Origin of the sequence: Natronolimnohabitans sp. A-GB9, assembly GCF_030848565.1 — an archaeon.
Lineage (GTDB): Archaea > Halobacteriota > Halobacteria > Halobacteriales > Natrialbaceae > Natronolimnohabitans.
In genome coordinates, this window is the sequence record NZ_JAVDDV010000003.1 from 110,946 (window position 1) to 165,745 (window position 54,800).

Genomic DNA, 54,800 nt, shown 5'->3' on the forward strand with positions numbered 1-54,800 from the left:
CGACGCCGGCGTCGCCTTCGTCACCGGGACGACGGGCTTTAGCGACGAGGAACGCGCGACCCTCGAGGACGCAAGCGAGGAGATCGCCGTCCTCCACGCACCGAACTTCGCCCGCGGGGTACAGGCGCTGGTAAACGTCGTCGGCGAGGCCGTCCGGAACCTGCCGGGGTACGACGTCGAACTCGTCGAAACCCACCACAACAACAAACGCGACGCCCCAAGCGGTACCGCGAATCGGCTCCTCGAGGAAATCGAGGCCAACGGCGATTTCGCCGGCCGTACGCACGGCCGCGAGGGCGAGGCCCCCCGCGAAGAGGCCGAGATCGGCGTTCACGCGCTCCGTGCCGGGAACGTTACGGGTGAACACGAAGTCGTCCTCGCCGGCAACCACGAGGAACTTCGTCTCACCCACCGCGCCGAGGACCGGGGTGTCTTCGCCGCCGGCGCCGTCGACGCGGCGGTCTGGATCGCTGGACAGAAGGCAGGCCACTACGACTTTGCGGACGTGATCAGCGAATGAGCGCACTCGAGAGCGAAATTTCGGAGCTGTGGACGCAGTATCAGGACGGCGCGGTCGACGCCGACACCGCCGGCGAAGACGAGTACGCCACCCTCGAGGCCTTCCTCGAGGCCCTGGAGGACGGCGACGTCCGCGCCGCCGAGAAACACGGCGACACCTGGGAGGCAAACGAGTGGGTCAAACAGGGGATCCTGCTCAACTTCGGTCTCCGCTCGATCCAGCAGTACGAACACGGCGGGACCACGTACAACGACGTCCTGCCGCTTGCGGACTCGAGCGACTACGGCGATCGCGGCAGCCGTAACACGCCCGATGGAACCGTCGTCCGCAAAGGCGCACACATCGGCTCGGACTGTATCCTGATGAGTCCGGCGTTTGTCAACATCGGCGCCCACGTCGGCGACGGGACCCTCGTCGACTCCTGTGATACGGTCGGCTCCTGTGCCCAGATCGGTGAGAACGTCAAACTCGGTGCCAACACGCTGATCGGCGGCGTCCTAGAGCCCGTCGAGAACGCGCCGGTCATCATCGAGGACAACGTCTCGCTGGGCGCTGGCTGTCGTGTCACCAGCGGCTTCGTCGTCGGCGAGAATAGCGTCGTCGGCGAGAACACCTTGCTGACGCCCCGAATTCCGGTCTACGACCTCGTCGAGGAAGAAGTCGTCTACGGCGAACTGCCCGCCAACCGGCGTGCGTTCACCCGATTCGTCGAATCCTCGATCAGCGACCACGACCTCTTCGAGGGCGGTGCCTACAAGCCCGCTGTCGTCGCGACCGACCTCGAGACGGAGACGCTCGAGGCCACCGAGCGCGAGGACGCGCTCCGGGAGTAACGGGTCCGAATCCGACACCGCTGATTTTCGCCGTTTGGGCGCTCGAGCCGCTGTTTGATCAGCAGTGAGCGCAGTGACCAGACCGTCGAAGCACATAGTGTGGTGGGCCACGTAGTCGTCTCTCACGATGGTCACAGCCGCGACTCTCGAGGAAGCGATCACGGCGTACAACGAGTACAGGAGTCCGATGGCCACTGCTTCCCTCGCCGACGCTGTGAAACACTCGTTTGCGGTCCGGTTCGAGGGACCGTTCTGTCGGATGTGCTGTGACTACGACTACTTTGAAGATCTGATATACGAACTGTCAGAGGTCGGCGTCGACATCACACCGATCGAAGTCACAGAGATCACGTACGAAGGCGACGAAACGTATCTCGTCGAATTTTCGACCCGTCGCTCCGGTCGGGAATCCAAACGCTTGAATTCTCACGCTCACTACGAGTGACCAATGACTGACCTCGCGGAGTCGCCGGCGGTCCGCCGGCTCGACGACTGGGACGCGGCCGCCCTGACGGAGCTCGTCGACGAGTACGGCTCGCCGCTGTACGCGCTCGATCTCGAGCGCGTACGCGAGAACTATCGTCGCCTCGAGTCGGCGTTTCCCGACGCCGAAATCTTCTATGCGGTGAAGGCGAACGCACTGGGGGACGTCCTCGAAGCGCTTCACGGGGCAGGTGCCGGACTGGAGTGTGCGTCCGCAGGGGAGGTCAAACGCGCACTCGCAGCTAGTGGGTCGGGCGCAGACGTCCACTACACGGCCGTCAACCCGCCAGCGCGGGATCTGGACTGGGTCGTCGACGCCTGGGAGGACGACCCTGAACTGACGATCACCGTCGGTGCCGAGGAGACGATCGACCGCCTCGAAGAACGCGGCTACGACGGACGGCTCTGTCTTCGCGTCAACCCCGGTATCGGTGCCGGCCACCACGAGAAGGTCCAGACCGGCGCTGCCGCGAAGTTCGGCGTCCCGGCCGAGCGAGCCGTCGAGGTCCTGGCCGATGCCGACGAACGCGGCTTCGACGTCGTCGGCGTCCACGCCCACGTCGGCTCGGGCGTCTCGAGCGACCAGCTCGACGACCATCGGGAGTTCGTCTCCCGGATGGGCGACCTCGCACGGGCGGTCGACGACGCGCTCGAAGGAGACGGCCTCGAGTTCGTCGACGTCGGCGGCGGCTTCGGCGTCCCTTATCGCGAGGACGAACAGCCACTGGACCTCGAGGCGGTCGCCGAGGCGACCCGCGACGCACTGGGCGACGTCGACGCGCGCCTGGCGATCGAGCCCGGCCGATACTTCGTCGCCGACGCGGGCGTCCTCCTGACGGAAGTCAATACGGTCAAGGAGGCCCGCGATACCCTCGCGGTCGGCGTCGACGCCGGGATGACGACGCTGTTGCGGCCCGCGATGTACGACGCCTACCATCCGATCCGGAACCTGACGGCCGCTCTCGAGGCCGACTCGGCCGATGACGCCGGTCGCGAGACGGTCGCTCAGACGATCGCCGGCCCGATCTGTGAGAGCGGGGACGTTTTCTGTACCGACCGTCAACTACCCGCAAGCGAACGCAAGGACGTGATCGCGATCGGCAATGCCGGGGCCTACGGCTACGAGATGGCCAACCAGTACAACTCCCGGCCCCGTCCCGCGTCGGTCGTCATCGACGGCGAGACGAGACGGCTCGCCCGCCGACGGGAGACGTTCGACGACGTGACCCGGGTCGAGACCGATCGCTCCCGTCCGGCGGACGCGGACCGAGAAGCACATAACGAGGACGAAACACGATAGCACAATGACTGTCCCATTCCAGAAGTACCACGGCACCGGCAACGACTTTCTGATCATTCATGCAAACGAGTACGTCCCCGATCGGGGCGCCCTCGCCGAACGCGAGTGTGACCGCGAGGACGGCGTCGGTGCCGACGGAATTCTCTATCTCGCCTTAGAAGAGCGATTCGAACCGCCACGGGTCATCATGACGCTGGTCCAGCCCGACGGCGCGACGGCGCCGATGTGTGGCAACGGCGCACGCTGTGCCGCCGAGTGGGCCATGCGACGGACGGACACCGACAGCGTCATGATCGACACGCAGGCAGGCACCCTCCGTGCGGACCGCACCGACGACGGCATCACCATCGAGATGGGCACGCCAACCTTCGATCCCGAAGAAGTCCCCGTCCGGGCCGACGAACCAGTCTTCGAGGAGGAGATGGAGGGCCTGGAGGTAACGATGGTCAACACCGGCGTTCCCCACGCCGTCGCGTTCGTCGACGACGTCGACGACGTCGACCTCGAGACCGTCGCCCCGCCGATCCGCTACGGCGACAGGTTCCCCGCGGGAACGAACGTCACGATCGCCAGTCCCGACGGCGACGGCGGCTTCGATCAGCGAAGCTACGAGCGCGGGGTCGAGGCCGAGACCGACTCCTGTGGGACCGGTGCGGTCGCCATCGCCGTCGTCGCGCGACGACTCGGACTCACCGATGCCGACCCGGTCGACGTCCATCCGCCGGGCGGTGACTTGCGTGTGAGCTTCAACGACCGCGGGAACGCGACGCTTATCGGTCCCGTCGAACACGAGTTCGACGGCGAAGTGACCGTCGAGTCGCCGGCGGAACTGTGAGCGGGGACGACGCCACGACGGGAGCCGGCGACGCCGGAATCAAGCGAAGCGGCGATACCGCGTTCGATCCCATCGATTTCCTCGAGACCGCCGTTCAGTATCCCTCTCACGAGGACGTCGCCTCGATGCGGACGTTCCTCTGTGAGACGCTCGAGGCAAACGGCGTCGAGCCCCGTGTCGACGACGGCGGCAACGTCGTCGCGACGCGTGGGCCGAGCGACGCCGAGACGCACGTCCTCCTGAACACCCACATCGACACCGTCTCGCCACACGTTCCGTTCGAACGCGACGCGGACGCACCCGAGGCAAACGGCGACGAGGTGATCCGTGGTCGCGGGTCCTGCGACGCGAAGGGGCCACTCGCCGCGTTGTTGGCCGCCTTCTTTGCGGTCGAGCCGACCGATGGCCGTGTCACGCTCGCGATCACGCCCGACGAGGAAGTACTCTCGACGGGTGCGTACGAACTCGTGACCGGCGACGACGCGCCGACGCGCGACGCCGACGCCGTGATCGTCGGCGAACCGACCGATCTCGACGTCTGTACGGCCGCGAAGGGACGGTTCCAGGGAACGATTCACCTGACCGGTGCCAACGCCCACGCCGCCGAACCCCACACGGGCGTCAACGCCGTGGCCGCACTCGAGTCCGTCCTTTCCGCGATCCGAACGTTCGACGAGCGGGCAGACGCACCGCCGGCCCATCCGCAACTCGGCGCGGCGACGCTGACGCCGACGGTCGTCGAGGGGGGTGAGGCGACCAATCAGGTGCCGGCCGACTGCGCATTGACGGTCGACCGCCGGAGCGTCCCGCCCGAGACGGCCGAGGCGTTCCACGCGGCGCTGACCGATCAGCTAGAAGCCGCGGTTTCCGCGGACGTCGGTGTCGAGTTTCGCTTTACGGATCGCCCGACGCCGTTCCTCGAGGCCTGGGACACTGATCCCGACGCAGAGATCGTCGAGACCCTCGCGAGCGCGTCTGGAGGCGACGTCCGGCCGTTTACCGCCGCTACGGAAGCCTCTTATTTCGCTGCCGACGCGCCGACGGTCGTCTTCGGCCCCGGGGTTCTCGCCGACGACGACGGCGCCGTCGCCCACGCACCCCGGGAGTACGTCCGGGTCGAGGCGGTGTGGCAGGCTGCCACCGCGCTCGAGGAGACCGTTCGATCGTTCGTCGAATAGCCGTGGCTCCCCGTTTCGCTACCATCGAGTGGAGATATAGAGGAGCGCAATCATCCCGAGGATCGCCACGACGAACAGGACGGCAGTGGCGATCTCCGGAAAGAGGTAGTCGATCATCGCATCGCTCATAGGTATCGTTGGAAGCACCGTCCCAAAGCGGTGTTGGTCTCGGCGACGGGAGCGGTCGTCAGCGCGATCTCGTCTCGAGGGCGCCCGTCACACCGATGGTCTCGATCAACCCGATCGCACGTTTTTTGTCGCTACTGGCTAACGTAACGATACGCACGTGTCCCCGCCTCCCGTTTCCGTCGCCGGTGCGGTGCTTGCGGCGTTGGCGTCTCCTCCAGCCAAGACGAGCCCCGCCGCACTCTCAGGCGTCGGTCCGATCCCCTCGCAGGCACTCGATATCGCGGTCGGCGTGACGGTCCTCGCCGTCGTTGTCGGTACCGTCGCCGTCGCGGGTGCCCCGAACGCGGTACGGTCGATCAGCGACGAGATAGCCGGACGACCGGGTCGCTCGTTTGCGGCCGGCTTTCTCGGCTTCTTCGGCCTGCTCGTCGTCGTGGCGTCGCCACTGACCGCCGCGTCGCTACTCGAGTGGCCGGCGCTCACTTCGATTGCGGGCCCAGTCTCGATTCCGGGACTGCTCCTCTGGGCGGGACTGTTGCTCGTCGGGAGTTGTCTCGGTGCCGTCGCCGTCGGTGATCGGCTCGCCCGTCGGATCGGCGGTGACTCGACACCGCTCGTTGCCGGCGTCGCGGTCGGTGCGATCGTTCTCGGCGGCAGCCAGCTCGTCCCAGTGCTTGGCGCGCTGGTTCCGATGGGACTTGCGACCGTCGCGATCGGTGCGATACTACGACGGCGCGTCGGCGTCGACGAGTGGCTCTTCGACGTCGACTCGAGTCAGCCGCCCGAACGCGAGCACTCGAGCGACGACGAATCACACCCCTCGGAACCGAACACCCCGACAGCGGACGAGCGACGAGACGCCACGGTCGGTCCCGCCGAGAGCGACTGGGAGTGGGGCCTCGACGAGACGACGTCTCGAGACGATGACGACGAGCGCGAGGCGGATCGACGACGGTGACGCAGTTTCGAAACCGGACGATGCCGAGTCGTTCGCCTCAGGCGTACGTCAGGAAGTTCGTGAGGTAGACGGTCGCGTTGAACAGCCCGTGGATCACTGCGGGGACGACGAGGGTGTCGGAGAGTTCATACAGGACACCCAGGTACAGCCCCAGCGAGCCGACCGTCCCGAGGCTGACGAGCACGGCGCCGAACTCGTCGCCCATGTAGACGGGAAGGTGAACGACGGTAAAGACGACTGCCGCGAGGAGGATCGCCACGGTCGTCGGGAACGATTCGTCCAGACGCGACTGAATGACGCCCCGATAGAGCAGTTCTTCGCCGGGTCCGGTGAGAAAGATCGCGATCGGGATCCCGACCAAAAACAGCGCCGGATACTGGCGCCCCTCCTCGATGCTCGAGTGGGTTTCACCCTCGCCACCTGTCCCGAACGGGTCGACGAGTTCGACGAGCGTCTGGTAGCCGGCGAGGACGACGAACGCACCGACCAGGCCGACGACGACCCACGCGAGGTCTCGGATCGTCGGCCGTCGAACGCGGAGGAACTCGCAGACGAACGCCCGATCGAAGCCGTTCCGGCGGACGATCAGGTACGTCAGGGCGAGGCCACCGGCGCCGACGACGTTGAACGCGACGGACGCACCGATCTGGGTGATCGACGCGGCGTCGTATCCCTGTGCGAGGAGGTGTATCTCGACCCCGAGCGTTGCGGCGAACCCGGTCAGCCAGCCGCCGACGGCGAGGACCAGACAGAGTCCGAGGGCACGAACGCGCGGGGGGATCGACGTCGCGACCGATCGTCTCGTGGACACACGCGCTCGTAGTCGCCTGTGATAGAAATAGCTACTGACACGTCACGTCGGGTCGACTCGTGACGGCGAGGCCGACTCACTCCCGCTCGAGAATGATAACGCCGGCCAGAATCGACACGCCCCCGACGACGGTCGCGGCGGTGACCGGCTCGGCAAACAGCGCGGCACCGAGGGCGACCGTGACCGGCGGCTCGGCGGTGCTGATGATACTCGCGCGGCTGGCACCGATGTACTGCAGTCCAGCGAAGAACGTCACGACCGGGACGGCGGTCGCGAAGACGGCGATACAGAGCAGGATCGTCCACGCCGACGGCGTCGTCGGCACCTCGAGCTGGCCGGTGGCGGTGCCGATGAGGACGTAGGAGACGCCAGCGGCGGGCAACACGTAGGCGGTCAGTACCATCGGGTCGACCGTCTCGAGCACCGCTCTCGAGCCGGTGATGTAGAAGGCGTACGCGAGTGCGGCGCCGAGAACGATGAGTACGCCGACGACCGATGCACCCGCCGGGTTCGCGCCGGTGACGAGGACGATCCCGCCGAAGGCAAGGAAGAGCGCGAGGAGCATGGTCCGGGTCACACGCTCGCCGATCGTGGCGACTGCGAGCACGACGACGAAGGCCGGGTACGTATAGAGGACGATCGCGACCAGTCCAGCGGTCATGAACTCCAGTCCGAGGAAGTAGAGGCCGCTCTGGGCCGTGTAGCCGAACGCGCCGAGCGCGATCGCCCCAGCCAGGGGCCGCCCCCGAAGGATCGTCGCCTGGCCCCGGTACGCGAGAAAGCCCCAGATGAGGACCGCGGCGAGCAGAAAACGAAAGACGAGCACCGTCGGAATCGAGAGGTCGGCCCGCTGAGCGTAGACCCCGAAGATACCGAGCGTTCCGAACCCCACCGCGGAGGCGAGCACGAGCGCGATACCGACGTGGTCGTCAGTCAGCGACGGACGAGTGAGAGAACCACTCATAGCGCAGGTAGTATGTCTGCAGTACCGGGTACTGCGTTACAAACACTCCGAAACAGGCCCGTCTCGTTGGCTGAGGTGACTCGAGGACAGGTGCCCGCTCGAGGTCACCGAACATCTCGCGGAAGTCCTGAAGCGTGACATCTTTTCTACAACGGACTGCCTGACGAGTTGCGGCCGTTCGCTCGAGACGTATACAGCGTGATTAGGCAGCGGAGTCCCGGTAGAAACAGTATGCAGTAACAGTTGCCGAGAAGAGGGATGCTGCGTTCGCAACCGAGCAGAAGATTGACACCGGTCGTCCGTAGACGGCCTCAATCTTCCCGTTCGAGGAATAGTGCGACCGCTTCCGAATCGCGGGTCACGTACGTGCCACGCACATACTCATCATCACCCTCGTACACCGGGAGCGATTCTAACCGGTCTTCTACGAGGTCGCGTTCGTCGCTGGCGATTCGCCGATTGCTCCGTTGACTCGAGTCAAGGGCGTCGTCAACGAGCATCTGTACCGCGTCGATGTCGTCCAGTTTTGGATCGTCTGCACTCGTCGTTTCGGCGCCGTTCGGCGAGGAGTCGTACGGTATTCCCACGAGGTACCAATCTTCATCATCGTCATTGCCCGAACTTAGACTCGTACATCCTGCTGCCAGTACCAGACCGAGGCCGACGATTGTAGTCCTTCGATGGTGGCTCATGAAAGAACGTTCTTTACTGATCTAGCGTTTGCCGGAACGTCACCAGTAATTTCGGTTGGGAGTCGACCTTCAACTTCAGTGAGACTCAGATCCGCTCCATTATCTTCCTGCTCACTTTGTATTTGAGTTACTTTAATTACCTTCTCCGAATGGTGACCGTTCGTTCGGCTTGTAACACCGACGCTGTATGAGTCAGAATCATCGAATTCGCCTACACGGTTCGAAATTTTACCAGCCGCACTATACGATGATTCAACTCGGACATACTTGTCACGAGGGATAGTATAGTATTCTGGTTCATAAGAGGGTTCGTTACCATTTTTGCCTTCGATTCGCTTGTATCCGGACAAACGTGGTACTTCGTTTTCGGGATCGTCTGTTAAGGCTTCCAATCTTTCCGAAGTTAACCCAGCAGCGGCAGTCGTCGAAACTCCAAGTCCGACTAGAGCCTCAATAAACCGTCGACGTCCCATTCGCGCTAGATCAGAAGTTGATTTGCGCACCATTAGCTCTCCCTCTGTATAACCGGCCAATCGGTTGCTACAAGGGAAATTCTATCTATCTTTTCATTTGAAGATTCAAATACCGTCTTGTATATTGCATTTAATAATTAAGTGCTTAGATAATAAGTGTTTCCATCAATAGTTCATATCAGTTGGCAAGCGAGTGGCGTTTCCAGTGTATCTCCAGAAAAGGCGCGATTCCGACCCGAACGGGCCGAATCTTTCGGCCAATTTCTTATCAGAAGATTAAAAAGATACTCAAAGACTAGTTTTCCCAGACCCATGAAGACGGAAGGGTCGAGGTTCATTCGATGGTTTGGGAGGGTTAGAGCGACGGCCGTCTCATACGAATCGTTGTAACGTTTTACCGGTGATCGCTGCTCCGTCCGAGCGATCACCGGTAAAGAATATAACGGACCGTATCAATACTCCTAAAATATGCTTCGGAAACTGGCCGGTTTAGACACGTGGAACCTGATGCAGTCGTTTACGGGAGCAGTCTCCGGTATTGAAAGTTGAACGACGGTAGTACAAGATAAGAAATAAAAATATCATCCCCTACAAGGAAGGACAGGATTGTGCGATTTCCTGAAAAAGATACTCGATCATAGCTGTCGATTGACGACCTGAATCAAACCATACTGATTAGATGAGGTCACTCCAAGGCCGGACTATTATTGATTATCAACCAGTTCGCTCGCGACGCCGGTGTAACCCGTCGGCGTCAGCGCGTGGAGTTCTTCGCGGACGTCCTCGTCGACATCCAGTTCGTCGAACATCTCCCGGAAGTCCTCGAGCGTGACGTCTTTCCCACGGGTGACGGCCTTGACCCGCTCGTAGGCGTCTGCCTGGCCTTCGCGACGGAGGATCGTCTGGACGGCTTCGCCGATGATCTCGGGCGTCGACTCGAGGTCCTCGCGCATCACTTGCTCGGTAGGGACGACCTTCTCGAGGCCCGCCTGCGTCTTGCCGTAGCCGATCAGACAGTGAGCGAACGCAGCGCCGATATTGCGCTTGACGGTCGAATCCGAGAGGTCCCGCTGGAGCCGCGAGGTGGTGACGTAGTCGGCGAGGAAGGTCAGATCGGAGTTGGCCTTCGAGAGGTTCCCCTCGCTGTTCTCGAAGTCGATCGGGTTGACCTTGTGGGGCATCGTCGACGACCCCGTCTCGCCCTCGACGGCCTCCTGGCCGAGGTAGCGGTCGGAGACGTAGAGCCACATATCGAGATCCAGATCGAGGAGCACGTCGTTCGCGCCGCGGAACGCGTCGAAGACGGCCGCAAGATCGTCACACGGGTTTACCTGTGTCGTCAGCGACTCGAACTCGAGTCCCAGTTCCGTTACGAACGCTTCGGCGACGGCCGACCAGTCGACCTCGGGATACGCCGCGTCGTGGGCGGCGTAGGTGCCGGAGGCGCCACCGAGCTTGCCGCTGAGTTCGTCGGTCGCCTGGCGGATCCGGCCCGTCGCGCGGCCGAGCCGGGAGGCGTAAACGGCCATCTCCTTGCCGAAGGTAGTCGGCGTCGCGGGCTGACCGTGGGTGCGAGCGAGCATCGGCAGGTCGCGGTACTCGCGGGCCATCTCGGCGAGTGCATCTCGGACGTCGTACAGCTTCGGCAAGAGTACCTCGTCGACGGCGTCCCGGACGAGCAGCCGGTGGGCGAGGTTGTTCACGTCCTCGCTGGTCAGCCCAAAGTGAATCCACGGCGAGGCGTCGCTGTCCTCGGGGAGGTTGTACCGGATGAAGTACTCGACGGCCTTGACGTCGTGGTTCGTCGCCTCGAAGCCGGCATGACCTTCGGTCTCGAGTTTCTTGATCAGGCGGGCGTCTTCCTCGGCGAAGTGCTGGTAGAGTCCCCGGAGCCGGTCGCGCTCGTCGGCGTCGATCTCGAGTGGCGTCGCTTCTAGCTCCGCGAGTGCGAGTAAGTACTCGACCTCGACGCGGATCCGGGCTCGCATGAGCGCGGCCTCGCTCGCGTAGGGTGACAGCGGTGCGGTCCGGCTACTGTACCGACCGTCAAGGGGCGAGACGGCGTACAGGGCGTCGGTATCGGTCATCGTGCGACAGTTCCTCGCCCGGTGCAAAAGCGTATCGAAGTCGGCGCCGCTCGAGGCCACGAGTATGCATATCTCGAGATTGGCGGACGGAAATACTGCCGTTGTAATGCATGGTCGTGTATATAACGGCAGTCGAGACCGCAACGGCTTTGCCCCTCGCGAGCGGGAGTCCGACCATGACGCGAATCGCCGGGATGGCCGGCAACCGAGGGCGCAACCTGTTGAACATCGCCGATCGACGGCCGGGCGGAGCGGAACTCGCCGTCGTGCTCACGAACGACGAGGACGCGCCGGTCCTCGAAGCTGCGACGGAGCGAGGGATCCCGACCGAAGTCGTCCCGATCGAGGACGACATGGATCGCCAGTCCCACGAGGAAGCCGTCCTCGAGGCGCTTGCCGACTACGAGTTCGATCTGGTCTGTCTGGACGGCTACATGCGTATCCTCTCGGATACGTTCCTGGACGAGGCGCCGACGACCCTGAACGTCCACCCCGCGCTCTTGCCCGCGTTCCCCGGGATGGACGCCTGGGGCGACGCGCTCGAGGCCGACGTCTCGGTCACTGGCTGTACAGTCCACGTCGTCACCGACGCGACCGACGAGGACGGCGACGTGATCGAAGCGGAGATCGACGCCGGCCCGATCGTCACCCAGGAGCCGATTCCGGTCTACGAGGGCGACGACGAGGACAGTCTCAAGGAACGGGTCCTCTACGAGGGCGAGTTCCGTGCGTACCCGCGTGCCGTGAAGTGGTTCGCCGAGGGTGCCGTCGACGTGGATACGGAAGCGGGCGAGGTAACCGTCGATGCAGACGTCGCAACGACCGAGGAGGGCGATCACGACGGGCTTTCGAACCGCCGACTCGTCTCGAGCGACCGCGTCGACACCCTCCGGTACGGCGAGAACCCCCACCAGGACGCCGCGGTGTACGCAGACTACACTGCAGACGAAGCGAGCGTCGTCCACGCCGAGCAGTTGAACGAAGGTGCGAAAGGGCTCAGCTACAACAACTACAACGACGCCGACGGCGCCCTGAACCTGATCAAGGAGTTCGACGAGCCCGCCGCCGCGGTGATCAAACACACCAATCCCGCAGGCTGTGCGACGGCCGATTCCCTCGCCGACGCCTACGAGAAGGCCCTCTCGACGGACCCGATGAGTGCCTTCGGCGGCATCGTCGCGCTGAACCGCGAGTGCGACGCCGAAACGGCCGAGGAAATCATCGACTCCTTCAAGGAAGTCGTCGTCGCACCCGGCTACACCGACGACGCCCTCGAGGTGCTCTTCGAGAAGGAGAACCTGCGCGTGCTCGACGTCGGGGAGTTAGGCGAGCGCACCGAGCGCTTCACCGAGAAACCGCTCGTCGGCGGCCGACTCGTCCAGGAACGCGACTTACAGTCGATCACCGTCGACGACCTCGAGGTCGTCACCGAACGCGAACCGACCGACGAGGAACTCGAGTCGATGGTCTTCGCCTGGCAGACGCTCAAGCACGTGAAATCCAACGGCATTCTCTTTGCCGACGGCACCGAGACGGTCGGCATCGGGATGGGACAGGTCTCCCGCGTCGACGCAGTCCGACTGGCGGCGATGAAAGCCGACGAACACGCGGAAGGCAAAGACGCCGAGGGCGCGGTGATGGCCTCGGACGCCTTCTTCCCGTTCCCGGACGGCATCGAGGAGGCCGCCGACGCGGGCATCGAGGCGGTCGTCCAGCCCGGTGGCTCGGTCAACGACGACGACGTTATCGAGGCCGCAGACGAACACGGCATGGCGATGGCGTTTACGGGCCAGCGTAGTTTTAGACACGACTGAGCAGCGCGAAGAGTGTCTAAAGCTCGAAAGACGAGCGGAGCGAGCTTTCGTTGCTTCCGGCACGAGTAGGGCCAAACGGCTCTCGCGCCTTACTCGAGGTCGAACAGATCCGTCGAGAGGTATCGCTCACCGGTGTCAGGGAGGACGACGACGGTCGTCTCCTCGGGGTGTTCGCTCGCGTAGTCGGCGGCGGCCGCGAGCGCGGCCCCGGAGGAGATCCCGACGAGCAGCCCTTCGGTCCGCCCCAGTTTCCGGCTCGCTTCCTTGGCACTCGAGGCGTCGACGCCACGAACCTCGTCGATCAGGTCGGTCCGGAGCACGTCGGGGACGAACCCGGGACCGATCCCCTGGATGTCGTGGCCGTCGGAACACTGCTCGGAGAGCGTCGGAGAGTCGGCGGGTTCGACGGCGATCGCGGTAAACGACTCCTTGCCCTGCCGTTCTTTCACGTACTCGCTGATGCCGGTGATCGTCCCGCCGGTACCGACGCCCGCAACGAGCGCGTCGACGGCCCCTTCGGTCGCACGCCAGATCTCCGGCCCAGTAGTCTTGCGGTGGGCGGCGGGGTTTGCCTCGTTCTCGAACTGTCTCGCAAGCACTGCGTTCTCGCGTTCGGCCGCGATCGCCGCTGCACGCTGGTTTGCACCCGTCATCCCGTCTTCGGCCGGCGTGAGCTCGAGTTCCGCACCGAGTGCCCGCAACAGGCTTCGACGCTCCTCGGACATCGACTCGGGCATCGTCAGGACGCAGTCGTACCCGCGGGATGCGCTGACTGACGCCAGGCCGATTCCCGTGTTACCGCTGGTCGCCTCGACGACGGTCCCACCCGGCTCGAGCGAACCCGCCCGCTCGGCGGCGTCGATCATCTCGCGAGCGATGCGATCTTTGACGGAGTAGGGATTCCCCGCTTCGACCTTGCCGTATAGGTTGTCGGCGAACGCGTCCAGTCGCAACAACGGCGTCTCGCCGATCAGTTCGTCGACAGTTTCTACGACGGTCACCGCCGGCTTGCTCTCGTCGGTGTTCGTCATCGGCGGTCGGTTCGTCCGGTGGCAGTAAATCTTCTTCTTTTGTGGCGCATCATCTGTCGTAACGAAGAGGACGATTCACACATCGTTCGCAGGGTTCACGGGTCACGTCGGTCCCCGCCCGCCAGTTCGGGGGACTCGCTCCGGTGGTCGCCTCGACCCGCGCTCCCCTCGGATGGTCGGGTGTGCAGTGACGTTCGGTGGCGACGAAAGTGGCGGACGTTTCGCTACGGCGGTCTCCGGGAGACCGATCGTCGTCCGTCGTTCGTCCAACCCCGACAGACGCGTTTACAGACGACGCCAGGGATGAACAGTCCTAACACGAGAGTCACGACCGCTGGCGACGCCGACGAGGACGAGCGTGACGAGGGCGCTACTGGCGACGACGTGAGACGACTCGAGGGGGTTCGTGATACTGTTGGACAGCACGATTCGACGATCGGTCGCGCGACTGCGGCCGTCCCGAGGGTGACGGCCGCGATTTCGCGACCGACGTCTCACTGACTGCTGTCCAACAGTATTACTCGAGTGCCTGTCGCCGTCGTCGACTGAATCTCCGGATTCGATCGCGTAGCTGTCGCCACAGCGCCTCGGAGACGTTCTGGTGGCGTTTCACCATTACCACCGTACTGTCGGCCTCGCGACCGATCGTCTCGGGGATCTCACCGACGAGCACTCGCCGCAGCAGTCCGCTCTCGGCCGCACCGACGATCGTCACGTCGTGGTCGCCGGTTCGCTCGAGAATCGTCTCTTGTGCCTCGCCTTCGAGAACTGTTTGCTCGACCGACGTGACGACACCCAGTTCCGTCGAGGTCTGGGTAAGCAACTCGCGGGCGTCGGCGACGCTTTTCTCGTCGTGATTGGAAACGACAGTAAGCAGTTCGACGCGAGCGTGTGGATGCGGGCGATCGAGCCGGCGACTCGAGCAGCAAGGTCGGTGTTCGGACCGCCAGCGACGGGAACGAGGACCGACGAGACGTCCGCCGGCCGGTCGGGATCGATCCGCTCGACGAGGACGTCACACGGTGCGTCGGCGAGGATCTCGTCGATGTGACCGCCCAGCACGACGTCGCGCCGGCGCGGTCGCCCGCGCCAGCCAAGCAGGATCGTTTCGACCCGTTCGTCCTCGTCCCCGGCGATTGCGAGGACGCCACTCGAAACGCTTCGGCCGGACCGAATTCGCCCCGTTGCCGAGACGTCGCGTTCGCGAGCGCGCTCGAGAGCGTACTCGAGGACAGCCTCGTGGTCGTCGATCTCGAGGTCGTCACCGAGCGCGAACCGACCTCGACGAACTCGAGTCGCTGATCTTCGCGTGGCAAACACTCAAGCACGTGAAATCCAACGGTATCCGCTTTGCCGACGGCACCGAGACGGGTGGCATCGGACGTTTTCTTCTCGGTCCCGGACGGCATCGAGGAGGCTGTCGACGCGGGCATCGAGGCGGTCGCCGCCGCCGGCGCGGACGACATCGGGCAGATCGACTTCGGCCTGACGGACGAGACCCGGGCCGAGTTGCGTGATCAGGCGCTCGAGGAGGCCCTCGCGAACGCCGACGACGAAGCGCGCTACATCGCCGAGAACCGTAACGTCACGATTACGGGGACGAAGTCCGTCTCGACGCGAAACGTCGACGTCGTCGCGGCGACGGCCGACCGGAGCTACATGACCGAGGCCGATGACGACGCTGCGGCGGGACCGAGCACCGACATCGACTCCGGTCCAGCGAGAGTCACCGCGTCGGTCGACGCCGTCTACGGGTTCGAGAACACTGATTGAATCCGAATCGGGACTGAAAAGATAGATACGGTCGACGACGTCGTCGTGACGGGCAGCCACGGCAGCAGCGTGGCCGAGCGACTGTTCGGCGACGACGTCGCGAAAACCGTCTTCCGACGCTCGCCGGTTCCGGTGTGGACCGTTCGGTAGTCGGCGAGGCGGTACGAAATTCGAAACGGCACAACGACAACGAACTGCTGCCGATCAGTCGTCGGCGGGAACGGCGGTCGACGCTCGCGAATCGGCCATCGCGAGGACGTCGTCGAAGAAGTCGAGGGTGTCCTCCGGGCCTGGGTTGGCCTCGGGGTGGTACTGTCGGGTGATGATGTCGTGCTCGACGCCGTCTAGGCCTTCCGGCGTGTCGTCGTTGACGTTGATCTGGGTGACCTCGAGATGGTCGCCGGGTTCGTCGACGGTGTAGCCGTGGTTCTGCGTCGTCATGACGACCTGGCCCGACTCGAGGTCGATGACGGGCTGGTTGACGCCGCGGTGACCGAAGTCCATCTTCTCGGTGGTACCGCCCAGGGCCTCGGCGACGATCTGCTGGCCGAGACAGATGCCGGCGACGGGCGTGTCCTCGACGAACTCCTGGACCAGCGAGATGGCCTGCTCGTAGTTCGCTGGGTCACCGGGGCCGTTGGAGACGAACAGCACGTCCGGATCGATTTCGGCGACGTCCTCGGCGCTTGCGTCGTAGGGGAGGACGTGGACGGTCGCCTCGCGAGCCAGCAGCGAGTCGACGATCGAACCCTTCGCACCGCAGTCGATGAGGGCGACGTCGGCACCGTCGTTGTCCTCGCCGTGGACGACCGTCTCGTCGACGCTGACCTGTGCGCCGATGTCGGTATGTTCGCTCATGCCCTTACACTGCTCGAGTTCGGCCAGGGCGTCTTCCTCGGTGACGTCCTCGCCGACGGCGATACCACACTTCATCGCACCCCCGTCGCGAATGTCGGTGACGACCTCGCGGGTGTCGAGGTGGTCGACGGCGGGGACGCCCTCCGATTCGAGCCACTCGGCGACGTCTTCGGTGAACTCCTTTGCCAGCGCGGCACGCGGGTGGACGCGGTCGTCCTCGAACCGCTCCTCGCGGACCCCGTAGTTACCGATCAGCGGGTAGGAGAAGGTCAGGACCTGTTCTTCGTAGGAAGGATCGGTCAAACTCTCCTCGTAGCCAGTATACGCCGTTGTGAAAACGAGTTCGCCGCGAGCCGTTCCCGGTGCACGACCACGACCCTCGATTACGTGGCCGCCCTCGAGTGCAACGTAGGCAGGTGTCATTACGATCTACGTATTGGATCGACCGTCATAAGTGTTGTCTTCGAAGCTGAGTTACGAATTTCGTAATCGGTAAGTGCGGGTCACCCGTATCGACAGATCTCTATGGACGATCTGGACCGACAAATCCTCGATATTCTCCGTCGAGACGCCCGAACACCGTACACGGAGATCGCAGACGAGGTCGGAACGAGCGAGGGGACCGTCCGCAACCGTGTCGAGCGGATGATGGAAGACGACGTCATCGAGCGGTTTACGATCTCGACCCGGACGGGCAACGTCAAGGCGATGATCGAAGTCAGCGTCGCGGTCGACGTCGACACCAAAGCGATCGCCGAACGCATGGCCGAGTGGGAGGAAGTGGACTTCGTCTGGATGGTTTCGGGCGAACAGGACGTCGTACTCGTCGTCGACGCGGCAGACACCCGCGGGGTCAACGATCTCATCACGCAGGCCCGCGACCAGGAGGAAGTCGTCAGTACGAAAACGAGACTGATCCTCGACGAGGAGCTCGGATAGCGAGACGGTGACGACAGCGTATCGTGTCGCTTACGAATCGGTATGCGGGACGGCGACGACCGGGCAGTCCGCGTTCAACAGCAGCGACTGCGTGACGCTTCCGAACAGTGCCTGGCCAAGCGGACGCCGTTTGCGGCCGCTGACGACGATGTACTCGGCGTCGTGTTCGGAGGCGTAGTTCCGAATGACTTCTGCGGCGTCGCCGACGAGTCCAGCCGCCTCGTAGGACTCGAGGCCGTTGGCCCGCTCGGCGGCCTCGACGGCAACTTTGGCCGCCTCGTCTTGGGCCTGCTCGAGAACGGTCTCCGAGAATCTGCCGGTCCGGGTTCGAAGCGCCTCCTCCGAGACGTCCGTAAAGGCCTCTCGGGCGTCGACCGTCGGGTCGCCTACGTGGACGACGTGTAATTCGACGTCGTATCGATCGGCCAGTTCGTTCGCCTGCTCGATCACTGCGACCGCTCGTTCGGATCGGTCGACCGCTGCGACGATCGTCATACCGTGGTGTACGGGCGACTCGGGTTTATACTGTCGGACAGCACGAGTCACCGATCGGTCGCATGGCTGCGGCCGTCACCTCGGAGACGACCGCGACGTCGCGACCGACGGCTCATACGGACTACTGTACGTCGTTACCGGCGCAACCGTGACCCGGCTGCGGTTGCGCCAGTACATCGTTACAGCAATCCGTATCACTGACTGCTGTCCGACAGTATTAGAACTACGGTCACTGATACGGACTGCCGTATGACGACAGGAGTCCGTATGACGGTATCGATGGTCGTCGGCTGCTTGCACCCATCAGTCGACGGTTGGAACGGTACTAGCGGTTATGGCGGTTGTACAGCGTTCGTCCGGTCGCAACGAGTTTCCACGTCGGGCTTGTGCCGCGCTCCCAGTAGACGTTCGGGAGCAGCGTACCGCCGAACTCCTCTTTGAACTGGAACGCGCCGTCCTCGAAGTCCGCGCCGGCACCGCCGAAGTCGTAGCACTCGTAGCCGTTATCGATCCCCCACTGAAACAGGTAGTCGTAGAGCAGTTCCGAGGCGTGATACTGGAAATACTCGGCAGGAATACCGGAGAAGAAGCCGTGAATCGAGTTCTGTTCGTCGTTTAGCAACTCGAGGAAGCCACCGGCGTACTCGCCCTCGATATAGAGCTGGAGGAGCAGGACCCGATCCTCCATGGCCGCGAGTTCTTCGAAGAACTCGAGGGGGTAGACCATCGCGTCGATGTTGTTCATCCGGCGTTCGTACTGCCGGTGGAAGCGAGTCAGCTCCTCGGACGAGAGGTCGGCGTCGACGATCTCGTGATCGGTCTCCCGCCCGCGCCGGATCGCCCGTCGCTTGGAACTGGCCATCTCGTCGAACACCTGATCGTATCCCTTCTCGAGGTTCATCACGAATCGCCCGCCGACGCGACTGGAGCCGTAGCCGTTGGCCTCGAGGAAGTCGTTGTACCGTAGGAAGTCGGTGTTACAGGCGCGGACCTCGTGGACGATCGTGCGCCGATCACAGAGTTCGGGAACCACCTCGAGGAGCAGCGAGAGCGAGTCGGTAACGTCGGTCGTCAACAACGGGCCGCCGAAGCCAGGATAGATCGAACTCAGTCGGTAAAACGGCGTCTTCGGGAGATCGACGACGAAGTTCGGAAAGAGTCCGATCGGGTTCGTATCCTTCTCGACGACGAGGTGTCTGGCTGGATGGCCGAGCGCGTTCTCGATCGCCGCGAGCCACTCGTATCGATGGAAGACGGTGCCGTGGTCGGAGCGTTCGACGACGTCGTTCCATCGGTCGCGATCGATCGCCCGGATCGTGTTCCGTACGGTCACCTCGAGACCGGCGTCGGTGTCCGCCATCGTCCGGACGGCTCCGGCGGCCGTTCTCTCTCGGTCCGAGTAGGAACGTCCTGTCGCTTGGTGAGCCATTTGGCGTCTGTTCGGTGACTCTCGGCTAGGGCCCGGTTAAGTTATCGTCGCCTACAGCAGTCAGTCACTACAGTTGACGCCCGTATTCACGGTGTAATTCGATTGTTGTACGAACAAACGGTACGCTGTTCGTACCGTCCGACCGCGACTCATACTACTGGACAGCAGTCAGTAATACTGTCGGACAGCAGTCAGTGAACCGTCGGTCGCGAAATCGCGGCTGTCTCCGAGGTGACGGCCGCAGCCATGCGACCGATCGGTGACTCGTGCTGTCCGACAGTATCACCATGTCGAGTAACACACAGTCGAAGTCGGCAGGAGTTTCGGCCGATCGGATTCTCCATTACTCTTTTCTTTTATCCGCAATCTCGTGTTTCGGCGAGGTGAGCAATAGCTGTCGCCGACCGGGCTAACATCTCGTCGGGATGTTTCCGTTGGTGAACCCGTCGATAGCCATCTCGGAGTAGTTCGTCGACCGGACGGGTTTCGATGCGTGGTTCGACGCGACCGGCTCGGATGGCGTCGACGACCGATTCCGGCGTGAGCGTCTCCGCGTCGACCAACGTGTACGCCCGGCCCGCTTCGAAGGGGAAGTGGGCGTCGCTGCCGGCGACGATCGGTAGGTCGCGTTCGGCGGCGATCTCCTCGACGAGTGGCTTCGTACGCGGATGTTTGCCGTTTATTTCGACCGCGTCGAAGGGGACGTCTGCGAACCGGTCGCTCGTGACTTCACTATCGCGGTAGGGATGAGCGGCGATTGCGACACAGTCGCGGTCGTGTGCCAGTTCGACGACTTCGGCTGGCGTATACTCGAGCGGAACGGTCTCGGTCGGCGGATCGGGACCGATCACGAGGACGTGGCCGTGTGTCGTCGACACCTCGATCCCGGGGATCGTCGTCACGTCGGTCGCGGAAAACCGCGTGGAGTAGTCGTGGTTCGTCGTCGCAACGCCGTCGAGACCGCGACGATCGACGGCGTGAGCGAGCAGTCGAAAGCCGTAGGGGTCGAACCGATCCCCGAGGGATCGTCGTCCGTGGAAGAATCGCGTGTGCGCGTGAAGATCGACCGCGAACATGGCCTACGTGTCGGTACGCCCGCCCCGTATTTCGGTGTTGTCGCTTCGACGACCGGACGAGGCGGTACTGGTTTGGGGATTCGCCACGACTGTGCCGGCATGAGTAACCAGCGCGACGAGTTGCGCCACGAAAACGCCGAACAGCACGTCGTCGCCGTCGACGCCGACGACACCGAACTCGAGGTCGTCAACCGACTCGAGGCCCACACCGGCGACGGGATTCGCCACCGGGCGTTTACCGCGCTCGTCTTCGACGGCGACGGGAACGTCTTACTCGCTCAGCGTGCACCCGAGAAACGGCTCTGGGGAACCTACTGGGATGGTACCGTTGCCTCCCACCCTATCGAAGGCCAGAGCCAGATTGAGGCGACGCGGGAACGACTCCAGGAGGAACTAGGGATCACGCCCGACCAGTACGGCGATCTGCGTCTGACCGACCGCTTCGAGTACAAACGCTACTTCGAGAACGCGGGCGTCGAACACGAGGTCTGTGCCGTCCTGAAACTGACGTTGACCGACCGCAGCGTCGCGCCCAACGAGGAAGAGGTCGCGGGTCTGCTGTGGGCTCCCTACGAGCGACTCCATTCGAATCCGGAGTGGTACCGCCAACTGCGGCTCTGTCCGTGGTTCGAGATCGCGATGCGCCGTGACATTCGCGACACGTAGTGTCTTCAGCCGAACAAAACGATTCCGTTTGCTGACTGTAACTGTTTCTGGCTGTATTCGTAAACGGATACTGGTCGATCATCGTGACGTTTCAGTTTCGACGCATGATAACAGGCAACAAGGTTTATAAGTAACCCGTTCGTAGCCTGGGGCGAGGACCATGAAACCGGTCCGTGTGACGTAATGAGTTCCCAACCACCGGAAACCGAGACGCACGAAGTCACGCTCTCCAGAGACGAGCAATGGGTCGCCCACGCCACCCTCGTAGACTATATCGACGGCGCTATCGACGACGACGAGACACCGCCGTCGTGGGCGATCGACCTCCTCGAAGAGATCGAAGCCGGAAACGGAACTGACGTATTCACCGGTCGGCAGATGCAACGACTCACCGACGCGATGAGCGACTATCTCGACCGCGAGGACGTCCCTGAACGGGACTGCGTCCACGGATCGAACGTCGTCGAGCGCCTCGAGGATCGCCTCGAGGAGTAGACGATCGAAACGCGTTTCGTATTTTTATACGGATGGCTGTAGTCCGTATCGGCGACCCCACAGATAGGTCGTGGTTTCGCCGGTAAAACGGTACAGCAGGCCGTATTAGGGCCGCGTCGTCGCCCAGACGGCCGTTACTGCAAGAAAGAACGCGGGGAACAGCGGGAGGATAATCAGCGCAACGTAGTAGCCGACACCTGGCGGCCAGAACGTAATCGCGATCGGGGCGACGATAAACGTCAGGACGATCATCCCGACGACGACCCAGCCGCGCCAGTCGAACTCTCGGTCGGCTTCCTCGGGGTGGATCGGCCGCTCGAGCCACTCCTCGTCGGCTGACTCGGTCCGGTCCCCATCGTCGTCGAACGCGGTCGGATCGTGTACGTAGCCGCCGTCGTCGCTCGAGCTCACACACGAACGTTCGAGTCCGTGGTCAAAGCCCTCACGGTTTCGGCACGTTTCGAGTCGAGTCCGAACCCGATGGGGACGGAACTCATACTGTCGGACAGCCACCTGTCTGTCTCAGAGTTCGCTGTCCGGACGAACGACGACCTTGCCGAACCCTTCCCGGTTCTCGATGATCTCGTGTGCGCGTGCGGTCTCGCTCATCGGAAGCTCTTCGCGGATCGCGGGCTCGAAGGTGCCGTCCCAGACCAGACCCATTACGTCGTCGACCTGTTCTGGCGTGGCCATCGTCGAGCCGATGATCTCGAGTTGGTTCCAGAAGATCCGCGGAATGTCAGTTTCGGGGTTGCCACCGCCGGTCCCGCCGCAGGTGACCAGCCGGCCGCCCTTGGTGAGACTCTTGAGCGAGTCCTGCCAGGTGGGGGCCCCGACGTGTTCGACGACGACGTCGACGCCGCGACCGTCGGTTTCCGAGCGGACCCAGTCGGCGAAGTTCTCCTCCTCGTAGTTACAGACGTAGTCGGCACCGTGGTCTTCGGCGTACTGGAGTTTTGCTTCCGTACTGCCGGTCGCATAAACCTCCGCGCCCGCGTAGTCGGCGATCTGTAAGGCAGCGTGGCCGACGCCGCCGCTTGCGCCCAAGACGAGGACCTTCTCGCCGGCGTCGAGTTCGGCGCGTTCGATCAGCATCCGCCAGGCGGTCTGGAAAACCAGCGCACTCGAGCCGGCGACCGTCCAGTCGACGTCTTCGGGAACGGGAATCAGGTTCTCCTCCGGGAGCGCGGCGTACTCGGAGTGGACGCCCGTTACGTGTTCGCCGATGATGTGGAAGTTTGGATCGAGCGTCGGATCGTCCATCCGCAGGTCGCCGACGCCAGCCGAGACGGCGACGTGGTCGCCTTCCTCGAAGCGGGTGACGTCCTCGCCGACTTCCTCGACGACGCCGGCGCCGTCACTCCCCGGGATATGTGGCATCTCGAGATCCAGTCCCGGCATCCCACGTCGCGTCCAGATGTCGAGGTGGTTGAGTGCTGCCGCTTTAATGTCGACCAGAACGTCGCCGCGACCGACTTCAGGATCGGGATACTCGCCGTACTCGATGACGTCCGTGTCGCCGTGTTCCGTGACCTTGACTGCCTTCATACACCCCCGAATGACGAAAACACACCTCATAACGGTTTGCCTACCAGAACTGGACCTCCAACTGATACTGTTGGACAGCACGATTCGACGATCGGTCGCAGTAGCGCGACCGACGTCTCACTGACTGCTGTCCGACAGTATGAACGATTCGGGGATCGAACCGTCGCAGTGACAGCGCTTTACCCCGTCGCGGTCGAACGGAGCGCCATGACCGCGTCGGACTCGAGCGGAGACGAAACGTCACAGGGTAGTACGGACGGCTGGTCGGAGGCAAAACCCGAAACGAACGAGGACCACGACGAGCAGCCAGCCGAGGAAGAACGTTCGCTCGGCATCGGCGTCGTAACGATCGCGACGTCGCGATCGCTCGCGACCGATGCCGCCGGCGAAGCAGTCGTCACGGCCCTGAAGGCGGCCGGCCACGAGATCGCCACTCGCGAACACATCGGGAACGACCACGATCGCGTCCAGTCGATCGTCTCGCGAACGATCGACCGCGACGACGTCGACCTCGTCGTCACTGCCGGCGCGACCAGCATCGAGCCAAGCGATGTCGCGATCGAGGCCGTTGAACCGCTCTTGGACAAGAAGCTCTCGGCCTTCGGCGAGCTGTTCACCAAACTCGCCTACGACGCCGTCGGTACCCGTGCCGTCGCGTCGCGGACGGCTGCCGGCGTCACCGACGGCGTCCCGGTGTTCTCGCTGCCCGGCAACGAAGACGCCGCCCGCCTCGCCCTCGAGGAGATCATCCTCCCCGAGGCCGACCATCTGGTCGCCCTCGCCCGCGAGACGCCCGACGAGGACAAGTGGGCCGCCGCTGAATCCTCCGAGTCCGACGAAGATGCCGAAGACGAAACTGCGGCAAACGGCGGTGAGTGAGATGGACGGTGCCGACCGACGGGCGGACGAGGCGCCCGACGACGCCGTCGACAAGGAGACGATCCGGAAGCGCGTCTGGGACGACCTCGAGGACAGCGGCGAGGCACGCTTCCCGTTTCCGCCCCACGGCCGGATACCGAACTTCGCCGGCGCGGACGAGGCTGCGGACCGACTCGCCGACCAGTCCGAATGGCAGGCGGCGACGACGGTCAAGGCCAATCCCGACGCGCCCCAACTACCAGTCCGTCGCCGGGCACTTCGGGAAGGGAAGACCGTCTACATGGCGGTTCCCCGTCTCCGGGACGAGCAGTGTTTCCTCGAGCTCGATCCCGCCGAACTCGAGGATTACGACGCGGCGACGACCGTCTCGGGCTCGTCAGAACACGGCGTCCAGGTCGGCCCCGAGGACGTTCCCGAGATCGACCTGATCGTCTCGGGAAGCGTCGCGGTCACCGAGGATGGGGGCCGAATCGGTAAAGGCGAAGGCTACAGCGACCTCGAGCACGCGATCCTGTACGATCTCGGGCTGATCGACGAATCGACGCCGGTCGCGACGACGGTCCACGAACGCCAGGTGATCGGCGATCCCGTCGCGCTCGACGCCCACGACGTCCCGATGGATCTGATCGTTACGCCCGACCGGACGCTCCGTCCCGCAGTCAGCGACGGTCCGACTGGAATCGACTGGAAGGCGGTATCCGAGGACCGACTCGAGGAGATTCCGGTACTGAAACGACTTCGCGATCGGTGATGCGCTTCGAGAACGAGACGTACTGATACTGCTATGGCCTGCCGTCGGTTAGCGCCGACGCGACCGCAGCTCAGATACGATTATTCGACACGTCGAAACCACCTCGAGGCGCGAAAAACGGCACGCCTCGAGTGCCAACCGCAGGGTGAAACCACAGGCAGGTGCAGCGGGGCCTGGGTCGGTACCGGGATCGGTACGGTGTGGCAGTGGTGGGGGGAAGGGTGCTGTGGGTGGGGTTGCTGGAAGTCACGGGTACAGGCGGTGGATGCCTTGGTGGGGTCTCCCGTTGACCTCCATCTACACGATGGACGAGGTCCCACTTCAACGGGGGCGATGGTACCAGTGTCTTATACCGGATTCCGTCGGATTTAATTCGCATTTACTTGTCCGAATTCGGCGTCGACACCGTTTATGCGGTAGATACTGACGAAATACCGAATTTCAATTATAGGATCCAAACGTGGTCGGCTCGAGCCGGTTCCGAGAACGGAAACGAGTCGTGGACGGTGTTAATCGATCAGTTCGTCCGCGACGATCGCGGCGTCCATCAGTTTTGGATCGACGGCGAGATCGAGCTGTCCCTTGACGAACTCCGGTATCGTATCCCGTGCGTAGACGACGGTCCGAATCTCCTCGGAGAGGTCACAGACGATCGGGATCGTCGTCGCCTGTCCGATGTCGGTCAACACGTACAGGTCAGCCTCGAGGATTCCTGCCTCCTCGAGTGCGGGTCGGGTAACGACGCCCGTGACACGGGTGACATCGGCGCCTTCGGCCTCGAGGGCTGCGGTGATGTCGTCCTCGTCGGGGCCGGCGACGATTACGTCTACACTCATTCGTACTCGATCGTGGCCGGTGGCTTGTGAGTCACGTCGTAGACGACGCGGGCGACGTTGTCGTTCTGGCCAGTGATCCGCGACTGGATGCGCTGTAGCGTCTCCCAGTCGATCTCCTGGGCGCGGGCAGTCATGCCGTCACGCGAGTCGACCGAGCGGACGGAGACGACCCAGCCGTGGACGCGGTTGTCGCCTTTGACGCCCGTCGCCTTGCCGATGACGGCGGCCAGAGCCTGCCAGGGCTCGTACTCCTCGAGTTCCTCCTCGACGACGTGACAGGCGTGGCGGGCGACCTCGAGTTTCTCCTCGGTAACCTCGCCGATCACACGAACCGCGAGGCCGGGGCCGGGGAACGGCATCCGTTCGGCGACGATCTCGTCGAGTCCGAGGTGGCGTGCGACCTCACGGACTTCGTCCTTGTAGAGGTCGCGAACGGGTTCGACGATGCCGTCGAAGTCGACGACTTCGGGGAGCCCACCGACGTTGTGGTGGGATTTGATCCCGCCCTCGCTCTCGATGCGGTCGGGGTAGATCGTCCCCTGGACGAGGTAGTCAGCGTCGGCGTCTTTCGCCTCGCGCTCGAACTCCCGGATGAACTGCTCGCCGATGACCGACCGCTTCTCTTCGGGGTCGGTGATACCGGAGAGGGCCTCGAGGAATCGATCCTTGGCGTCGACGATCCGCAACGACTCCATGTAATCGAACGTCTCGCGGATCTGGTCGGTCTCGCCTTTTCGCATCAGGCCAGTGTCGACGTAGACCGGTGTGAGCTGGTCGCCGACGGCCTCGTAGGCCAACGCGGCGGCGACCGAGGAGTCGACACCCCCCGAGAGGGCGATGACGGCGTTTGCGTCGCCGATTTCGTCTTCTATCTCTTCGATCGCTTCCGGAACGAACGTGTCGGTCTCTACCATTAGTGGGTTACCTCGGTTTCTTCAGTTTCGGTGTCGGTGTCGGTGTCGGTGTCGGTCGCTGCTTCGTTGTCGCTCTCGTCGGTCGTGTCTTCCTCGGACTCCTCGAGGACGGCCTCGACGAGCCCCAGGAACGGCGGACTGGGCTGGCCGGGCCGGGACGTGTACTCGGGGTGGAACTGCGTCCCGAGGAAGTAGGGGTGGTCCTCGAGTTCGAGGATCTCCATCCGGTTGCCCGCGGTGCCCGAGAACGTCAAGGGTTCGTCCTCGAAGGCGTCGAAGTACTCGGGGTTGACCTCGTAGCGGTGACGGTGTCGCTCGGTGCAGGACGTGTCGTCGTAGAGGTCGTAGGCCAGCGTCTCGGGTTCGATGACGGTCGTGTGCTCGCCGAGTCGCATCGTGCCGCCCATCTCCTCGACCTCGTACTGCTCGGGGAGGATGTCGATAACCGGGTGGGGCGTGTCTTCGACCATCTCAGCCGAGTGGGCGTCCTCGAGGCCGAGGACGTTCCGGGCGTACTCGACGACGGCCATCTGGAAGCCCAGACAGAGGCCGAGGAACGGAACGTCGTTCTCGCGGGCGTAGCGGACGGCCTCGATCTTTCCTTCGGAGCCACGCATCCCGAAGCCGCCGGGGACGATAATCCCGTCCATGCCCTCGAGTTGGCCGTCGTGGCCGTCTGCCATCTCGTCGGCGGACACCCAGTGGCGGTTGACGTCGACGCCGAGTTCGAAGCCAGCGTGTTTCAGCGACTCGTGGATCGACATGTACGCGTCCTCGAGATCGTACTTCCCGACCAGTGCGATGTCGATCTCGCCGTCTTTCTCGGTCGTGACGATCTCGCGCCAGTCGTTCGTGCGTTCTTCCGGCGGCAGTGCGTCGTCGTCCAGTCCGAAGTGCTCTAAGACGTACTGGTCTAGGCCTTCCTCCTCGACCATCAGCGGGACGTGATAGACGTCCTCGACGTCCGGGTTCGAGAACACCGCGTCGGTGGGGATGTCACAGAACAGCGCGATCTTCTCTTTGGTCTCGGGGTCGAGTCGGTCCTCACAGCGGCCGACGATGACGTCTGGCTGGAGCCCGATCGAGCGCACTTCCTTGACGCTGTGTTGGGTCGGTTTGGTCTTCTGTTCGCCGTTTTTCGAGTACGGAACGAGGGTGACGTGGGTGAAAAGAACGTTCTCCTCGGGTTCCTCGTGGGCGAACTGGCGCAGTGCCTCGAGGTACGGCATTCCCTCGATGTCACCGACGGTGCCGCCGACTTCGACGATACAGACGTCGGTCCCTTCGGCAGCCTCGCGGATCCGCCGTTTGATGTCGTCGGTGATGTGAGGGATGATCTGGACGGTCTTGCCCAGATAGTCGCCCGCACGTTCTTTCTCGATGACGTGCTGGTACGTTTTCCCCGTCGTGATGTTGTGATCGGAGGTCATATCGACGTCGAGGAACCGTTCGTAGTTCCCCAGGTCGAGGTCGACCTCGCCGCCGTCTTCCAGTACGTATACTTCCCCGTGTTGGTAGGGGTTCATCGTTCCCGCATCGACGTTGAGATACGGGTCAATTTTGACTGCGGTGACGTCGAACCCGGCGTTTTTGAGCAGTCGGCCGGTGCTCGCGGCCGTGATCCCTTTGCCGAGTCCAGACATCACGCCGCCGGTGACGAAGATGAACTTGTTCCCCAGGGAGGGGTCATAATGAGTGTCCGATTCCGTCGGCATACCGAGTGTCCGCGCGACCGGTTGAAAACGATTTCGGGAGCGACCCGCCTCCGGGAGAGGCTGTCATTCTCGCGTGTGACAGGTTTTCGACGGCATCGGCTGCCGTCGCCGATCGCAACCTACGGCTCCTCGTCCATTGGCGCTTTCCCCTGTGGCTCGTCTTCTTTCGACGTCTTTCCGTCCGCTTCTGGCTTCTCGGGATCGTGATCCTGGACTTCGACGATCGTGGCCTGCTCGAAGTACTCGATGCCCCCTCCCATTCTGCACTGCAGCGTTCGTCCTGGGAGCTCCGAGTCGTCCTCGTCGGTCGGCTCCTTCGGGACGGAGACGGCGGTGACGCCGTCGATCGTCACGGAACGTTGCTGGATCGGATCGTCTTCGTATTCGACGGTCTCCCACGTCTCGACATCGAATTCGTCGATGTCTTCGCCGAAATACTCCTCCGAATCCGGGTTGACGGTGTCCTCGGTCTGTGACTCGCCGGTCGTCCGGTTGTCGTCGAACTGCACTTCCTCGTGTTTGTACTGACGGAGATGTACGAGCACGGCTGGAACCAACACGGGAAGCGTGGTAACTGTTACAGGGGAAGATGCAAGGTCGTTCGCGCTCCGAACTCGTCCCGGTTGCTCGAGCAACCCTGATCTATATCATGTTTCGTCGATAACACGAAGCCAACGGATGGCCCACGAACGACGGTCCCCGCTCGAGCCAGCCGTATCGAGCCCCGATCTCGCGTTCACCGCCGGATTCGGGTTCTACCTTGGCCTCGTCGCCGCCGGTGCCGTCTCGGTCGCCGCGCTCGTCGCCGGCGCGTCGACGGAGGCACTGTTGGCGACCGCACCCGGGACGGTGACCGCCGTGTTGCTCGCGGTCCTGATCACCGGAGAACGGTTGCGTGGGATACCCGAGCAGATCGGGCGGCGCCGCCGCAGTCGGGCTATCTGCTACGTCCCGGCCGCGGCCTTCGCCGCGGTCCTCCTGGTCCCCGCTGTGGGACCGCTCGCGTACACCGCCCGGTTTGCCATCGTCACGATCGCACTCGCTGCCCTCACCGCAGCGGCCGCCGTCGGCGTCGCACGCATGGCCAGAAATCGGTACGTCGAAGCGGTCACCGTCGACGAACCGGCCGCCACCTGGACGGGACACCGGACCGGGTTCGGCTCCGGCGAGGGCGCAATATCGGCGCTGATGGGGGTGCTCGTCGTCGTCGGCCTCGCCGGTGCGGTGACAAACGGCTGGATCGGCGGCGTTCTGGTGGCGGTATACGGCGTCGCTTTCCTCCTCGGCTCCCGTTTCGATCTCTGGGACGACTGGGACGAGTCCGACGGTCGGCGGAACCCGCCGACGTTTCGCGCCCACCAGGCCGGGCTGGTCTTCGAGCGACCCTACGAGCGGCGACTGCTTCCCTGGGCCGCGATCGAGGACGTCCGGCTAACCGCCGACGAACTCGTCCTCGAGCGTGATGGGCTTCGATTCGACATCCGCTGTGACCGCTCGGCCATCGACGATCCCGAGGCGGTGCTCGAGACGATCGAACGCACGCGCAAGCGGGCGGCCGGGGACACGACGGAGTTAGCACACTAAAGTAACGGTCTCCCGTTCGGTCACGTATGACAGCCCTTCGTGTCACCGTCGACGATCGCACGCTCGAGGCGACCTGGACCGACGACGCGCCGGAAACACGGGCGAAACTCATGGACGCCTTCCCCGTCGCGGGCGAGGCCGTTCGCTGGGGCGACGAACTCTACTTCGACGTTTCGCTTGACGCGCCACCCGAGGACGCACGCGAGGTCGTCCCCGAAGGAGCGATCGCCTACTGGCCCGCCGGCGGCAAACTCTGTCTGTTCTGGGGCCCGACGCCGGCGAGCGTCGACGACGAGCCGCGTGCGGCTGCACCCGTGACCGTCGTCGCCCGGATCGACGACGTCTCGCCGCTGTCCGACCTCGAGGGCGGGGCTCGAGTGCGACTCGAGTCGGTCGACGAAGACGGTTCTGCCAGGAGTAACTGATACTACCGGACAAAAGTCAGTAAACACCCGATCGCGTCTCGACGTCTGTCGCGTTCCGCGACAGCGTCTCGAGTGCGATCGGTGTGTGCATCGTTTTGTCCGGAAGTATGAGCAACGATCGATCTACTCGAGAGAGTGGAAAGCGAGCCGGGAGACGGGGACCAGACGCTCGTTACTTGCCCCAGAAGGGGTCCCGGTTGCGCTGCTTGTCGAGATACATGTTCAGCGCCTCGAGTTCGTCGCCGGGGATCTCGTCGGTCAGCTCCTGCTCTAAGATCTTCGCGTGTTTCTCGGGGATTTCGGTCCAGAGTCGGTCGCCTTCCTCGATGTCGCGGCCGACGGTCGGCCCGTCGATCGCGACCGAGACGCGATCGCCGTTGCGGGCCTCGTCGACGTCCTCGCCCTGTTCCTGAATGCCTTTAACCTGACCGACGCGGTCGGGTTCGTTCCCCTCGAACTTCACGACGTTCGAGTTGTTCTGTAAGGTGCCTGCGTCGACCTCGACACCGACGACCGCGGGGTCGTTCTGTCGGAAGGTGTGATCCGGCAGGATCCGGAACCGGGCGGGTCGGGTGATGTTTTCGAGGATGGTGTCCTGCTGGGCTTTCTCGATCGCCTCGATGTGGTCCTCGTACTCCTCGACGAGCTGGTAGATGACCTCGTCGGTGAAGACTTCGACGTCCTCGATCTCGGCGCGCTGTTGTGCGTCGCTGAGCACGTCGACGTTGAACCCGAGGATGACCTGTTGTTTCGGATCGTCGGCCGTCGAGGCGACCGAGATGTCACGCGGGGCGACGTCGCCGACCTCCGCACGGACGATCGGCACCTCGGCCTCGTCTAGGGCGTCGGCCATCGCCTCGAGGCTGCCCAGGGTATCTGCCTTGACGACGACACCTGCTTCGGCAGTGTCGACGGCGATGTCTGCGAGTTCGGCCTGGACCTCGCCGATGACGTCTTCGAGGTCCCGGTCGCGGACGACCCGGACCGGTGCGCCGGCCATCGCGTCCTCGAGTTCGGGGGCGGCGACCTTGATCCCGGCCGCAGCGCCGACCTCGTCGACGTTCTCGAATCGGCTCTCGGTGCGGATCTCCGCGAGCGGTCGGGGCTGGAGCAAGGCACGTACTTCGGTGACGATCGGGTCGTTCTGGCCGCCGACGACGATCGTATCGTCCTCACGGATCGTCCCGTCGTAGAGGACGATGTCGATCGTCTTTCCGAACCCTTTCTCCTCTTTGACCTCGAGGACGGTGCCGACGCCGGGGCCAGCGACGTCGATCTCCATCTCCTCTTTCATGTACCGCTGTGAGAGTCCCATCATCACCGTCAGCAGGTCCGGGACGCCCTCGCCGGTCATCGCGCTTACGGGAACGACCCCGACGTTGCGCTGGAAGTTCTGGACGCGCCAGTAGAGGTCGGCCGAGAACCCTTCGTCGCTTAGGTTACCGATGATCTCGTAGAGGCTCTCGTCGAGTCGCTCCCGGACCCGGTCGGACTGTGCCTCGTAGGTGTCGTTGATCGGCGTATCCTCGTTTTCGTCCCAGCCGGGGACGGTGTCGATCTTGTTCGCGGCGACGATAAACGGCGTCTGGGAGCGTTTGAGAATGTCCAGGGCCTCGAGGGTCTGGGGCTGGAAGCCGTCGTTGACGTCGACGACGAGGATGGCGATGTCGGCCAGCGCACCGCCACGGGAGCGAAGCGTCGTAAAGGAGTGGTGACCCGGCGTGTCGATAAACAGCAGGCCGGGTAAGTCGAAGTCGTCCGGATCGACGAGCTCACCCGCGATCGAGGAGATGATGTCCAGCGGGACGGCCGTCGCGCCGATGTGCTGGGTGATCGCGCCCGCTTCGCCCTCGATAACTGCGGAGCCGCGGATCTTGTCTAGGAGACTGGTCTTGCCGTGATCGACGTGTCCGAGGACGGCGACGATCGGTGTTCTGAGAGATGTGGGGTCGCGCGTATCCGTATTCGACATGGTGAACCACCCGAGAAGGTCTTATCTAAGGCGTCGGTAGAGCGGTAGTTAAACCCATCGTCATCAACATCGGCCACGCCGGGCGGAAGTGTCCGATCCGACGTCGACGCTGTCGATCACGCTCGCTATCGGGCGTCGGTGACCTGATACTGTCCGACAGTATTCACCTCGCTCCCCCATCGTTTAATACTGATTAGTAAGAACGGGTACGCATGAGCGACATACTCGCCGAAAACCTCTCAGGGAAGTCCGTCATGGGGTCCGACGGCACTGAACTGGGGCTGCTTTACAACATCACGATGGACATTAAATCGGGCAAGCTACACGACCTCGTCATCGACCCCGACGAGGAGATCTCACCACGGGCGGTCGACTTCGAGCGCGACGAAGCCGGTCGATTCCGTGTCCCCGTCAACCGCGTTCAGGCGGTCAAAGACTACATCGTCGTCCAGCGTTAAGGGTATGTACGTTCTCGACTCCTCGGCGTTTATTCACGACTTCCACACGACAGAACAGACTGCGACGATCCCCCTCGTCCGCGAAGAACTCGAGGACGAGTCCGCCTACCGGTACGACGCGATGGAGGGCTCGGGGATGCACATCCACATTCCAAACGAGGATACCACCGAGAAGGTCGAACGAGCGGCCAAGGAATCCGGTGACTTGGACGTCCTTTCAGAGACCGACATCCGCCTTATTGCGGCGAGTTTCGAACTCGACGGGACGCTCGTGACCGACGACTACGCGATGCAAAACGTCTCGGAGAAACTCAACGTCGACGTGGAAGTGATCGCCCGCGACGGGATCGAAGAACAGCGCCACTGGCACTACCAGTGTCAGGGCTGTGGTCGCGAGTTCGACGAACAGAAGGACCGCTGTCCGATCTGTGGGTCGGAACTGGCGCGCAAGAACCCGTCGTAGCTGACTGACCGCTACACCAACAGCGGCAGGAAGATCACCGCATTGTAGCAGCCGTGTGCAAGCGCCGGCACCAGCAAGTTCTCCGTTCGCTCGTAGATGTGACCGAGGATCAGCGAGAGGACGAACAGTATCGAGAGGCTCGCAAGGAGCTGTCCGGCGCCAGCGGTCGCATACGCCGTGACGTGAACCAGCGTGAACACGACGCTTGCGACGACGACGGCACCTTTGCGCGAAAACGTCTCGTACAGCGACTTCTGGATGACGTTTCGATAGAGTAGTTCCTCGAACGGACCGACGACGAGTATCATCGCCGGCAGGATTACGAGCAACAGTTCGGGGTTTTCGGCCGCCTGCTGGGTCGTCGTGTGGTCGGCACCCTCGATACCCGCGGCGGTCATCAGCCACGAGATCACCATGTTCGAACCGAGAAGCAAGACGAGTCCGATACCGATCCAGCCGACCGTCCGCAGCGTCGGTCGCTCGAGGTCGATATACGACAGCTCACGTTCGCGGGCGGCGAGATAGCCGACCGAGACCGCACCGAGCCCGACGGCAAAGGCGAGGTATTCGACGACCGTCCACTGGAACTCGGTGAGTTCACCGGCGACAAGCTGGACTGGCAACGCGAGGAGGACGGCCGCGGCAGTGATGCCGACCAATCCCATTCCGCCGAGAAACGTCATCTCGAGCAGCCGTTTGGTGCGATCGAACAGTCCTCGCTCGGTGATGCCGACGTAGTCAGCGACGCCGATCCCGACGGCTCCTGCCGCCACGAAAAACGCGAGAAACAGCAGCGAAACGGACCACTCGAGACCCGGGACGGTGACCGAGCCGAGCGCTCCCTGGGTGATCGCATAGCCCGAGAGAACGACGGCGAACAGACTCGAGCCGGTAGCGATGGGCGCGGCGATTCGCCGCGCGGCGAGATCGTGGCGTCGCGCGAGGAAGGCACCGACGGCGACGAGCGCCGCGGCCGCAGCGGCCGGGAGGGCGACCTCGCTGGTACTGGGCCCCGATCGGGCGGGGACAGCGAGCGCGACGAATGCGACGACTGCGAGAACGGTCCCGACGGTGGGCACGGCAGCAGTGACGGCCGGGCCGCGGTCAGAGTCGTCGGCGACCCGTGCAGTATCGCTCATACTCGAGTGTTCGAGCGGGGACGGATAGGCGCTCCGGGACCGGCCGGCTGCTCTCGAGCGGGTGCCGAGCCCGGATTACCGCTCGATCCGAAGCTCCGTCTTCTCGGCGACTGCCTCGGCTTCCTCGAAGTCGCCGCCGCCGAGCAGCCCTCGAGTTGCTTTCTTTGCCCACTCGACGGCCGGCTGTTCGAACGTGTTGACGCCGTAGAGTTCGCCCGCGAGGACGGTCGCGGCCTCCATCCCGTACAACAGTCCACCGAGTTCGTACTCGTCGACGCCGTCGAGTTCGATCCGGACGTTCGGTCGTCCCGCGGCGGCGAGACTCGCCTCGGTCGCCTCGAACTCGGCCTCGAGCAACTCGCCGAGCGTCGAGTCGCCGAGATACGACAGCGCCTCGACGTCCGTTTCGGGGATCGGTCGGTCGTCGAACGAGCCCGGAGAGACGAATGTGACGAGCTTGTCCCGCGGTCCGGCGCGGTAGAGTTGGAGCTGTGAGTGTTGGTCGGTGACGCCGAGTGCCCGCACCGGGGTCTGGCCGAGGTCGTCCTTTCCGAGACTTTCGGCCCAGAGCTGGGCGAACCACTCGGCGTAGGTCTCCAGTGACTCCGCGTAGGGAACCATCGCGTTGACGCCGGCGCCGCGCTGGTCTAACGCGTAGGTCGTCGCGCCGTAGGCGTAGGCCGGACAGTCGAACAGCGAGCCCGTAAGCGTCTCGGCTTCTGCAGCGGCGCCGGAGAGGAAGGCCTCGAGGTCGTGACCACAGACTGCCGCGGCGACCATTCCGACTGCCGACAGCGCCGAAAACCGGCCTGGGACGCCGTCGGGGACCTTCAGCGACGGCAGATCGTGGCGCTCCGAGAGGTCACGCAGTGGCCCGGACTCGCCGGTCGTGACGATCGTTCGTTCAGTCCAGTCGACGCCGGCCGACTCGAAAGCGTCTCGGACGACGAGGAAGTTCGCCAGCGTCTCCGCCGTGGTTCCTGATCGGGAGACGACGTTGATCGCCGTGTTCTCGAGGGGCAGTCGCTCGAGGTGGGCCGTGATCCACTCGGGGTCGACGTTGTCGAGGTAGATCGCCTCGGTGTCGCTCTCGTCGGCTAACGCCTCCGTGATCGTCGCCGCACCCAACGCGCTGCCGCCGATGCCGACGGTGAGCAACGCGTCGGCGTCGGCGACCGGCTCGACTGCTCGTCGGATCTCGTCGGGGTCGGTCCGCTGGGGGAGGTTCAGCGCCTCGTAGCCGTGTTCCGCGTTCGCCATTCCGGTCTCGATTCGCTCGTGGGCGTCTGCAACCTGGTCGTCGAGGCGCTCGAGGGACTCCCTCGAGACGCCCGGCGACGCGACGGACGCGAGCGCGTTTCCGATATCGACGTTCATACGGGAGGGAGCGACCGCCGGGAGTAAAGACGTTCCGTGATGTGGCCGTCTCTCGACTCCGAGCGAACTGGACCGACCGTGAATTGAAACGGGACCACTACGTGTGTAGGAGCCACGTTTAGGCACCGGAACCGTCTAGTCGACACCGACGATGACAACTCACACACCGACCGAGCCGGTCGACGTACTCCTCGTCGAGGACAATCCGGGTGACGTTCGACTGACACGGGAGGCGTTCAAATCGATCGACAGCGAGGTCGAGTTTCACACGGTCACGGACGGCAAGGAGGCGACGAAGTACTTCGACGTGTGTGAGACGGAGACCGAGCGTCCCGATCCCGATCTGATCCTGCTCGATCTGAACCTCCCCCGCATCGACGGCTTCAGGGTCCTCGAGATCCTGCAAAACGAACTCGACGTTCCGCCGCCACCGATTCTCGTCCTCTCGAGTTCGGAGGCCAAAGCGGACATCGTCGAAAGCTACGAGCGAGCCGCCAACGCCTATCTCACCAAACCGGAGTCGCCCGCCGAGTTCGACACGCTGGCACAGGCGATCGAGGACTTCTGGCTCGAGTCGGCACACCATCCACCTGCACCGTCCTGATGGTCGTGCCGGCGACTCCGTGCTCGATCACACGAGCCCGTTCTCCGTCGAGGAGAGCCCTGCGTTCACTAATCGACGAAGCAGGACGACGATTCCGTTCTGAAGACCGTTCGCAAAAACTGCCTGTTCTGTCGTTTCGTCGTTTCCAGGATAGTACGAACCGATCAGTAGCGTCTCTCGGTCGACGAGCAGGATACGACTGATCGCCACCTCGTCGCCCCCGCCATGCTCGGCGCACGTGAGCCAATCCATGTCGGTTTCGACGACGCGAACGTCGGAGAGGTGCGACTCGACTCGTTCTTTCGCCGACGCCGTCTGCCCGCCGAAGCGAACGGACACGTCCCGATCGACCGCCCGCTGGAGTTCGTCGAACAGCGCTTCGGACAGCACGTCCTCGTCGACGACGAGCAGTGTTACCTCTGACTCCGCGTTCTCGACGAGTTCGATCGTTCGCGACGTGATCGCGTCGCTGCCGGTCAGCGACCAGATCTCCTGGACTGGATCGCCGTTTGTCGGCTTCCGGACGTCGATATTCCTGAGATGTGTCTCGAGGGTATCGACCCGGTCGGTGTACTTCCGGCGCAGGATCCGTGTCGCCTCGTCGATACCGACGGCCCGATATCGCTGTGGACTCGAGTGTTGGACTTCGACCAGTCCCTGTGACTCGAGGACGCGGATTGCGTCGTACACCCTCGTTCGCGGCACGTCGGAGAGTTCGTGGATCTCCTTGGCCGTTCCGCTAGGGAGTCTGTTCAATGCGATGAAACAGCGAGCCTCGTATTCCTGTAGTCCGAGTTCCTGTAGCAGACTGACTGCCTCTGCCGTTGTTTCGTCCTGTGTCATGGCCCAACCACGAATGCTGATAACTGAACACGCCGGGTACGATTTGGGGATGCAAAAGAATTCGTGTTCGAAGATAGTTTTATGAGAGTATTTTATTAATTAATAGAGTGAATAACAGTGTTCACTCAGATAATCACACAAAGTTCTTAGTGATACGGCCGCTAGAGCGGACCGGCAGGTCCCGCTGGCCCAACCACGATGGGGCCTGCCGACCGCGACTCGGCGTCCAACAGCCGCGTCGAGGGGTATGTCAGAGGCACTCGACCGCGCCCGGTCTCGAGACCCGAGGGCCGTCCGAGGGCCGGCGGCGTTTCTGTCGGGCGTTTCGTAGCGCTTCGACCGAGATACCGCTCTCGCTCGATCGAAAGCCGAAACCCCGAAAACGACCCGACGCCTACGGATCCGTATGACCGAAATGACGGGTACGTTCGTCGTCACCCACGCCGAAAGCGAATCGGCAGTCGTCCGTGACGTCGAGACCGCACAGGTCCACACGCTCGGTTCGAACCCCGGCCTCGAGGTCAACGACGTCCTCGAGGCCACTGTCGCCCCGGAACCGCCACTGGAGGTCACCTGGCAGGTGGTCGACGTCGAGAGCCGACGTTCGATCGAACTGGTCGACAGCGACCTCGAGCCGACCCAGCGCGAAAAGGAGATCGCCGCCGAGGCCGACGTCGGCGACCTCGTCCAGGAGGAACGGGCCGGCACCGGCGAGATTCACGTCTTTTGCGTTCCACGCGGCGAAGCCGAGGCCGCAGCCCAAGACGTCCTCGAGGACGATGAGACGATCGCCCGAGCGGCGCGACTCGAGGCCGTCCGCGTCGAGGTCCGCTGTGCCGACGACGACGGCGTCCTGAGCGTTCGCTATCTGCCGGACTGAGACGCTCTCCTGTAGTCATACTGTCGGACAGTACGAGTCATCGATCGGTCGCGCGACTGCGGCCGTCCTCGCGGGGGCGCCGCGTTCGCGACCGACCGGTCACTGACTGCTGTTCGGCAGTATCAGTTCCGGGTGGGCCCGTCCGCGCTCTGTACTCGCCAGCCGCCCTCGAGGCCACAGGCCTCACGGACGTCGTAGTCGATCTCGGTGTCGGCTCCCATTTCGGAGCCGCCGTCGACGCGTTCGACCCGCAGCGGGACGTCTAGCGTGTTGCCACAGCAGCCGACGCCGACGAACTCCTCCCAGACGTCGCCGATGGCGGCCGTCTCGCGGGTCTTTCGCAGGAACGCGCGAAACGACGGTTTCTCGACCTGGAACCGTCCCCACTCCGAGAGGTCGGCGGGATAAGAGAGCACGACGCGGTCGGCGGTCGATCGGATGTGTCGCCCCGCCGGTCGAGCGATGCTGGGTCTCGTTCGGATTGGGCGTCGGAGTCGGGCATCTCGACCGAAATACGGGCTCGAGGGGCTTCAGACCGTCGCCGTTTCGCCGGATCATCTCACGAAACAATATCACAGAAATTGGGAAGGCTTACCTGAACCGACTACCTGTGGTTCTGCACATGGGGAATTTCGACGTACCGGAGTTCGATTACACCCGGTACAGTAACCGCCAACTCGCGGCGGTGCCGCTTGCGGTGCTTGCGGTTGCGCTGCTCATCCTCACTGGATCGTTTCTCGCGACGGGAGCGCCGGTCCAGCTGGGGATGGATTTCGCCGGCGGGTCCGAGCTGACCGTCCAGACGACCTCCTCCGAGGAGGAGATCGTCGAGGCGTTCGACGAGGAACCGGAATCGGTCCAGTCGGTCACAGCGCCAGACACTGAGAACCAGTACATCGTACAGTTCACGTCGACCGACCTCGACGCGTTGAGCGATCAGGCCGAGCAGAACCTAGAGCAGGATGGCGATGCCGATATCGTCCAACTCGAGTCGACGGTATCGGAAAGCTTCGGCGCACAGACCCAGCAGACGGCCCTGCTGGGGATCGCCGTCGCGTTCGTCGGGATGAGCGTCATCGCGTTCTTGCTGTTTCGGACGTTCGTCCCGTCGATCGCGATCGTCGTCTCGGCGTTTTCCGACATCGTGATTCCGCTCGCCTTCATGACGGTGACAGGCATCTCACTCTCGCTTGGGACCGTCGCCGCCTTGCTGATGTTGATCGGTTACTCGGTCGACTCCGACATCCTGTTGAACAATCACATCCTACGCCGGCAGGGTGACTTCTACGAGAGTACCCGTCGGGCGATGCAGACCGGCGTTACGATGACAGTGACGTCCATGTGTGCGATGCTCGTCATGGGCGTCGCCGCGTGGCTGTTCGGCGTCGAGTTGCTCGCGTCGATCGGCATCATCCTCTTTGTCGGCCTCGCGGCTGACCTGATGAATACGTACATGTTGAACCTGAGTCTCCTTCGCTGGTACAAGTTCGAGGGGATCCGATCATGATGGGACCGAAACAGTTCGTCCTCGAGTATTGGCGGCTCATGCTGTTGATCCTCTTCGTCGGGGGTGCACTCGTCGCCCTCTTCATCCCCGGCGGGATTATGGCCGACGACAGCTACGTCGAGGGCGAACGCGTCGACGACACGCCGACGAACATCGAGTACGGCCTCGGTCTCGAGGGCGGGACACGCATTAGCGCGCCGGCTGTCGGTATGGTCGCCGAGGACATCGACGCCGGCGTCGTCGACGACGACGGGGCCGTCGATCGCGAACGAGCCACCGAGATCGAGAACACCCTGTACGAGGAACTCGACCTCGAGACCGGCGATGCGAGCGTCACCATCGACGACGACGGCAGCGTCCACGCCGAACTCTTTACAGATGAGGTGACCAGAGAAGACTTCGCCGCGGTACTCAGTGCGGAGGTAGATGGCGAGATCGACCCCGACGAGGACGTCCGTGACGGCGTCTCGGACGCGACCCGCGGCGAGATGATCACGACGATCGAGTCGAAGATCAACGAGGCCGGGCTCTCCGGCGGAGAGGTCTACGAGTCGGCTCAGCTCGGTGGTGGCTACTACATCGTCACTGAAGTGCCGGACATGGACCCCGACGAGCTCCGCGAGTTACTCTCCGAACGTGGTCTCGTCGAAGTCCAGGCGTACTATCCCGACGAGGACGGCAATCACACCAACGAAACGGTGTTGACCGGACAGGATATCGTGACGGCCGATTCGCCGGAGCCGAACGAGCGGGGGTCGGGATACTTCGTTTCGGTCGAGGTCGATAGTAACGCCGCCCCGTCGTTCCAGGAGCGGATGAACGAGATCGGTTTCACCGATCCGGCCGAAGGTGTCGGTCAGTGTAACCTCCGTGGCGATGGCGAGAGCATCGACTTCGATCACACGGGCGAGCAGTACTGTCTGCTGACGGTCGTCGACGGCGAGGTCGTCGACGCTCACTCGATGGGTGACCTCGCCGAGCCGATGCGGGCCGAAACCTGGGACAGCGATCCGACGTTCCAGATGGGCGCCCAGAACGTAGAGCAGGCCCAGGGGCTCTCCGTGAGCCTCCAGGCCGGTGCGCTTCCCGCACCGATGGACTTCGATCAGGAACAGACCTACTCGCTGTCGCCGGCGCTTGCCGATCAGTTCAAGCTCTACTCGCTGATCATCGGCGCGCTGTCGATCGTGACGGTAAGTGGCGTCGTCTTCCTGCGGTATCGGGACGTCCGCGTCGCGACGCCGATGATCCTCACCGCGATGTCGGAGGTGGTGATCCTGCTTGGCTTTGCGGCGCTGATACGCATGCCGCTGGATCTCTCCCACGTCGCCGGCTTCATCGCGGTCGTCGGGACCGGGGTCGACGACCTGTTGATCATCGCCGACGAGGTGATGGACGACGGCGAGGTCAACTCACAGCGGGTGTTCGAATCCCGCTTCCGGAAGGCGTTCTGGATCATCGGCGCCGCCGCGGCGACGACGATCATCGCCATGTCGCCACTTGCCGTGTTGAGCCTCGGTGACCTCCGTGGGTTCGCCATCATCACCATCCTCGGCGTGCTGATCGGGGTGCTCATCACCCGGCCCGCCTACGGGGACATCCTCCAGCGGCTCCTGACGGACAAGTAAACGACCGCGGGCGCGGTGGCCCGCGGCTTTTGTAATTCCCTCAAATTCAGCTGTGAAGCACTCCCTGTGAGGCGATCTCGTGGGATGAGGTTGGACGGTTTACATCCACGCTACCTAAATTGGTGTTGTGGCGTCCCGACCCGACCCGGCGCACCCGCACTTGCGGCGGGGTTTTGCGAGGCCGGTAGTTATCCGCATCACTGTGACTGTCATCGCCAGTCTCTGTTTTTGCAATCCATCGCACCGCAGCATTCACACTCGCGTTTCGATCCGAGTGATCTTGCTCGAGAGCACACGCATCGTTTTGCTTTTATTATAGACTCGAGCGACGAGTTCCTCGCATCGGCTTTCTGTTACGCCGGTACATCGGTACAGCAATCCGTATCAGTCACGTCGGGACGACGTTCGTCACCCCCACGCTCTCGAGGACGAGCCAGACGACGAACAGGCCATACAGCGCGAGCAACGTCCAGGCCTCTCGCTCCGAGAGCACCATCCCGGTCCGGGCGATGGTAAAGAAGACGATCGTCGCGAGGATCAGAAAGGCCATCATCGGCACGATGTGTGCGAACGTGATCGCCAGCGTGCCGGCGACGAGGATGCCGACCGGCACGGCGACGAGCAGGTCGAAGACGTTGCTCCCGAGCACGTTCGCGAGACTGACCGACGGTCGTCCAGACCGGGCAGCGACGATGCTGACGAACGCGTCGGGGACGCTCGAGCCGGCGGCGACGACGATCATCCCCCAGAGAAACGCCGGCGTGCCGAACGCGTCGCCGAGGCCGAGTGCGGCCAGGACGAGTCCCTCGACGCCGACGACGATAACCACGAGGCCGAGGCCAAACCAGAGCCAGGCCCGACCGCGATCGACGTCGATGTCTGCCTCGAGTTCGTCTTCGGTCGCGTCGAGATACTGTGTGAACACGTACAGTCCGTAGAGCAACAACGGGAACAACGCGAGTGGGCGCGTGACGTTGCCCTGCAACCCAGCTCCCTCGAGTGGGTTGTAAATGACCGCCAGCGAGAACGTCAACAGCAGCGTAGCGACCGCGAGCATGTAAAACAGCGCTTCCTTGTAGACGAGGTCACGACCCGTCGTCATCTCACCCTCGCCGGCCAGCGCCGCGGCAGCCGGGATGACGAGCAGGTTGAACACCGCCGAGCCGACGATGGCGCCGACCCCGAGTTCGAACTCGCCGTGGCGCAGCGTCGCGAGGAGCACACTCACAAGTTCTGGCATACTCGAGCCCACGGCGGCGATGACCGCCCCCTGAACGACCGCTGGCACGCCGTAGCCGACCGCGAGCCGATCGGCAGCAGCCTCGAGCCACGTGCTTCCCTTCCAGACGACGGCCGTCGCGACTGCAGCGAGCGCGAGGAGCGCGATCACGTCGAGCACGGCTCACTCGTTTTTCGTATGAGCGAATAAAACGATCGCCAGCACCGGTCGAGGTCGTGGTCGACACGATAGTCACGGCTCATACTTCCGGACAAAACGATGCACACACCGATCGCACTCGAGACGCTGTCGCGGAACGCGACAGGCGTCGAGGCGCGATCGGGTGTTTACTGACTGTTGTCCGGTAGTATCAAAACTGTTCGAGTCCGGTCTGCTGGGCCGCCGCGAGGACGTCCTCGCAGGTCGACCACGACTCGCGGGCACACGGCGGTAACTCGTCGTGGTCGTCGACGTAGGACTCGAGGAACTCGCGGGTGTTCGGATCGCTCGGATAGCCGCTGCCGACAGTGTCGTACGCGTCGTACTCCGCCGCGAGCGCCGTCACGTGAGTGTCGCGTTCGACCTTGGCGACGATGCTTGCCGCACCGACGAGCGTCGAGTCGTCGTCGGCGCCGTGGCGGGCTTCGATCTCGAGTGCCGGCTCGAGCTGGAACTCCTCGAGACAGGCGTCGGCCACCCGTTTCGCGAACCGGTCGGCGTCGGTATCACAGGCGTCACAGAGGCCGCTGATCGTGTCCGTCTCGGGCTCGAGGCCCGCGACCGCTGTCGCGATCGCTTCGGCGTGGGCCGTGACGGCCAAAGTGTTCATGTCCGTCTCGGGGTCGTCGATTCGGTCGGTCGGAATCTCGGCGACGCCGACGTGGATGCGATCGTCCCCGCGGATCGTCGTTGCCAGTTCCTCACGTCGATCGGGCGTGAGTCGTTTCGAGTCCGCGATCCCGTCGGGGAGGGTCGCGGAATCGTCACAGTAGACGGCCGCAGCGAACATCGAACCGAGGGCGGGACCCTTGCCCGCTTCGTCGACGCCGAATGGCATAGCTCGAGGGTCGAACGACGGCCCAAAAACCGTTTACGGATTGCTGTAACGATTTCCCGGCGCAACCGCGACCCGGGCTGCGGTTGCGCCGGTAACGACTGACAGCAGTCCGTATTGTGGCTCGCGGTCGATCGGCGGGACGTGACGAAGGAGACCGTCTCAGTCCGCCGTCGCGACCGAATCCGAGCCGTCCTCGCGGGGGTCGTCGAGGAAGTACTCCTCGAGTTCGAACGGCTCGTTCTCGCCTTCGACTCCGATCACGTCTAAGGCCGTCACCGCCGCGTCGGTCTCGAGCAGGCCAGCCAGACTCGGCTCGGTCCGGCCCTCGTCGCTGCTGACGAGTTCCTTGATGTAGAGCCCGCCCTCGCCGTGGATACGGACCTCAGCCTCGGTCGGCGCCTGCAGTTCGCCGTCGGCGTCGTAGACCGTCCGCTCGCGGGTGAGAGCGGCCCGCCGGTGGTCGACGCGCTGGGGCGTCTCCTGCTCGACCGTCGTCCCCGACAGTTTCTCGAGTGCCGCCTCGAAGGCGTCCTCGTCGACGGGATCGGCGAACTCGACGTCGGCGCGGTACTGTTTGCTCGCGTCGTGTTCTTTGACGCGTTCGACCATCTCGTAGGTCGCCAGCCGGAGTCCCTCGACCTCGACGGAACCCTCCGCGGCGTCGTTGATCTCGCGCTCGAGGGTCTCGACGTCCGGGTCACGCGTTTTCGGGCGCTTGACCTCGAGGACGAACGGCCGACCCTCTTCGAGCATGCGGGCGTCGACGTCCTCCCGGCCTGCGCCGTGGAAGGTGCCTTCCTCGCCGTCCATCGCGTCGACGACGTGGGGGCGGACCGTCTGTTCGACGCTCGTCTCGTACATGTAACCCGACCCGCCACAGTAGTCACAGGGTTCCTCGCCGTCGTCGCCGAGCTGGATCCCACTGCCGCCACACTCCCGGCAGGGCCACTCGGTCTGGGGGATGTCGCGCTCGAGTTTGCGGTACCGGCCGTAGACGAACGCCGGATTGACCTGGACGTCGACCGCGTGGCTCGTGACCGACTCGGAATCGAGGGCCTCGAGCGGATCGAACGCGTCCAGATCGACGACCGCGAGGACGTCCGGCCGATCGAAGTCGACGTCGGTACCGGTCTTCGCGCCGACACGACGGCCGACCTCTCGGTTGCACTCGCGTTTGAACGACTCGCCCACGTCGGGCTCGAGACCTGCATCCTCCCGGAGGAGTCGGTCGTTCTCCTCGACAAGCGGTGGGACGCGGGTTCCGACCTGGTAGGTCGCGAAGTCGACGTCCTCGAGGGCCTCGACGATCGATTCGGCGATCGCGTCGAACGTTCCGGCGTACCCATCACACACCCAACACGTCTCGGGATCGTCGGGTTCGTAGGGTTCGTCGTCCTCGATCGCGATCGTCGTCCGCAGCGCCCGACCACGCTCCGCGTTGGTCAGTCCGAAGCTCCGATCGGCGAAGGGCCGACCGAGACAGGAGTCACAGACGGGGCCCGTCTCGAGTAGTGTACGGGCGTCTTCCGTGTTCATACCACGGGTGTCGGGGAGCCGGGGGTAACACGTTTTCCCTTCGGTCGGGCCGATGGCGCCGGTTCTCGGCCCGACCGATCAGTTCCGGCACCGGCCGGCCGTCGTATCAGACCCCGGAGTACAAATGGAATGAATACAGTCACTCTACCATGAACGATTTCCGACCGGATCGCCGGGGAGTTCTCTCGCTCGTCAGCGCCGGACTCGTCGGCGCCGTCGCCGGCTGTGTCGAACCGCGGTCCACCGCGGCCGTTCCGAGCGAAACGGCCACCTCGAGTCCCATCAGTCGGGACGAACGCGCGGACGGGACGGTGTACACCGACGTCTACGAGAGTGCCATCGACGCCGTCACCCAGGTTCGAGCGCGAGGCGTCGGCAACCCGCTCTTCGGCGAGCGCGAGGGCCAGGGATCGGGCTTTCTCTTCGACGACTCACACGTCGTCACGAACGAACACGTCGTCGCCGACGCCGACGACATCGATCTTCAGTATATCAACGGTGACTGGACGGATACCCAACTCGTCGGCACCGACTTTTACAGCGATCTGGCCGTCCTCGAGGTCGATCACGTGCCCGAGAACGTGACGCCGCTGTCGTTTACCGAGGAATTCCCCGTCGTCGGACAGGAAGTGCTGGCGATCGGCAACCCCTACGGCCTCGAGGGGACGATGACACAAGGGATCGTCAGCGGCGTCGATCGCACGGTCACCGTTCCGGACCGCGAGTTCTCGTTCTCGAACGTGGTTCAGACCGACGCCGCAGTCAACCCCGGCAACAGCGGCGGCCCGCTCGTCGATCTGGACGGCGACGTCGTCGGCGTCGTCAACGCCAGGGCAGGCGAGAACATCGGCTTTGCGATCTCGGCGGCGATGACGCGTCGCGTCGTTCCGTCACTCGTCGAGACCGGCCGATACGAACACTCGTACGTCGGCATCAGTTTTGCGACCGTCGACCGCACTATCGCCTCGGTCAACGACCTCCCCGACACGACCGGGATCGTCGTCACGGATGTCGAAAGCGACGGTCCCGCAGACGGCGTTCTCGAGGCTGCGACGTCTCGCCGACGCGACGGCGTACCAGTCGGCGGCGACGTCGTCTTCGCGATCGACGACGAGCCGATCCCGGATCAGCACGCCCTTTCGACGTATCTCGCCCTCGAGACGAGTCCGGGAGACACGGTCGAACTCGAGTGCTGGCGAGATGGGGCGGAGACGTCGGTCTCGCTGACGCTGGGTGCGCGGCCCGACCCCGACGACTCGAGTGGGTTCGGTAGCATCGGATCGGTCGAAGAAACGGTCGAAATCGTTTAACGTCTGATCCGGATCCCTGTACCGACGTCCCGCTGATCGCCACACGGGATCGGCCATCGGCGGCACGTGACGACAGGAGACCGTATGAAGTCCCTAAACCGACGATCGACACGTCACCAGAGCGCAACGACCCCGTAGACGGACCGTACAGGTCAGCGACGATTTCGTTCTCGAGTCGATGAACGATCGTACAGAACTGGCCGCCATCGTCTCCGTTTAGCGGGTTAGTAAGGAGATAACAATAGGTGAGAGGCCGGAATCTACGTCCGGAGCGATCACCGTATCGCCCGTCATGTATGACCCCGGATGCCGACACCGACTCCCCGACCGACGCATCGCCGACCGGACTCGATTGTGTCACGATCGAGAACGAAGACGCCCCCGATGAGTGTGCACTCTTCCCACGGGAGGCAAGCGAGGACGAACTGGAAGGCGCCTGGATCGTCGCCTACGACGATGGGTTCGTCCCGCTGGAATCGATGCGCTAAGGACATGCACCTCGGGAACTCAGTCACCGCCGCCGGGTTCTGGCTCGGAACCCTCTTTCCCGTCGCCTACCTTCCCGTCTTCCTCTCCGGTATCGATTCCGTCTGGTCCCTTTCGCTGGTCTTCGGCCTCCTCACGCTCCACGCTCTCGCTTTGGTCGTTGGTCACGATTATCCTGGTTCACGACGGTGACAGGCCGTCGGTACCGGGGAAACGAATCCGCAGACTTTCGTCTCGGTGCCGAACTCATCGGGCCTGTGACGACAGAGACGGGCGCCGATACGTCGTTGTAGCACCCGTCAGGAGGTCCCGGGAAGACTGTTTTCAGCCGCCATCGTGTCGCGGAAATCCGTGAAAGGTGTATATGTAGTATCGTGGGGCCACACCACATGCGAGCTCGCTGTCCGCTCTGTCGGCGAGAGGTCTCGAAGAACGAACAGCACTGGTGTGAGTGTGGCCAGCCGATGGATACACGCTGTTACGACGCCCACGGTGACTGGTGTAGCGTCCACGGACGAGATGCCTGGATCGGTGCGCTGGAGTTGTAGCGTTCACCACGACCACGAGCAGGCGTCACGCGATCGGATCGCGATCCGATCCAACGCGGCGCTACTCACCCGGCTGCCAGAGCTGAACGCGTGGCGTGTCACAGCTCTCACAGACGACCGCCTGGTTGTCCTTGTAGATGCCGCGCTCGAGTGTCCCATCCGTGCAGTACGGACAGGCCTGTCCCTCGAGAGCCGCGAGTAACTGCCGATCTGCGCCGCCCGTCGGTGACGACTGTGATTTCGCCATATACGCATCACATACTCGAGACACTCGAAACGGTTGGCCATGCCTATGCAATGCTATCGATCCCTAACCTCTGCGTATGGTCGACACGAAACGATACTGAAACCCACTCAGCGCGGGTGATTTCGGGATACGGTAGCCCTACGAGTGCCGTGAGTGGCGACGCGAACCGTGGCGGCTATCCCGTCGGTTGTCCTCGTACCGATATGCGCCAGTTCGTACTCATCGGTCACGATATCCCCACCGAGCCCGACTTCTCGCTCGACGATCTTGCGGGCGGAGCCGGCCGCCTCGATGCGCTTTGCCGGTCGATCACCGCGTCGTTCGTCACCTCCCATGGCATCCGCGAAGACGTTCGAGCGCATCTCGTCGCCCAAGACGAACTCACGATCACCTTCGACGGGAGCGAGCTTCGCGGCTTAAACCCCGACGAGCGAAGCACCGCCGCGTTGGTCCGCAAAGCCCTCGAGCACCGCGACGAGGCCATCGGTGCGCTGCCGGCCGAGCCGAGTCCGGGTATCGAGGTGTATCGACGCGGGTTCGAAGCGACCCTCGAGGCGGTCGCCGATGAGGGGACCGTCGTCCAACTCCACGAGGACGGTGACGCCATCGGTTCGGTCGACGAACTCGAGGATCCCGTATTCGTGCTGTCGGACCATCGGGACTTCACCGACGACGAACAGCGAGTACTCGAAGCCGTCGTCGAGCAGCGTCTCCGACTCGGACCGGAGCTACTGCATGCCGATCAGGCGATCACTGTCGCCCATCACTTCCTGGATACGGACGGCTACGAACGGTTTTGAGCGGCGACTCGAATGCGTGAATCACTCGCAGGAAGTGCCTTTCGCAAGCGTTAAAGTATCGGACGCTCACAATCCAAACGCGGGCCGGTGGGGTAGCTTGGTATCCTTCGGCCTTCGGGTGGCCGTAACCGCAGTTCGAATCTGCGCCGGCCCACTTTCTCCCACCGAACACCAACCGACGAGCGAAGCGAATCGCCCCCGTGAAGTGGAAGAAATGCGGCCACGAAGATTTGAGGCGAAGCGATCGTCGAAGGCGACGTCCCGATTATCGACGACGAAACGATCCGACTCGAGCGTTCCGCCACGGCTGCGACGAAGTCGGGGTCGGTCAGTTCGTCTCCCGAGCGTCGACGATTTCGTCGATCCGAATTCGAAAGAGCACACGCTCTGTCTTGATCGGTTCCGCGTACTCTTCGCCTGTGTACCGTCGTGCGAGTTCGTCGATGTGTTCTCGAGCGCCGGTCGTGGTCACCTCGTCGACCTCGCCGATGATCGACAGCCGACGATAGGGGTTGTCGGGATCGGTCATGCTGACGCCGACCGAGGGGTCCTCCCGGACGTTACGTTCCTTGCGCCGGCCACGTTCGGTGTTGATCAGGAGCCGTTCGTCGTCGGCGTCGTAGTCGATCCAGACGGGCGTGACGTGGGGATCGGGCTCCTCGGTCAGCGTCGCGACGTGGGCGAACGTCGCTTTCTCGAACAGGTCTTGGAACTCCTCGGGAACAGCAACCATGGAACACGGTTCGATATCGGTCGACTTCCGTCTGTTGTCTCCAGTAGGAAGGGGATATATTTCAGCTATTGCTGAAATAGTGAGAAGATTGATGACCGCTGGCTGCATGTCGAGTGTATGCACGCGCGCAATCCTGAGCGCGACGCGATCTGGAACGAGATCCTCGAGTGGATGGTGTTTCGGGAACTACCACTTCGACCACACGAGATCGAAGGGTACGATTCGGTTCTCGTCCGGGACGTCCTCGAGACGATGACACTCGAGGGGTGGGTCGCGTACGACGCCCGTGGCGATTTCTTCGAACCCGGTCCGCGAGTCGAACGGTTCGACGACGGCGTCGGCATCCCGCGTCGGAGCTGTTGGTGATACTGTCCGACAGCAACATGCGTTCGGCGAGTCGGTCGGTCACTCCTCTTTCCCGCTCGGAGGGTGGCGAGTGTCGGCCAGCGGCTTATCCGACGCCGGACGGAACTATTCCGTCGTGAGCCAAGAGCAACGGACGCGACGACGACTGCTACAGGGTGCGGGTGCAGTGGCGGCGACGGCGCTGGTCGCCGGCTGTGGCGGTCCAGGCGAAGAGGAAGACGATGCCGTCGAAGAAGAGGACGAGCCTGCCGCCGAGGAAGGAACGGGGAACGGGCAGGACATGGAAGACGACGAGGACGAAGACGAGGAGAACGACACCGTCGGCGAGGACGCAGTCGCACACGAAGAAGACGAGGACGAGGAGATCAACGGCGACGACGAGTAATTCCGTACGGAACGCTGTACCGATATCCCGGCGCGACCACAACGGGTCACGGTCGCGCCAGAAATAACGGACACCGATCCGTCCGAACCACGGTCCGACACGAGTGGCCCGGAGTTCCTGTTCTGGCGGCCGCCTTTGGACACCCACGAGACGGTCGAACCGAGCGTGATGGATTCGATTTACTGGGAGATCGAGTCGACACGTCGTGTGGCCGTGAGACACAACGGATATCGGTCTCGAGCCCTTCTCGCGACCGATGGCTGACGGACTCGAGACGGACGTCGAGGGAGTAGAAGACGTCGCTTCGCGACGCGACGAACTAGCAGCCCGCGTGCGAACCCACGCCGGTGAGATCGCCCGCGAGCTCGCCGTGTTCCAGGGCGGCGATTACGGACAGGAGTCGTTCGACACCGACCGCGGGACGTGGACGCTCAAGTACGAGGCCGGCGACGTCCACTATCTTCGATTCGAGCCGAACTCGGGTGAGGAGATCTACGTCGTCTCGAGCAAACAGCCGCCAGAGCCCGACGCCCTCGAGACCGCGATGAGCGATTACGGAGCGTTCGTCGAGACCTACAACGCCTACGTCCGTTCCCTCGACGGGCTGTTCGAGACCGTCCCGGCGACGTTCCCCGAGATCGAGTCGACAGCGGAGCTCGTCGCCGAGCGCGATCGGATCCTCGAACGTATCCGCGAGGTCGGAGACGCGATGGCGCGCGAACTCAACCGCTACGAAGGCGAGTACGGGACGTACACGACGACGATATCTGGAACGCGCTGGGAACTCAAATTCGACGGCGACAGGGCCTCGTATCTGCGGGTCGGTGGCGCCGACGGGACGTATCTCATCTCACAGTATGGCCCACCCGCTGCCTCCGAACTGCGGCGTCTCGCCGACGACATGGCTGTGTTCGTCCGCGAGTTCAACGACCACGTCGACGAACTCGAGGCCGATCTCTCACACGTTTCGTTCGACGAAGACAGGTAAGCGGTTCGATGTTTGGTCTCCATACCTCGCTGTAGGCTGGTGTTTCGAACAGTATGGTAGCGCTACACTGAGCGGCTCCGAGTAAACGTGACGACAATCAGGGGAACTGACTGAGCCGTTTTTGGGGAGTTCGACCCCCTTTCCAAACGTAGTATGACGCTATCACGACGTTCGACAATCAAGGCGATCGGTGTAGTCGGTACAGGAGCGGCCCTTTCCGGATCGGCACTGGCCGTCAGTGAACACGAAGACGACGAGCGAGATCCCGAAGCGGTTCCCGACGACGAGGAACTCGGCGCTATTCGCGTAGGACACTTCTCCCCCGATGCGCCGAACGTCGACGTCTACGTCGACGACCAGCAGATCCTCTCTGACGTCGGCTACGACGAGCTCTCACCGTACCTCGAGATCGTTCCGGGGAACTATACGCTGACGATCACGGCCGCCGGCGACGACGAGCCGGTCTATGAAGAGACCATCGTCGTCGGGACGGACTACTATACGGCCGCGGCAATCGGCGAGATCGAGCCCGACGAACCAACCGATGACGAGCCGACCGACGAGACGGTCGACGACGAGGCCGAAGAACCGACGGCTGAGTCGCCGATGGAGGAAGACGACGAAACCGACCCCGACGTCGAAGATGACGACGACACAGAGGAGGTCGAAGACGACGAACCCGAACCAGCGGTCACCACACCGGGGACGTTCGAGGTCCTGCTGCTGTTCGACGCCGAGCCGGATGAGGTCGAGGCGGAGACGTCACAGATCCGGCTGCTTCACGCCTCGCCCGACGCGCCCGCAGTCGACGTCGCTGCGGATGGGATGGCCCTGTTCGAAAACGCCACCTTCAGTGAACCGTCCGGGTATATTCCGGTCGAACCCGGCAGCCGAACGCTCGAAATCTTCGAGGCTGGCGAAGTCGATCTGAATATGCTCCCCGAAGATGAGGAGGAGGAGGTGGATCCCGAGGACGAAGACGATGAACTGGAGGACGATGATGACCTCGAGGACGAAGACGACGAGGAACTAGAAGACGATGACGACCTCGAGGAAGACGACGCTGCCGAGGACGACGAAGCGATCGGGCAGCCCGATCCAGTTGCGACCGTCGACATCGATCTCGAGGAAGAGACGGCGTATACGGCGTTCGCAATCGGCTACCTCGGCGAAGCAGACGGCGAGGACGACGACCTCGAGGACGAAGACGACGCGGTCGACGATACGGACGACCGACCGTTCGACGTGCGTCTCGCCGTCGACGGCATGGAAGAAGAGGACGTCGACGAAGCGCCGGACGAAACGGAGCCGGACGAAGAAATGATCGAGGAGGACGAACCCGAAGACGATGACCTCGAGGATGAAGACGATACAGAAGCGCTCGAGGACGACGATGACGAGGACGACTACGACACGGAAACGGAAGAAGAGCCGATGACGGCCGACGACTGATCGCGAACGAGCGTCTATGGAACACTAGTGGCGGTCCACGCCTGAACTGCTGGGTCGAATCTTGCGGTGTCGTCCGACTCGACCCAGCAGTCGACGGGTGGAACGGTACTAACCGTATTTTTGCTGTATCAGACGGTCTCTGTACCGATGTGTCGGCGAACCGATAGATGTATCGGCGAACCCACAGGCGGATTGCGGCGCACCGGAACTATCGTCGTCACTGATACGAACTGCTGTACCGACGTACTGCCGAGCGCCAGATCAGAGTCGGCAATCGACGGGACGTGACGACAGCTGCACGTATGACAGTCACTACACGGGTGTCGATTGGACGGTCGACACGGTCGGTTCGCTGATCGTCGATCGCATAGCTGCTCGGGTGGACGACGACCTGACCCGGCGGTCACCGGTCTATGACACCGTTCGAGAACGGCCAGGTGGGTCAAACGTCTACGTACTGGTTAACCCACTCCTGGCGGCGCTGCAGCGCTCTGCGCCCTTTCGGTGTCAGGGCGTAGTAGTTCGTCCGTCGATCGAGTTGTCCTTTCTCGACGAGTTCCTTTTCGACGAGCGTGTCGAGGTTGGGATACAGTCGGCCATGCGTGACCGGCTGGTCGATGTACTCGTTGATGTCGTCGAGGATCTCCTGGCCCGACGGACGGTCTTTTCCTGCGATCACGTACAGCAAGTCACGTTGGAATCCTGTTAGCTGATCCATGGATCACCCTCTGAGTGGCGACGTTCACCGATCTGTGACTTTGTTATAGATCCGGTACGAGCGCGGAGACGGCCGTCTAATACAGTATTGAGCGAGTAACTCCGACTATCACGTCGGTGACACGTCGCGACGCCGTGGCGCGGCGTTTTTGACGAACACCGCCATACGGACCGCTATGCCGACGGATCCACTCGCCTGGGAGACGCTCGATCGACGCATAGCCTACACCTGTCCGGGCTTCGATATCGTTAACGAGTCCGTTCAACTGCCCGACGGTACCGAAACCGAGTTCGACTATCTCTCCGAATCCGCAAGCGTCTGCGTGTTGCCGTTTACCCCCGATGGCGACGTCGTCTGTATCGAGGAGTGGCGCCAGGCCGTCGACCGGGTCAACTACGGGCTCCCGGTCGGTGGTGTCGAACCCGACGACGACGACCTCGAGGCCGCTGCCCGACGTGAGCTGGCCGAGGAGACGGGCCACGAAGCCGACCGACTCGAGTCGCTGGTGACCGTCGAGCCGGCCAACGGAGTTGCCGATACCGTACTCCACGTCTTCGTCGCCGACGGCTGTCGCCCGACCGCCGAGCAGCGCCTCGACCACAACGAAAGTATCCGCGTGGCGCCGACACCGTTCGACGATCTGTTCGAGGCGATTCGCGACGGCGACGTCCGTGACGGACGGATGGTGCTTGCCGTCTCGTACTATCAGCTGTTTGGGGACGACGACCGGGACGCCCCGGCTGAGTGCTCGTAGTCGACGCGCCACGACGTGAACCCATGCGATGGACGCTACCGGCGACGGAAGATCGTTCGATTCTCCGGTTTCGGACGATCGCTGGTCGAAATCCTTCAATGTATTACGGCCGCCGATCCAACACACGACCGAATGCGCGAGCACTTCGAACTCCGGGATACCGACGCCGGCGGGCGAATCGGCGAACTCACCGTGCCACGGGCCGACGTCACCGTCGAGACGCCGGCGCTGTTGCCGGTGATCAACCCGAACCTCGATACGATCGCTCCCCGGCGACTGGCCGAGGAGTTCGGCGCCGAAATTCTCATCACTAACTCCTATATCATCCACGGGACCGACGACGTCCGCGAGCAGGCCCTCGAGGACGGCCTCCACGAGATGCTCGATTTCCCGGGCGCGATCATGACCGACTCCGGTTCGTTTCAACTCTCCGAGTACGGCGATATCGACGTCACAACCGAGGAGATCCTCGAGTTCCAGCACGCGATCGGATCGGACATCGCGACGCCGGTCGACATTCCGACGCCGCCGGACGTCCCCCGCGAGCGCGCCGAGGACGAACTCGAGACGACCCAGGAGCGCCTGGAAATCGCCGAGAGCGTCGATACCGGCGAGATGCTGGTCACGGCGCCAGTCCAGGGATCGACGTACCCCGACCTCCGCGAGGAGGCCGGTCGACACGCCGACGGCACCGACCTCGACGTCTTCCCCGTCGGCGCGGTCGTACCGTTGATGAACGACTACCGCTACGACGACATGGTCGACGTCGTCGCCGGCGCCAAACGCGGGTTAGGCGCCGACACACCGGTCCACCTCTTCGGCGCCGGCCATCCGATGAT

The 54,800-nt window shown here is 63.4% G+C and carries 63 protein-coding genes, 1 tRNA gene and 2 pseudogenes (2 of these 66 cut by a window edge); 37 read left to right on the top strand and 29 right to left on the bottom strand.

The features are described 5' to 3' along the window. The 7 genes from dapB to RBH26_RS05490 form a co-directional block, all read left to right on the top strand. Positions 1 to 520, top strand: partial view of a 4-hydroxy-tetrahydrodipicolinate reductase gene (gene dapB / locus RBH26_RS05460; RefSeq protein WP_306757105.1) — the 3' portion only. 248 nt of this gene lie to the left of the window's left edge; 520 of the gene's 768 nt are visible here — the last part of the coding sequence; its start codon lies off the left edge, out of view; the stop codon is at positions 518 to 520. After that, on the top strand, positions 517 to 1,353 hold the full coding sequence (locus RBH26_RS05465) for a 2,3,4,5-tetrahydropyridine-2,6-dicarboxylate N-succinyltransferase (protein WP_306757106.1): 837 nt from the start codon (positions 517 to 519) through the stop codon (positions 1,351 to 1,353). Before dapB ends, RBH26_RS05465 begins: the two co-directional genes overlap by 4 nt. A 127-nt stretch (positions 1,354 to 1,480) precedes the next feature. After that, positions 1,481 to 1,798, top strand: a complete 318-nt coding sequence (locus RBH26_RS05470) for a hypothetical protein (protein WP_306757107.1) — start codon at positions 1,481 to 1,483, stop codon at positions 1,796 to 1,798. 3 nt (positions 1,799 to 1,801) lie between these two features. Next, the gene (lysA, locus tag RBH26_RS05475; RefSeq protein WP_306757108.1) at positions 1,802 to 3,136 is read left to right on the top strand and encodes a diaminopimelate decarboxylase; all 1,335 of its coding nucleotides are present in this window, start codon (positions 1,802 to 1,804) and stop codon (positions 3,134 to 3,136) included. Positions 3,137 to 3,140: 4 nt separating this feature from the next. Beyond that, entirely contained in the window at positions 3,141 to 3,971 is an 831-nt protein-coding gene (gene dapF / locus RBH26_RS05480; protein WP_306757110.1) for a diaminopimelate epimerase, read from the top strand. Between the two features lie 38 nt (positions 3,972 to 4,009). Further along, on the top strand, positions 4,010 to 5,149 hold the full coding sequence (locus RBH26_RS05485) for a M20 family metallopeptidase (RefSeq protein ID WP_306757372.1): 1,140 nt from the start codon (positions 4,010 to 4,012) through the stop codon (positions 5,147 to 5,149). Between the two features lie 286 nt (positions 5,150 to 5,435). After that, entirely contained in the window at positions 5,436 to 6,236 is an 801-nt protein-coding gene (locus tag RBH26_RS05490) for a hypothetical protein (protein ID WP_306757112.1), read from the top strand. Between the two features lie 37 nt (positions 6,237 to 6,273). Here RBH26_RS05490 and RBH26_RS05495 read toward each other — a convergent pair whose 3' ends face one another. From RBH26_RS05495 to purB, 5 genes are all read right to left on the bottom strand, one after another. Further along, the gene (locus RBH26_RS05495) at positions 6,274 to 7,047 is read right to left on the bottom strand and encodes a CPBP family intramembrane glutamic endopeptidase (protein ID WP_306757114.1); all 774 of its coding nucleotides are present in this window, start codon (positions 7,045 to 7,047) and stop codon (positions 6,274 to 6,276) included. A 76-nt stretch (positions 7,048 to 7,123) separates the two neighbouring features. Then, complete coding sequence (locus RBH26_RS05500; protein WP_306757116.1) at positions 7,124 to 8,011, bottom strand: DMT family transporter; 888 nt, start codon at positions 8,009 to 8,011, stop codon at positions 7,124 to 7,126. Between the two features lie 311 nt (positions 8,012 to 8,322). Beyond that, positions 8,323 to 8,598: a hypothetical protein gene (locus RBH26_RS05505; protein WP_306757118.1), complete on the bottom strand. Its 276-nt coding sequence runs from the start codon at positions 8,596 to 8,598 to the stop codon at positions 8,323 to 8,325. 101 nt (positions 8,599 to 8,699) lie between these two features. After that, the gene (locus tag RBH26_RS05510) at positions 8,700 to 9,209 is read right to left on the bottom strand and encodes a hypothetical protein (protein ID WP_306757120.1); all 510 of its coding nucleotides are present in this window, start codon (positions 9,207 to 9,209) and stop codon (positions 8,700 to 8,702) included. A gap of 671 nt (positions 9,210 to 9,880) precedes the next feature. Then, positions 9,881 to 11,263 (bottom strand): adenylosuccinate lyase, encoded by a 1,383-nt coding sequence (gene purB, locus RBH26_RS05515; RefSeq protein WP_306757121.1) that lies wholly within the window; start codon positions 11,261 to 11,263, stop codon positions 9,881 to 9,883. Between the two features lie 176 nt (positions 11,264 to 11,439). Here purB and purH point away from each other — a divergent pair, with 176 nt between their 5' ends. Further along, positions 11,440 to 13,077 (top strand): bifunctional phosphoribosylaminoimidazolecarboxamide formyltransferase/IMP cyclohydrolase, encoded by a 1,638-nt coding sequence (gene purH, locus RBH26_RS05520; RefSeq protein WP_306757122.1) that lies wholly within the window; start codon positions 11,440 to 11,442, stop codon positions 13,075 to 13,077. Between the two features lie 89 nt (positions 13,078 to 13,166). On the opposite strand, the gene cysK is transcribed toward purH, so the two are convergent. Next, entirely contained in the window at positions 13,167 to 14,108 is a 942-nt protein-coding gene (cysK, locus tag RBH26_RS05525; RefSeq protein ID WP_306757123.1) for a cysteine synthase A, read from the bottom strand. Between the two features lie 303 nt (positions 14,109 to 14,411). On the opposite strand from cysK, the gene RBH26_RS05530 reads away from it, so the two are divergent. After that, positions 14,412 to 14,609: a hypothetical protein gene (locus RBH26_RS05530; protein ID WP_306757124.1), complete on the top strand. Its 198-nt coding sequence runs from the start codon at positions 14,412 to 14,414 to the stop codon at positions 14,607 to 14,609. A gap of 16 nt (positions 14,610 to 14,625) precedes the next feature. Here the strand turns inward: RBH26_RS05530 and RBH26_RS05535 are convergent, their stop codons facing one another. Further along, positions 14,626 to 14,931 (bottom strand): hypothetical protein, encoded by a 306-nt coding sequence (locus RBH26_RS05535; RefSeq protein WP_306757389.1) that lies wholly within the window; start codon positions 14,929 to 14,931, stop codon positions 14,626 to 14,628. Beyond that, the gene (locus RBH26_RS05540; RefSeq protein WP_306757373.1) at positions 14,820 to 15,359 is read right to left on the bottom strand and encodes a universal stress protein; all 540 of its coding nucleotides are present in this window, start codon (positions 15,357 to 15,359) and stop codon (positions 14,820 to 14,822) included. Before RBH26_RS05540 ends, RBH26_RS05535 begins: the two co-directional genes overlap by 112 nt. On the opposite strand from RBH26_RS05540, the pseudogene RBH26_RS05545 reads away from it, so the two are divergent. The 3 genes and pseudogenes from RBH26_RS05545 to RBH26_RS05555 all read left to right on the top strand — a co-directional run. Further along, positions 15,357 to 15,551, top strand: a pseudogene (locus RBH26_RS05545) (phosphoribosylglycinamide formyltransferase); the annotation flags it as partial. The gene RBH26_RS05540 and the pseudogene RBH26_RS05545 overlap by 3 nt on opposite strands. Before the next feature lie 30 nt (positions 15,552 to 15,581). Next, positions 15,582 to 15,881, top strand: coding sequence for an SIMPL domain-containing protein (locus RBH26_RS05550; RefSeq protein WP_306757374.1), 300 nt, complete (start codon positions 15,582 to 15,584; stop codon positions 15,879 to 15,881). Positions 15,882 to 15,917: 36 nt separating this feature from the next. Continuing rightward, positions 15,918 to 16,031, top strand: a pseudogene (locus RBH26_RS05555) (universal stress protein); the annotation flags it as partial. A gap of 54 nt (positions 16,032 to 16,085) precedes the next feature. Here RBH26_RS05555 and carA read toward each other — a convergent pair. After that, positions 16,086 to 17,162 (bottom strand): glutamine-hydrolyzing carbamoyl-phosphate synthase small subunit, encoded by a 1,077-nt coding sequence (gene carA, locus RBH26_RS05560; RefSeq protein ID WP_306757128.1) that lies wholly within the window; start codon positions 17,160 to 17,162, stop codon positions 16,086 to 16,088. 102 nt (positions 17,163 to 17,264) lie between these two features. Here carA and RBH26_RS05565 point away from each other — a divergent pair, with 102 nt between their 5' ends. Then, positions 17,265 to 17,678: an Lrp/AsnC family transcriptional regulator gene (locus RBH26_RS05565; protein ID WP_306757129.1), complete on the top strand. Its 414-nt coding sequence runs from the start codon at positions 17,265 to 17,267 to the stop codon at positions 17,676 to 17,678. Between the two features lie 30 nt (positions 17,679 to 17,708). On the opposite strand, the gene RBH26_RS05570 is transcribed toward RBH26_RS05565, so the two are convergent. The 3 genes from RBH26_RS05570 to RBH26_RS05580 all read right to left on the bottom strand — a co-directional run bounded on the left by RBH26_RS05570 (position 17,709) and on the right by RBH26_RS05580 (position 20,678). Then, the gene (locus RBH26_RS05570; protein ID WP_306757130.1) at positions 17,709 to 18,173 is read right to left on the bottom strand and encodes a universal stress protein; all 465 of its coding nucleotides are present in this window, start codon (positions 18,171 to 18,173) and stop codon (positions 17,709 to 17,711) included. Positions 18,174 to 18,498: 325 nt separating this feature from the next. Next, a complete protein-coding gene (locus RBH26_RS05575; protein ID WP_306757131.1) occupies positions 18,499 to 19,602 on the bottom strand; it encodes a GNAT family N-acetyltransferase in 1,104 nt (367 codons plus the stop codon). Positions 19,603 to 19,958: 356 nt separating this feature from the next. After that, a complete protein-coding gene (locus tag RBH26_RS05580; protein ID WP_306757133.1) occupies positions 19,959 to 20,678 on the bottom strand; it encodes a PHP-associated domain-containing protein in 720 nt (239 codons plus the stop codon). 99 nt (positions 20,679 to 20,777) lie between these two features. Between RBH26_RS05580 and RBH26_RS05585 the strand changes: the two genes are divergently transcribed. Further along, a complete protein-coding gene (locus tag RBH26_RS05585; protein ID WP_306757135.1) occupies positions 20,778 to 21,344 on the top strand; it encodes an NUDIX domain-containing protein in 567 nt (188 codons plus the stop codon). A 183-nt stretch (positions 21,345 to 21,527) separates the two neighbouring features. Next, positions 21,528 to 21,839 carry a hypothetical protein gene (locus tag RBH26_RS05590; protein ID WP_306757136.1) on the top strand — a complete coding sequence of 104 codons (312 nt, stop codon included), beginning with the start codon at positions 21,528 to 21,530 and terminating at the stop codon, positions 21,837 to 21,839. Between the two features lie 105 nt (positions 21,840 to 21,944). Here the strand turns inward: RBH26_RS05590 and RBH26_RS05595 are convergent, their stop codons facing one another. Together RBH26_RS05595 and RBH26_RS05600 are read right to left on the bottom strand one after the other, a co-directional pair. After that, a complete protein-coding gene (locus RBH26_RS05595) occupies positions 21,945 to 22,250 on the bottom strand; it encodes a hypothetical protein (protein ID WP_306757137.1) in 306 nt (101 codons plus the stop codon). A 111-nt stretch (positions 22,251 to 22,361) separates the two neighbouring features. Beyond that, complete coding sequence (locus RBH26_RS05600; protein WP_306757138.1) at positions 22,362 to 23,387, bottom strand: zinc-binding dehydrogenase; 1,026 nt, start codon at positions 23,385 to 23,387, stop codon at positions 22,362 to 22,364. A gap of 207 nt (positions 23,388 to 23,594) precedes the next feature. Here RBH26_RS05600 and RBH26_RS05605 point away from each other — a divergent pair, with 207 nt between their 5' ends. Together RBH26_RS05605 and RBH26_RS05610 are read left to right on the top strand one after the other, a co-directional pair. Next, positions 23,595 to 24,266, top strand: a complete 672-nt coding sequence (locus RBH26_RS05605) for a molybdopterin-binding protein (RefSeq protein WP_306757139.1) — start codon at positions 23,595 to 23,597, stop codon at positions 24,264 to 24,266. Between the two features lies 1 nt (position 24,267). Next, positions 24,268 to 25,017 (top strand): 5-formyltetrahydrofolate cyclo-ligase, encoded by a 750-nt coding sequence (locus RBH26_RS05610; RefSeq protein WP_306757140.1) that lies wholly within the window; start codon positions 24,268 to 24,270, stop codon positions 25,015 to 25,017. Between the two features lie 509 nt (positions 25,018 to 25,526). Here RBH26_RS05610 and RBH26_RS05615 read toward each other — a convergent pair. From RBH26_RS05615 to RBH26_RS05630, 4 genes are all read right to left on the bottom strand, one after another. Continuing rightward, positions 25,527 to 25,853 carry a CTP synthetase gene (locus tag RBH26_RS05615; RefSeq protein WP_306757141.1) on the bottom strand — a complete coding sequence of 109 codons (327 nt, stop codon included), beginning with the start codon at positions 25,851 to 25,853 and terminating at the stop codon, positions 25,527 to 25,529. Continuing rightward, positions 25,850 to 26,767, bottom strand: a complete 918-nt coding sequence (guaA, locus tag RBH26_RS05620; protein ID WP_306757142.1) for a glutamine-hydrolyzing GMP synthase — start codon at positions 26,765 to 26,767, stop codon at positions 25,850 to 25,852. The genes RBH26_RS05615 and guaA overlap by 4 nt, the downstream gene beginning before the upstream one ends. Beyond that, positions 26,767 to 28,482, bottom strand: a complete 1,716-nt coding sequence (gene pyrG, locus RBH26_RS05625; protein WP_306757143.1) for a CTP synthase (glutamine hydrolyzing) — start codon at positions 28,480 to 28,482, stop codon at positions 26,767 to 26,769. The genes guaA and pyrG overlap by 1 nt, the downstream gene beginning before the upstream one ends. A gap of 119 nt (positions 28,483 to 28,601) precedes the next feature. Next, positions 28,602 to 29,027 carry a hypothetical protein gene (locus tag RBH26_RS05630; RefSeq protein WP_306757144.1) on the bottom strand — a complete coding sequence of 142 codons (426 nt, stop codon included), beginning with the start codon at positions 29,025 to 29,027 and terminating at the stop codon, positions 28,602 to 28,604. A gap of 133 nt (positions 29,028 to 29,160) precedes the next feature. Here RBH26_RS05630 and RBH26_RS05635 point away from each other — a divergent pair, with 133 nt between their 5' ends. Next, positions 29,161 to 30,066 (top strand): hypothetical protein, encoded by a 906-nt coding sequence (locus RBH26_RS05635; protein ID WP_306757145.1) that lies wholly within the window; start codon positions 29,161 to 29,163, stop codon positions 30,064 to 30,066. Between the two features lie 26 nt (positions 30,067 to 30,092). Continuing rightward, positions 30,093 to 30,491, top strand: a complete 399-nt coding sequence (locus RBH26_RS05640; protein WP_306757147.1) for a cyclophilin-like family protein — start codon at positions 30,093 to 30,095, stop codon at positions 30,489 to 30,491. Between the two features lie 172 nt (positions 30,492 to 30,663). Here the strand turns inward: RBH26_RS05640 and infB are convergent, their stop codons facing one another. Then, positions 30,664 to 32,463 (bottom strand): translation initiation factor IF-2, encoded by a 1,800-nt coding sequence (gene infB / locus RBH26_RS05645; RefSeq protein WP_306757148.1) that lies wholly within the window; start codon positions 32,461 to 32,463, stop codon positions 30,664 to 30,666. Positions 32,464 to 32,675: 212 nt separating this feature from the next. Between infB and RBH26_RS05650 the strand changes: the two genes are divergently transcribed. Next, a complete protein-coding gene (locus tag RBH26_RS05650) occupies positions 32,676 to 32,921 on the top strand; it encodes a PRC-barrel domain-containing protein (RefSeq protein WP_306757149.1) in 246 nt (81 codons plus the stop codon). 4 nt (positions 32,922 to 32,925) lie between these two features. After that, positions 32,926 to 33,384, top strand: a complete 459-nt coding sequence (locus RBH26_RS05655; RefSeq protein ID WP_306757150.1) for an NOB1 family endonuclease — start codon at positions 32,926 to 32,928, stop codon at positions 33,382 to 33,384. Positions 33,385 to 33,395: 11 nt separating this feature from the next. Here the strand turns inward: RBH26_RS05655 and RBH26_RS05660 are convergent, their stop codons facing one another. Both RBH26_RS05660 and RBH26_RS05665 read right to left on the bottom strand, forming a co-directional pair. Then, entirely contained in the window at positions 33,396 to 34,523 is a 1,128-nt protein-coding gene (locus RBH26_RS05660) for a CPBP family intramembrane glutamic endopeptidase (RefSeq protein WP_306757151.1), read from the bottom strand. 75 nt (positions 34,524 to 34,598) lie between these two features. Beyond that, positions 34,599 to 35,900: a glucose-6-phosphate isomerase gene (locus RBH26_RS05665; RefSeq protein ID WP_306757152.1), complete on the bottom strand. Its 1,302-nt coding sequence runs from the start codon at positions 35,898 to 35,900 to the stop codon at positions 34,599 to 34,601. A 151-nt stretch (positions 35,901 to 36,051) separates the two neighbouring features. On the opposite strand from RBH26_RS05665, the gene RBH26_RS05670 reads away from it, so the two are divergent. Then, entirely contained in the window at positions 36,052 to 36,504 is a 453-nt protein-coding gene (locus RBH26_RS05670) for a response regulator (RefSeq protein WP_306757153.1), read from the top strand. 27 nt (positions 36,505 to 36,531) lie between these two features. Here RBH26_RS05670 and RBH26_RS05675 read toward each other — a convergent pair whose 3' ends face one another. Continuing rightward, positions 36,532 to 37,347 (bottom strand): helix-turn-helix domain-containing protein, encoded by an 816-nt coding sequence (locus RBH26_RS05675; RefSeq protein ID WP_306757154.1) that lies wholly within the window; start codon positions 37,345 to 37,347, stop codon positions 36,532 to 36,534. A gap of 406 nt (positions 37,348 to 37,753) precedes the next feature. Here RBH26_RS05675 and RBH26_RS05680 point away from each other — a divergent pair, with 406 nt between their 5' ends. Continuing rightward, positions 37,754 to 38,227, top strand: coding sequence for a DUF5812 family protein (locus RBH26_RS05680; RefSeq protein ID WP_306757155.1), 474 nt, complete (start codon positions 37,754 to 37,756; stop codon positions 38,225 to 38,227). Positions 38,228 to 38,349: 122 nt separating this feature from the next. Here the strand turns inward: RBH26_RS05680 and RBH26_RS05685 are convergent, their stop codons facing one another. Next, positions 38,350 to 38,709 carry a hypothetical protein gene (locus RBH26_RS05685; protein WP_306757375.1) on the bottom strand — a complete coding sequence of 120 codons (360 nt, stop codon included), beginning with the start codon at positions 38,707 to 38,709 and terminating at the stop codon, positions 38,350 to 38,352. 140 nt (positions 38,710 to 38,849) lie between these two features. Between RBH26_RS05685 and secF the strand changes: the two genes are divergently transcribed. Both secF and RBH26_RS05695 read left to right on the top strand, forming a co-directional pair. Continuing rightward, a complete protein-coding gene (secF, locus tag RBH26_RS05690; protein ID WP_306757156.1) occupies positions 38,850 to 39,734 on the top strand; it encodes a protein translocase subunit SecF in 885 nt (294 codons plus the stop codon). After that, positions 39,734 to 41,362 (top strand): preprotein translocase subunit SecD, encoded by a 1,629-nt coding sequence (locus tag RBH26_RS05695; RefSeq protein ID WP_306757376.1) that lies wholly within the window; start codon positions 39,734 to 39,736, stop codon positions 41,360 to 41,362. Before secF ends, RBH26_RS05695 begins: the two co-directional genes overlap by 1 nt. A gap of 388 nt (positions 41,363 to 41,750) precedes the next feature. Here the strand turns inward: RBH26_RS05695 and RBH26_RS05700 are convergent, their stop codons facing one another. The 3 genes from RBH26_RS05700 to RBH26_RS05710 form a co-directional block, all read right to left on the bottom strand. Then, positions 41,751 to 42,761, bottom strand: coding sequence for a sodium:calcium antiporter (locus RBH26_RS05700; RefSeq protein ID WP_306757157.1), 1,011 nt, complete (start codon positions 42,759 to 42,761; stop codon positions 41,751 to 41,753). 190 nt (positions 42,762 to 42,951) lie between these two features. After that, positions 42,952 to 43,638, bottom strand: coding sequence for a ribonuclease HII (gene rnhB, locus RBH26_RS05705; protein ID WP_306757158.1), 687 nt, complete (start codon positions 43,636 to 43,638; stop codon positions 42,952 to 42,954). 159 nt (positions 43,639 to 43,797) lie between these two features. Beyond that, positions 43,798 to 45,174 (bottom strand): tRNA pseudouridine(54/55) synthase Pus10, encoded by a 1,377-nt coding sequence (locus tag RBH26_RS05710; protein WP_306757160.1) that lies wholly within the window; start codon positions 45,172 to 45,174, stop codon positions 43,798 to 43,800. Positions 45,175 to 45,323: 149 nt separating this feature from the next. Between RBH26_RS05710 and RBH26_RS05715 the strand changes: the two genes are divergently transcribed. The 4 genes from RBH26_RS05715 to RBH26_RS05730 all read left to right on the top strand — a co-directional run bounded on the left by RBH26_RS05715 (position 45,324) and on the right by RBH26_RS05730 (position 47,518). After that, entirely contained in the window at positions 45,324 to 46,484 is a 1,161-nt protein-coding gene (locus RBH26_RS05715; RefSeq protein WP_306757161.1) for a trypsin-like peptidase domain-containing protein, read from the top strand. A 296-nt stretch (positions 46,485 to 46,780) separates the two neighbouring features. Next, positions 46,781 to 46,972: a hypothetical protein gene (locus RBH26_RS05720; protein WP_306757162.1), complete on the top strand. Its 192-nt coding sequence runs from the start codon at positions 46,781 to 46,783 to the stop codon at positions 46,970 to 46,972. Between the two features lie 4 nt (positions 46,973 to 46,976). Further along, complete coding sequence (locus tag RBH26_RS05725) at positions 46,977 to 47,162, top strand: hypothetical protein (RefSeq protein WP_306757163.1); 186 nt, start codon at positions 46,977 to 46,979, stop codon at positions 47,160 to 47,162. Positions 47,163 to 47,359: 197 nt separating this feature from the next. Continuing rightward, positions 47,360 to 47,518, top strand: coding sequence for a hypothetical protein (locus tag RBH26_RS05730; RefSeq protein ID WP_306757165.1), 159 nt, complete (start codon positions 47,360 to 47,362; stop codon positions 47,516 to 47,518). A gap of 61 nt (positions 47,519 to 47,579) precedes the next feature. On the opposite strand, the gene RBH26_RS05735 is transcribed toward RBH26_RS05730, so the two are convergent. Continuing rightward, on the bottom strand, positions 47,580 to 47,765 hold the full coding sequence (locus RBH26_RS05735; protein WP_306757166.1) for an HVO_A0556 family zinc finger protein: 186 nt from the start codon (positions 47,763 to 47,765) through the stop codon (positions 47,580 to 47,582). A 203-nt stretch (positions 47,766 to 47,968) separates the two neighbouring features. Between RBH26_RS05735 and trmY the strand changes: the two genes are divergently transcribed. Both trmY and RBH26_RS05745 read left to right on the top strand, forming a co-directional pair. Further along, the gene (gene trmY, locus RBH26_RS05740; RefSeq protein WP_306757167.1) at positions 47,969 to 48,565 is read left to right on the top strand and encodes a tRNA (pseudouridine(54)-N(1))-methyltransferase TrmY; all 597 of its coding nucleotides are present in this window, start codon (positions 47,969 to 47,971) and stop codon (positions 48,563 to 48,565) included. Between the two features lie 81 nt (positions 48,566 to 48,646). Beyond that, positions 48,647 to 48,719 (top strand) — tRNA-Pro (locus RBH26_RS05745). Between the two features lie 174 nt (positions 48,720 to 48,893). Here RBH26_RS05745 and RBH26_RS05750 read toward each other — a convergent pair. Next, positions 48,894 to 49,298, bottom strand: coding sequence for a TIGR03618 family F420-dependent PPOX class oxidoreductase (locus RBH26_RS05750; RefSeq protein ID WP_306757168.1), 405 nt, complete (start codon positions 49,296 to 49,298; stop codon positions 48,894 to 48,896). Positions 49,299 to 49,415: 117 nt separating this feature from the next. On the opposite strand from RBH26_RS05750, the gene RBH26_RS05755 reads away from it, so the two are divergent. The 4 genes from RBH26_RS05755 to RBH26_RS05770 all read left to right on the top strand — a co-directional run bounded on the left by RBH26_RS05755 (position 49,416) and on the right by RBH26_RS05770 (position 52,489). Continuing rightward, positions 49,416 to 49,664, top strand: coding sequence for a hypothetical protein (locus RBH26_RS05755; protein WP_306757169.1), 249 nt, complete (start codon positions 49,416 to 49,418; stop codon positions 49,662 to 49,664). 115 nt (positions 49,665 to 49,779) lie between these two features. Then, positions 49,780 to 50,049: a twin-arginine translocation signal domain-containing protein gene (locus RBH26_RS05760; protein WP_306757170.1), complete on the top strand. Its 270-nt coding sequence runs from the start codon at positions 49,780 to 49,782 to the stop codon at positions 50,047 to 50,049. Positions 50,050 to 50,305: 256 nt separating this feature from the next. Next, positions 50,306 to 51,037, top strand: a complete 732-nt coding sequence (locus RBH26_RS05765) for a hypothetical protein (RefSeq protein ID WP_306757171.1) — start codon at positions 50,306 to 50,308, stop codon at positions 51,035 to 51,037. Positions 51,038 to 51,190: 153 nt separating this feature from the next. Continuing rightward, a complete protein-coding gene (locus RBH26_RS05770) occupies positions 51,191 to 52,489 on the top strand; it encodes a DUF4397 domain-containing protein (RefSeq protein ID WP_306757172.1) in 1,299 nt (432 codons plus the stop codon). Positions 52,490 to 52,931: 442 nt separating this feature from the next. Here the strand turns inward: RBH26_RS05770 and RBH26_RS05775 are convergent, their stop codons facing one another. Beyond that, positions 52,932 to 53,207: a PadR family transcriptional regulator gene (locus tag RBH26_RS05775; protein WP_306757173.1), complete on the bottom strand. Its 276-nt coding sequence runs from the start codon at positions 53,205 to 53,207 to the stop codon at positions 52,932 to 52,934. A gap of 175 nt (positions 53,208 to 53,382) precedes the next feature. On the opposite strand from RBH26_RS05775, the gene RBH26_RS05780 reads away from it, so the two are divergent. Both RBH26_RS05780 and tgtA read left to right on the top strand, forming a co-directional pair. Beyond that, on the top strand, positions 53,383 to 53,961 hold the full coding sequence (locus RBH26_RS05780; RefSeq protein WP_306757174.1) for an NUDIX hydrolase: 579 nt from the start codon (positions 53,383 to 53,385) through the stop codon (positions 53,959 to 53,961). Positions 53,962 to 54,093: 132 nt separating this feature from the next. Beyond that, positions 54,094 to 54,800, top strand: partial view of a tRNA guanosine(15) transglycosylase TgtA gene (gene tgtA / locus RBH26_RS05785; RefSeq protein WP_306757175.1) — the beginning only. It continues 769 nt past the right edge of the window; only the first 707 of its 1,476 coding nucleotides appear in the window; it begins with the start codon at positions 54,094 to 54,096; its stop codon lies off the right edge, out of view.

Coding starts and splice junctions, on each gene's coding strand:
- RBH26_RS05675 (WP_306757154.1), bottom strand. CDS start 37,347: ATGACACAGGACGAAACAACGGCAGAGGCAGTCAGTCTGCTACAGGAA.
- RBH26_RS05575 (WP_306757131.1), bottom strand. CDS start 19,602: ATGGCTCACCAAGCGACAGGACGTTCCTACTCGGACCGAGAGAGAACG.
- trmY (WP_306757167.1), top strand. CDS start 47,969: ATGCGCCAGTTCGTACTCATCGGTCACGATATCCCCACCGAGCCCGAC.
- RBH26_RS05695 (WP_306757376.1), top strand. CDS start 39,734: ATGGGACCGAAACAGTTCGTCCTCGAGTATTGGCGGCTCATGCTGTTG.
- RBH26_RS05500 (WP_306757116.1), bottom strand. CDS start 8,011: ATGAGTGGTTCTCTCACTCGTCCGTCGCTGACTGACGACCACGTCGGT.
- infB (WP_306757148.1), bottom strand. CDS start 32,463: ATGTCGAATACGGATACGCGCGACCCCACATCTCTCAGAACACCGATC.
- RBH26_RS05600 (WP_306757138.1), bottom strand. CDS start 23,387: ATGAAGGCAGTCAAGGTCACGGAACACGGCGACACGGACGTCATCGAG.
- RBH26_RS05680 (WP_306757155.1), top strand. CDS start 37,754: ATGACCGAAATGACGGGTACGTTCGTCGTCACCCACGCCGAAAGCGAA.
- RBH26_RS05670 (WP_306757153.1), top strand. CDS start 36,052: ATGACAACTCACACACCGACCGAGCCGGTCGACGTACTCCTCGTCGAG.
- RBH26_RS05585 (WP_306757135.1), top strand. CDS start 20,778: ATGAGTAACCAGCGCGACGAGTTGCGCCACGAAAACGCCGAACAGCAC.
- carA (WP_306757128.1), bottom strand. CDS start 17,162: ATGACACCTGCCTACGTTGCACTCGAGGGCGGCCACGTAATCGAGGGT.
- RBH26_RS05565 (WP_306757129.1), top strand. CDS start 17,265: ATGGACGATCTGGACCGACAAATCCTCGATATTCTCCGTCGAGACGCC.
- RBH26_RS05780 (WP_306757174.1), top strand. CDS start 53,383: ATGCCGACGGATCCACTCGCCTGGGAGACGCTCGATCGACGCATAGCC.
- RBH26_RS05755 (WP_306757169.1), top strand. CDS start 49,416: ATGCACGCGCGCAATCCTGAGCGCGACGCGATCTGGAACGAGATCCTC.
- RBH26_RS05615 (WP_306757141.1), bottom strand. CDS start 25,853: ATGAGTGTAGACGTAATCGTCGCCGGCCCCGACGAGGACGACATCACC.
- RBH26_RS05720 (WP_306757162.1), top strand. CDS start 46,781: ATGACCCCGGATGCCGACACCGACTCCCCGACCGACGCATCGCCGACC.
- cysK (WP_306757123.1), bottom strand. CDS start 14,108: ATGACGAACACCGACGAGAGCAAGCCGGCGGTGACCGTCGTAGAAACT.
- RBH26_RS05605 (WP_306757139.1), top strand. CDS start 23,595: ATGACCGCGTCGGACTCGAGCGGAGACGAAACGTCACAGGGTAGTACG.
- RBH26_RS05665 (WP_306757152.1), bottom strand. CDS start 35,900: ATGAACGTCGATATCGGAAACGCGCTCGCGTCCGTCGCGTCGCCGGGC.
- RBH26_RS05580 (WP_306757133.1), bottom strand. CDS start 20,678: ATGTTCGCGGTCGATCTTCACGCGCACACGCGATTCTTCCACGGACGA.
- RBH26_RS05635 (WP_306757145.1), top strand. CDS start 29,161: ATGGCCCACGAACGACGGTCCCCGCTCGAGCCAGCCGTATCGAGCCCC.
- rnhB (WP_306757158.1), bottom strand. CDS start 43,638: ATGCCATTCGGCGTCGACGAAGCGGGCAAGGGTCCCGCCCTCGGTTCG.
- RBH26_RS05640 (WP_306757147.1), top strand. CDS start 30,093: ATGACAGCCCTTCGTGTCACCGTCGACGATCGCACGCTCGAGGCGACC.
- purB (WP_306757121.1), bottom strand. CDS start 11,263: ATGACCGATACCGACGCCCTGTACGCCGTCTCGCCCCTTGACGGTCGG.
- RBH26_RS05465 (WP_306757106.1), top strand. CDS start 517: ATGAGCGCACTCGAGAGCGAAATTTCGGAGCTGTGGACGCAGTATCAG.
- RBH26_RS05510 (WP_306757120.1), bottom strand. CDS start 9,209: ATGGTGCGCAAATCAACTTCTGATCTAGCGCGAATGGGACGTCGACGG.
- RBH26_RS05470 (WP_306757107.1), top strand. CDS start 1,481: ATGGTCACAGCCGCGACTCTCGAGGAAGCGATCACGGCGTACAACGAG.
- RBH26_RS05610 (WP_306757140.1), top strand. CDS start 24,268: ATGGACGGTGCCGACCGACGGGCGGACGAGGCGCCCGACGACGCCGTC.
- RBH26_RS05590 (WP_306757136.1), top strand. CDS start 21,528: ATGAGTTCCCAACCACCGGAAACCGAGACGCACGAAGTCACGCTCTCC.
- dapF (WP_306757110.1), top strand. CDS start 3,141: ATGACTGTCCCATTCCAGAAGTACCACGGCACCGGCAACGACTTTCTG.
- RBH26_RS05650 (WP_306757149.1), top strand. CDS start 32,676: ATGAGCGACATACTCGCCGAAAACCTCTCAGGGAAGTCCGTCATGGGG.
- RBH26_RS05530 (WP_306757124.1), top strand. CDS start 14,412: ATGAACAGTCCTAACACGAGAGTCACGACCGCTGGCGACGCCGACGAG.
- guaA (WP_306757142.1), bottom strand. CDS start 26,767: ATGGTAGAGACCGACACGTTCGTTCCGGAAGCGATCGAAGAGATAGAA.
- lysA (WP_306757108.1), top strand. CDS start 1,802: ATGACTGACCTCGCGGAGTCGCCGGCGGTCCGCCGGCTCGACGACTGG.
- RBH26_RS05725 (WP_306757163.1), top strand. CDS start 46,977: ATGCACCTCGGGAACTCAGTCACCGCCGCCGGGTTCTGGCTCGGAACC.
- RBH26_RS05750 (WP_306757168.1), bottom strand. CDS start 49,298: ATGGTTGCTGTTCCCGAGGAGTTCCAAGACCTGTTCGAGAAAGCGACG.
- RBH26_RS05710 (WP_306757160.1), bottom strand. CDS start 45,174: ATGAACACGGAAGACGCCCGTACACTACTCGAGACGGGCCCCGTCTGT.
- secF (WP_306757156.1), top strand. CDS start 38,850: ATGGGGAATTTCGACGTACCGGAGTTCGATTACACCCGGTACAGTAAC.
- RBH26_RS05735 (WP_306757166.1), bottom strand. CDS start 47,765: ATGGCGAAATCACAGTCGTCACCGACGGGCGGCGCAGATCGGCAGTTA.
- RBH26_RS05715 (WP_306757161.1), top strand. CDS start 45,324: ATGAACGATTTCCGACCGGATCGCCGGGGAGTTCTCTCGCTCGTCAGC.
- RBH26_RS05655 (WP_306757150.1), top strand. CDS start 32,926: ATGTACGTTCTCGACTCCTCGGCGTTTATTCACGACTTCCACACGACA.
- RBH26_RS05730 (WP_306757165.1), top strand. CDS start 47,360: ATGCGAGCTCGCTGTCCGCTCTGTCGGCGAGAGGTCTCGAAGAACGAA.
- RBH26_RS05770 (WP_306757172.1), top strand. CDS start 51,191: ATGACGCTATCACGACGTTCGACAATCAAGGCGATCGGTGTAGTCGGT.
- purH (WP_306757122.1), top strand. CDS start 11,440: ATGACGCGAATCGCCGGGATGGCCGGCAACCGAGGGCGCAACCTGTTG.
- RBH26_RS05775 (WP_306757173.1), bottom strand. CDS start 53,207: ATGGATCAGCTAACAGGATTCCAACGTGACTTGCTGTACGTGATCGCA.
- RBH26_RS05660 (WP_306757151.1), bottom strand. CDS start 34,523: ATGAGCGATACTGCACGGGTCGCCGACGACTCTGACCGCGGCCCGGCC.
- RBH26_RS05570 (WP_306757130.1), bottom strand. CDS start 18,173: ATGACGATCGTCGCAGCGGTCGACCGATCCGAACGAGCGGTCGCAGTG.
- RBH26_RS05765 (WP_306757171.1), top strand. CDS start 50,306: ATGGCTGACGGACTCGAGACGGACGTCGAGGGAGTAGAAGACGTCGCT.
- pyrG (WP_306757143.1), bottom strand. CDS start 28,482: ATGCCGACGGAATCGGACACTCATTATGACCCCTCCCTGGGGAACAAG.